Genomic DNA, 57,671 nt, shown 5'->3' with positions numbered 1-57,671 from the left:
GGTTTCACGAATGTACAATGCAGATGCGAACCGGTATGACGGCGGCATGAAATATAACCGCACGGGGCGGAGCGGCCTGCTGCTACCTGCGATTTCGCTCGGACTGTGGCATAATTTCGGCGGCAACGATGTGTTTGAGAATGGACGGGCCATGGTTCAGCGGGCTTTTGACCTCGGGATCACCCACTTCGATCTGGCCAACAACTACGGACCTCCGGCAGGTACGGCGGAAGAGAACTTCGGGCGGATGCTGAAGCAGGATCTGGCGGCTTACCGCGATGAATTAATCATCTCCACCAAGGCCGGTTATTATATGTGGCCCGGACCTTACGGTGAATGGGGTTCCAAGAAGAATCTGGTTGCCAGCCTGGATCAGAGTCTGAAACGGATGGGACTGGATTATGTCGATATTTACTATCATCACCGTCCGGACCCGAACACTCCGCTGGAGGAAACCATGGGTGCGCTTGATCTGATCGTGCGTCAAGGCAAAGCGCTGTATGTAGGGATCTCCAACTATAAGCCGGATGAGGCGCGTGAAGCCGCACAAATTCTGCGCCGTCTGGGAACCCCCTGCCTGATCCATCAGCCGAATTACTCCATGCTGTCCCGCTGGATTGAAGACGGGCTGCAGGATGTGCTTGCCGAGGAAGGGATCGGCACTATCGCTTTCTCGCCACTCTACAAAGGGATACTGACTGACCGCTACCTGAAGGGGATTGCGGCCGATTCCCGCGCTGCCGGACCGAGTGTCTTCCTCTCCGAGAAGGAGATCACCGAAGAGGTGCTGGGCAAGGTCAGCAAGCTGAGCGAGCTGGCTGCCGCGCGCGGTCAGAAAATGTCGCAGCTCGCCCTCTCCTGGGTGCTCCGCGGCGGCAGAGTCACCTCTGCACTGATCGGCGCCAGCAAGGTCAGCCAGATCGAAGATGCGGTAGCCTCCTTGAATGCGCCTGAGCTGAGTGCGGGAGAGCTGGAGCAGATTGAGATTATTCTGCGAGGCTAGGAGGTGTCTTCAAACCCGATGATTCGGAGGACAAAGACATTCTGGTTTGAAGACACGCTCTAAACAGAGTCACCTATACCTGTAGGCGGTATAACCAAAAGGCAATGGACGGTCAGCGGGAACGCTGCCTGTATCCATTGCCTTTGTGCCGTATGTTGCAGGCCGGTTCTTATCCAAAAATATATGTAATATAGACCATAATCAGCAAGCCGAAGATAAACGAATAGGTCGAAGGGCGTTCATAGCCATGACCGTGACTCTCCGGGATCAGCTCCTTGTAGACGATAAACAGCATCGCCCCGGCAGCAAATGCAAGACCATACCCGACTGCATTCTGCAGCGAGCTGGCGGTAAAATAACCGATCACCGCCGACACCATCTCCATCAGTCCGGTAAGCGCGACAATGGATAACGCCTTCAGCTTAGAGGTCCGGGAATTCAGCAAAAATACGGCGAGAATCAGCCCCTCCGGCATATTCTGCGCCCCAATCGCAATCGCCACCATCGGGCCAAGACTGGCCTGCTCACTGGCATAGCTGAACCCTGTACTTAGCCCTTCGGGATATTATGAATGAATAAAGCGATCATGACCAGCAGCGCTTTGGAATCCATGTTGGTATAGCCAGGTTTATTCTCCACATCAATATGCGGAATACTCTTTTCGATCAGATCCAGCAGCAGCACTCCGGTGAGCAGCCCCAGGGTTAAAGAGATAATCCCCGACTCTCTGATCGCTTGCGGCATCAGGCCGAAGGTCGAAGCAGAGACCATGATTCCGGCGGTGAAAGCAACCAACACATCTTTCCATTTCTCCGACAATTGCTTCACGAACATAATGGGGATGGCTCCGAGCACAGTGGCCATGGCCGAGGCAAAGCTGCCTAGCAGCGCGGTTTCCAAGCTTCCAACTCCTTCACAGACAGAACTGTAACTGTTAGTCCAAGCTTATGCAGGCTGTAGCGGTATTATCACTGCTTACCCGCAGGCTCTTGGAGGTCTGGCAGATGTAGCATTCATTATTCAAGGTATACTTGTTCTTGTGCTTTCACATTTTATTGCCGGAGGAGGATATGTATGGTAACTTGTTTTCTCAAATATGTGATCGATCCGCTTAAAATAGCCCAGTTCGAGCATTACAGCAAGCTGTGGATTGATCTCGTTAATGAAATGGGCGGCCTTCACCATGGCTATCTGCTGCCGCATGAAGGGCCAAGCAATATTGCTTACGCCTCTTTCTCTTACCCCAGTCTGGCGGCCTATGAGGAATACCGCAATGCGATTCCGCAGAGCCCCAAATGCCAGGCTGCCCTGGACTACGCGGTTGAACACCAGTTTATTGTCAGTTATGAGCGCAATTTCTTCAAACCATTATTTGAAGGTGTGGAGACAGCGGCGAGGTTATTCTAGTCCCACCCAATGTGTAACCGGCCAGTCATAGCACCAAACAAACCAGGTTACTGCAGCGGGCCCGCGCATCATAGCGGCGTTCCCGCATGCGCGGCTTGCTCCGCGCAGCAGTCCAACAGCAGGGAATACCTGCAAAAGTACAGGAATTTCACCGAAAATAGACCTTTTAGAAGAAATGCCTGCAAATGTGCAGGTTTTATTGACGAAACAATAAGTAAAGGCCGATTCTAGTCTAAAAAGATGTATTTTCGCAGGTATTTTCTGAAGAGAGATGGAACCGCAGGAAATACCTGCACTTTTGCAGGTTTGGTGGGAGCAAGTTATTCTATACAAAAAGAGGCTGTCCCCTACGCTCTAAAACAGCAGCTGTCAGGGGCAGCCTCTTCCTATGTGGACCTCTATTCCGTTGTTAGGCCTGCGGCCTTTGCTTCAACAGCCCGTACCCCAGCGTTAATCCGCGCAGCAGCGGCAGGAAAGTGACAGCCAGAAACCCAACATCGATTCTGGGTCTGCCCTTCTTCAGAGTAAACAATGAGAAATAAACGCCCGCTGCCAGATGCAGCAGCAGAGTCCCATTGATATACGGAATGGAATCATAGTTGACCATTGCCCTGTTCTTGAGCGTGTGTTCAGCATACCTTAGATGTGCAACCTCTTCAATAATTTGGAAGCATTTGAGCAAAAAAGTGACCCCGCCATCGTTCGGCGGGGTCCAGATATATATGATAAGGGGGTTATGGGATAACTATAAACCTGCCAGCTTAATTTAAGATGAAAACCTCATGAAGATTAAATTAATTTACATATAAGATGAACTTAAGAATGAAACGAATATAACATTCTTGAGTTCACGTTCTACAGCAGGGCGTTGGCAATCCGGCTAAAGGCCGGTTTCGGCTGCTGCCGCTCATCGAACAGAAACGGCCAGTTCTTCCGCCCACGGACCGGGAAATCATCCAGCCAGGTATAATCATCCGCCGCTCCCCAGAAGGTGACCGCGCTGATAACATCGCTGTATTCCCGCAGCAGCCGGAATACCGCATCATACCGCTCCGCCTGCAGGGCGAGCAGATCCGCGCCAGGAGCCTTCAGGTCGGTGCGTCTGTCGTCGAATCGGAAGACCGACAGATCCAGCTCTGTGAGCTGAAGCTGCAGACCCAGTAAAGCATATTTCTCGATCGCGGCCCGGATATCATCCAGCGAAGGATCGTACAGATTCCAGTGGGCCTGCAGGCCGACGCCATGCACGGGAACACCCTGCTCCACGAGCGACTTCAGCAGGGTGTATATTTTGTCGCGCTTGCCGGGCTGGGACTCGTTATAGTCATTGTAGAATAACATGGCCTGCGGATCAGCCTCATGCGCGTATTCAAAAGCTTTGGCAATATAGTCGGTTCCTGCAATGTCCTGCCACTTCGTCGGACGCAGATATTGGTCAGCCTCATCTGCTATCACCTCATTCACTACATCCCAGGCATAAATATCCTGCTTGTAGCGTCCTACAACCGTATCGATATGCGATTTCAGCCTGGCAAGCAGCGTCACCTTGTCCACAAGGCCGCCGTGCTTATCCTGAAACAGCCAATCCGTCGTCTGATTATGCCAGACAAGGGTATGTCCGCGCATGGCCAGCCCGTGCTTGCGGGCGAATGCCACCAACTGATCCGCTTCTTCGAAGGTATAGATTCCTTCCTGCGGCTGCAGGCTGGCGAATTTCATCTCATTCTCCGCAGTGATGCTGCCGAAGTGATACGCCAGCAGCGCCGCCTGGGACTGAATCGTCAAGGGATTCACTGCCGCTCCAATTTTGAAATCTTCAGAAAATAATGATTTTAAAGAGGGTTCAGTAAAATGATTAGCTTCTCTCATGAAGAACCTCCTATACGGTAATCAAACCAGTCGAAGTAGGCTTGCTCCCTTGCGATCTCCCCATGACCTGTTGCATACATACCGATAACCACACCGGTAAAGCCGTTTCCTTCCATTGCCTGTGGAGACAAGGGATACGCCGCTCCGACAGCCAGTTCATGCCACTCCTGACCATCCAGAGAATACAGCAGCGAATATTTTGCAATATCCGCTTGGATTTTCAGGTACACTTTCTCGGCTGTAGTTGGAATGGATGCAGCTATTTCGGTTTTGCCTTTAACCGTCAAATAAGCTGCAATGACCCGTTGACCCTCGTGTTGGCCCAGTCCAATTGCATAATGTGCCTTCTCATCTAATCTAACGCATAATCCTGCCTCTTCGCTGGCCTGTGTGCTTGTTAATTCCAGCAGCGTACTCCATTCTTCCTTAACATGCTGCTGTCTTCTGCCAATGAACGCTACCTGGCCAATATCATTTAGACTGGCTGGTTGTCCCCGAAGAGACAGCCAGCCCGGGCGTTCGCCTAATGACCAGCTACCTTCAGCCGGATTACGCAGGAACGTCAATGAAAAGGGCAGCGTGTCATCGTCAAATTCATATCTGCCGCTATCGGCAGGTTTGGGCGACGATCCAGGTACACGCGGAACCTTCATTTCCAATCCGACGGTATCTTCATTATTATCAATCATTGGCCAGCCATCTTCACTCCAGCTTACAGGGCAAGGAAAGTCTCTCTACCCAGCACGGTATACTTGGAATCCACGAGCCGCACGCCTAGAAATACGGCCCACCAATCCCCATTGTTATCCTCGATCAAATCAGCATGACCCAAATACTGAATAGGACTTTCCGTATCTTTATGCGTTAATATCGGATGCGGCAACCGCTCAAAAGGACCATAAGGAGAGGAAGAACGACCGATAATTTCACGGTGTTCTTTTGCCGTTCCTCCTGAAGCGGTCATAATATAGTAAATTCCATTTATTTTGTACAAATGTGGCCCTTCCGTCCAGGGTCCTCCGTCACCGGTCCAGATAACAACAGGTTCAGTTAACGCTTCCCCTGTGGCCACATCAATCTCATATTGAATGGCATGGGAATCATAATCCGCCCCCTGCTGTGTAGTGACATATACCCTTCCATCGTCATCAAACATCAGAGAGGGGTCAATTCCTCCATAGGGGATACTAATCGGATCTGACCAAGGACCCGCAGGATCAGCAGCTGTAACGTAAAAGTTCCCTCTTCCCCCTACATCTGTAGTTATCATATAAAACATACCGTCATAATACCGGATCGTCGGAGCAAAGATGCCACCTGAGCTTTTGCAGCCTCTGATATCGAGCTGGCTCATCCGATCCAGCACATGTCCTATCTGTGTCCAGTGAATCAAGTCTCTGCTGTGAAAGATAGGTACGCCCGGGAAATATTCGAAGGAACTACAGACCAGATAAAAGTCATCCCCTGCCCGGGTAATACTTGGATCGGGATAGAAGCCCGGAAGAATTGGATTCGAATATGAGATTGAAGATTGAATCATCATGTAAACTAACAACCTTCCGTACTTGTAATAGTGATAACCGATGTTATTCCTTCACGCTTCCTACGTTCATTCCAACTACAAAATACTTTTGCATGAATGGATAGACTAGCAAAATTGGAACCGAAGCAACGATGGTAACGGCTGCACGAATGGACATTGGAGTAACCATTGACCCCGTAGACTCCGCAGTTACCCCTGCCCCGTTAACCACACTAGGGTCACTATTCGCATTCATACTAGATGATATTAACTTCATCAATTCATATTGCAATGTACTCAAGTTCTGGCGGGAAGATGTGTAGATAAAAGCATCAAACCATGAGTTCCATGCACCTACTGCAACAAAAAGGGCGATCGTAGCAAGAACAGGTTTACACAAAGGAAAGACTACTCTCATGAAGATTGTAAATTCTCCAGCACCGTCGATTCTTGCGGATTCCATAAGACTTTCATGCAAGGAACCAATATAAGTACGGATGACGATCATATTAAATGCACTTACCATCGAAGGTATTACATATACCCAGAACGAATTGAGCAAATGAAGATCCTTAATAAGGAAATAGTTTGGAATCAGACCCGCACTAAAATACATGGTGAGGACGAATACAAAGGTAATTTGCTTGCGGAAAACATATTCTTTCCGGCTTAACGTATATGCAAGCATCGTGGTTAAGAATAGATTTAGGATCGTAGATAATACTGTTCGTGCTACCGAAACCCAAAAGGCAGGAATAATTGTACCAGAGGCAAAAACAGCCTTGTAGTTCTGTATAGTCCACTCTCTTGGCCATAGATAAATGCCGCCGCGGATGGTATCATTCCCCTCATTCAAGGAGATTGCTATTGTATTCAGGAATGGATACAAGGTAACAGTCACTAGACATATCATAAATACAGTATTGAAGGTGCCAAACAATATAGGCTCGACGCCCATATATCTTATACGTTTTCCAACATTGCTCTTTGGAGATTTTTGAGGTATCAATTGAGTTTTTTCCATGATTATAACAGCCTCTCTTCCCCTAGCCGCTTCGAAGTCCAGTTAGCTAATAGCAGCAACGTTACACTTACGACTGTTTTAAAGATACCACCCGCAGTGGCCAAGGAATAATTCCCTTGCGCAATCCCGTATTTCAATACAAATATATCAATCGTTTCTGACCAGTCCATAATAAGACCGTTCCCTAACAAGTACGGTACCTCAAAACCGACATCCAGTACATGTCCTACGGACATTATCAACAGGATTACTATGGTTGCTTTAATTCCCGGCAATGTTACATTGAACATTCTTCTGTACCGGTTAGCTCCATCAATCTCTGCAGCCTCATATAATGCTGGATCAATAGAAGCAATAGCAGCCAAATAGATAATCGTGCTCCATCCCACTTCTTTCCAGATGTGTGAAGCCCCCACAATACCCCAGAAATACTTCCCTTCACTCAACCAAAGGATCGGTGAATCAATAAGATGCAATTTCATGAGTACGACGTTGATGATCCCGTCGCCAACCGAGAGGGAGGTAGCTACAATCCCTGTTACAATAATCCAAGAGAGAAAGTGCGGCAAATAAGATATGGTCTGAACTGTTCTTTTCCAAAGGACATTTTTGATTTCATTAAGTAGCAAGGCCAGTATTATCGCAGTCATAAATCCTAGAATGAGATTAATTATTCCCATCGCCAATGTATTGCGCAGTACCCTTAAAAAGTTATCGTCCGTAAAAAGAAACTTGAAGTGTTTAAAGCCAACCCATGTTTGTTCGCCAAAAGCCTTAGCTGGTCTATAATTCTGAAAAGCCATAGTCCATCCCCAAACGGGAACATAAGCAAATAGTACAATATACATCGTTAAAGGAACCGACATCCAAATCAGCTGTCTCTGATTCTTGATCAAAGACCAAGTAATAGGTTGCTTCTTTTTTCTCTTAGGATGCCGGTTAACTTTTTTTTCCGTTAAAATCTCATCCATATATAGTTTTCTCCCCACATCATCCATATATTTCAGAAAGTGGTGGGCTCATGAGCCACCACTTTCTGATTTTTGAAACAAAGGGCGGACTATTTTACACTCCAGGTATCAAATCTCCATTTAAGCTGTTCATTGATTCTGTCTTCGTAGGCTTTGACATTCACTTTACCCATTTCTTTAACAAAGTCATTCCAAACTTTATCGAAATCTGATGAACTAGCCAAGATTGCTTTTGGCAAGAACTTGGTTTTCAATTCACCCATCTTCGTCTCGGCAATTTTGGCATCAGAGCCTTCGACAAGATCTATGGACCAAGCTGGATAAGCTACTGGGTTTGGCCCAGGCTCACTGAAGAAATCCGCATAACTGTTTATTCCGTATCCGTCAAGGATTTCCTTATCATATGGCTTCAATCCTGCCTTGTATTCTTCAGGTTGAGCTGCGGCGTCCGTTGAGTTCCCATCTGCAAAGTACCCTTGCATTTTCGGAGCGGTACCCCACCACGCGTCTGCTTTGTTGCTGAGCTTCCATGTAGCATCAACTGCGTTCACACGTTGTTCTGCGGTTCTCATAAAACGGCCGTTTTCTACTATATAATCTTCGCCTTCAATGCCCCAAGTGAGCACTTTTTGCCAATCTTCTTGAATCATTCTATCCATTAGCTTTATGATTTTCACAGCATTTTTAGCATTAACAGTGATCCCAAAACCATTATTCAAGTTAAGAGCTGGCCGATCAAGATAGTAGTCTTTGGTGTTGGTATCATATACAAGAGGAAGTCCTACATAAGTTCTCTCAATTTTGTTTTGTGTCGAGAGTGAATCTTCTGCTTTCTGGAAGTTCCAGTGCTGATCAAACATTCCCAGAACAGCTCCACTAGACAGTTTCGCTAGATATTGGTCATAATTCTGCACAAATGCTTCTTGGTCGATAATACCCAATCCGTTCATTTCATTAAGCTTTTGATAGTACTGCTTAGCATAGTCTTTATCAGCAAAGAGTTCTGCAACGTTATCTTTAACAACTACTCCGCCGTCGTTAGGATGTCCAATCAGATGCTGAGGAGCGTTAAACAACCCCCAGTTTCTCCAGTCGTTGTTAAGAATCTCAAATCCGATCGTTGGAGTTCCATCAATGGTTGGATTCTTCTCTTTATATTTGACGAGGAGATCGAAATACTCATCCAATGTTTTAACCTGTGGATAACCGGCATCTTTAAGTATAGCTTTCTGAATCCAGAAAGCTGGACCTGAATAATAGGTTGTACTCATTTTACCGTTATACGCACCATAGTTTGGAAGCGTGTAGATATGTCCATCATTTGGGTCTTTCATCATGTTCCAGTAATCTGCGTAATGCGCTTTCAAATTCGGAGCGTGTTCTTCAATCAAATCTTCGAGAGGAATAAATGCGCCTGCTGCCGTCAGTTGGGTATTGGCAGTCATCAAGTCTGGATAATCCTGACCAGCAATCATAACGCCAAGCTTCTGCTTAAGATCCCCAGCCAAGAATTCGAAATTGAATGATGCGCCTGTTTCTTCCTTGATCTTTTTATAAATCTTATTGTCCGGTGTAGGCTGCTGACCCGCCTCACCGAGAAAAATACTAATCTCGAAAGGTTCAATCTTCTCCTCCGAGCCTGTTGTATTTCCAGCTGCAGTTTCTGCGGGTTTGTTACCTTCCTCCTTGGTGGCAGCACTGTTGTTATTGTTTCCACCACAACCTGCCAGTGTAAGACTAAGGGATAACAACGTTACCAAACTAAGCTTGAACATTGACGACTTCGACTTGCCCCCCATTAAAACACCTCCATGTTTTTGGTATATCCATTTTGTAAGCACTTACATGAGTAAATTATAGAGGTGTTTTTTGTCTGAAAATACAACCTAATTAAAGGAGTACCCCAAAAAAGTTTAGAACTTAGCCTGCCTATACTCATTCGGGCTCATCGACATTTTCTTTTCGAATTGCTTTAGAAACTGAGAATAATTAGAATATCCTACCTTTTCTGCCACTTGAGCGCTCCTCAACTTATTTTCGCGAAGCAGACGTGCTGCTTCTTCAATTCGAAGATTATGCAGTAACTCATTGAAATGGAGACCGTTCTTTTTGCTTAATAATTGTCCCAGATACACCGGATGCAGAAAAAAAATCTCCGAGAGCTGTTTTATAGTCAGGCTTTCGCGATAATGCTCCTGAATATATTGATTAATTTCCTGCACGATTCCCCGTGACTTTTGATTTTGTTCATTTAGCTGAATATCAATAATCGCCTCGCCGCAAAAGAGCAAATGATTCATTAACCCCTCAAACGAAATCATCGAATCCAGTATTTCAGGAATTCTGATTTCTGACACAACTGAAGACCCTTGTCCTCTGCTTCCTTCAGGAGTAAACGCTATGATTTTGTACATGATATGGATAACGATCTTTTTCACAGTCTCCGGAGCAATATACATCTCACGAAAGCTTCCCGCTGCGGAATCCACCGCTTGACTAAACCCGGATTTGTCCAACGTGTTAATCGATCTTATCATGGCATCCATGAGCTCCATTTGGTCATAGTGGTAACTGAAGGGTTTATTCTGCAGATTCTTGTAAGATAGAAATCCGGAATATTCAGAACCATAAAAATAATGCAAGATCGTTTCTTTTGCTGTCTGATAACAACTCATTATTCTCAATAAGGAAGTTACGCGGCCCCCCAGTGCAATATGTACTTGCTGTTTCGAATAATCCCGCTGCTGAGAGGTAATGACATACGAAATTTCATCCTCTTCATCCGAATGGGTACCGTATACGATCCCAAACACATTAGCTTCCAGGTCAATCAGAAACATCGGGGCACCGTCAATTAGCATAGAAGCTGTTCTCTCTCTTAATTCCGCATATATAGCCGGCTCAGTCTGCATCAGACAGAAATTCCAATAGCTTTTCCCTGCCGACAATCTGGACAGAACCTCAAGGTCAGCCTGGTCTGCGGGTTTATCATGTAAAAGCCCTTTAATAAGGGTTACTATCTCTTCCGAAGAGGCGATTTGGTTTAAATTCCGATTCCGTGTTTCTTGTTCCAGCTCCTGATAAATTTCCATTAATTCCTCCGCTGCTTCCTCCGGAAAAATCGGCTTCAGCAGATAATAGCTGATTCCATACCTTATGGCGGTCTGAGCATATTCAAACTCGCTATAACCACTTACTATGGCGAACTTAGTCTCCCTGGAGCCCTCTTGCTGCCACGCTGCAATCATCTCCAGCCCGTTCATCAGCGGCATATTCACATCCGTAATCACCAGATCAGGTTGAAGCTTTCTAATCAGCTCCAGCCCCTCCCTGCCATTGCTGGAGGTTCCACATACCTCGAAGCCAAGCTCCTCCCAATTGATCCACAATAACATGCCTTCAAGTGCACTCGGCTCATCATCAATAAGTAGCACTCTATATTTCATAGGTGACCCTCGCTCTCTGGCTATTGAATCCGTTCAAGCAACCTTAACGGAATCTCAAATATAACCACCGTCTCTTGGTTAGGGATACTGCTGATCTCAAAACGTACTTGATCCTCATAATATAATTCCAGTCTCCGGTATACATTACGAATTCCGATATTGGTTCCCGATGAAGTCTCACTTTGGATCGTAAATAATAATCCCTTCAGTTTATCCGCTTCGATCCCTTTGCCGTTATCCGAGACGGTAATTTGCAAGCGGCTATCCACAACCACAGCTTTTACTTTAATTATTCCAATGCCCTCTATGGCCTGCAGGCCATGTTTGCAGGAATTCTCTACAAGCGGCTGCATGCTGAGCTTCGGAATTTTGTATTGAAGTGCCTGCTCGTCTATTTCAAAACAATAATCAAACTTATCCCTGAAGCGGAATTTTTCAATTTTGAGATACATTTCTATAAATAATAACTCTTCCTGCAGGGAAACCAGATCATCCTTCCAGCTCAATAATCTTCGCAGCAGCTTCGATAAGCTTTTGATAATATCGGTAACATCGGTGTAATTATTTTTGGTACAGACCACAAGGATCGCATTTAGAGTATTAAATAAAAAATGTGGATTCATCTGACTTTGCAGGAAATTCAGCTCGGCTCTAACTCTTTCCATCTCGAGATTTTTTTTCTGAATTTCCAGTTTATACACATCGTTAATGAGCGAATTAATTCTGGCGGTCATTCTGTTGAAATTCCGGATCAATCCGCCGATTTCATCCTGACCCTCGTCCATTTGGATTAACTCAAACTTCTCATTCGTAACCTTCTGCATATGTCTGGACAGCCGCTTTACGCGATAATTATAGGACCGCAGCATAACATATAAAAAAATAAAAGTTAACACTGTTACAGCAGCCGCCAAAAGACCTGCATACATTCTTATATCCAGCATGGCTTGGGAAATTCGTTCTCCCTCTGTGATGCCAATAAGACGCCAGCCCTTAATATAATTAGCGTTACCTACTGATACGACATGAATGTCTTCCTCATGCTTATCATCCGGCATCCTGAACAGAGGATAAGGTTCCTCCGTCACTCTCTGATAACCACTTTGTGCGGACATAACAATCTGGTTCTGCTCATTAATCAGATATAAACTGAGGTAGTCCTTTTCCCGGATAATGAAGTCATAAATTTTACTGAGGTCCAAGTCAATTTTCACAATTTTTTCATATTTATCCAAAGAGTTGTACTTATCCATCTGCTCAATCACACTAAGATATGGTGTCGTAGAGGGGCTGTTAACGGTTTCATTAACACGATAAGCGGTAACATTAACATGATTGTTCGAGGCAATTGACTGCTTGTACCATTCACTCTCTGAAATACTCCGATTAATGATCTGATAGTTGCCCCCGGAAACAATAGAGTTGTTCCTCGTAAACACGCTAATCCGCTGGATTTGATTATTCACAGGCATATAGCTGTTCATCCGATCCCTAAGCTGTTCGTCAAAGGTAGCATAGAAATCTGACCCGTTCTCATAGGTCCGATCAAGCATTTCATACAAATTCTTATCATTGGAAAGAGCGTAACTGACCGCTAAGCCTCCTTCTATAAAATCATGAATATCTTTTCTTGCTCTTTCCAATGATATTTCCAGATTCTGTTGCTCTCTTGATTTGATAAGATCGGAAATTCGGTCCAAAAATACAAGGTTAATGATGATTATGGGCAGAAGAACACCTACGATGTAGATAAGTGAAAACTTATAGTTCAGCGGAATGTTATTAACTATACTTCCAAACCTGAGATTTTTTCTCTTCATAATCCGGCACCCTTCTCCTTAGAGCTGCTTATTTTTGTTTTCATTTTTATATGCAGAGGGAACTACTCCCACGCTCATCTTAAACTTATCGATGAAATAGTCCGCGTTCGAGAACCCCACTTGAACAGCTATATCGAATATCTTCAATTGAGTCCGCTTAAGAAGCGTTTTGGCTTCTTCTATCCGTTTACCATTCACATATTCATTAAAGCTCTGACCCGTCTTTTTCCTGAACAGTTGCCCCAAATAGGTAGAATTCATATGAAATTGTCTTGCCAATTCTTGGAGCTGCAATTTATTACGGAATTCATGGTCTACATACCGAATAACGTTATAAATCGTATCCCCTTCATTTTGCCGCTTTAACTCCGATAGATAACCAGCCGTCTGTTGACATAGTCTATGAACATAGTTTCTTAATAAAAAGTAATCACTAAGTTCACCCAGATTCCCGAACTCTGCCTGCAGTTTTTTCATTATCCTATTGGGGTCACCCTTCATTTCTGCTATAAGCCTGCATATCGTTAATTCCAGATGAGCCACAAGGGCTTGCACGGCTTCAATTGAGAATTGTCGTTCCGAGTAGGAGGCAAATATAGCCTTAACAGAAGCCTGTATTTGTAATTCATCATTCACTTGGACCTTAGCAAGCAGTTGTTCAAAGCCTTGTTCCTCAAGTTCATTCCCGTTCTTAATGTTCCTTAATTCCTTATAATAAAAAACTCCGCTCTTCTCCTTCTGATACTTAAGTTTCCATACTTCAAGCGACTGTGAATACAGCTCTTGAATAGTCCGCAAGCCAATCAACCTGTCACTAACCGCCACTATTGCCGGTTCTTGCATATGTTTCTCCAAATCCCTGCGAATCTGATAGACGGCCGCGTCCACATTTTCTGAGGATATAGAATCCGCCTGAACGATGATCCCGGTTCTTCCGGCTCCATCCTGAAATAAGCAGGCTGATCCTTCAGGGAAATACTCATTAATCTGTTGATTAAAATCCGTCACGGGCGAAGTTGATTTCATAAGAATGCACAGTAGTTCCGAATCATTGTTCAGCTTCATTAAGTTCCGACTCAGAAGCTCCAGACTCTCGTTGTACTCCCCTTGAATCAGACGGTTTATAATGTTTTTAACGATAAAAGCTCGCTTTTTATGATGTTGTTGACTGGAAGCGTTTTCATCGTTGATAACAGTACTAAGCCTATCCAGCAAGGATTCTATTTCCTCATCATCAATTGGTTTTAGCAAATATTCATTCACTCGTTGCCGTAATGCAACACGGGCATATTCAAAATCATCATAACCGCTTAGAATCACAAACCTTGGCGGTTTCACCATTAATTCATGTATCTGCGCAATGAGTTCCAGACCATTGATAACAGGCATATTTATATCGGTCAGTACCAAATCCGGCTGGTGTTCTTGGATAAGCCTCAGCGCGTCAGATCCGTTGAGAGCCTCCGCACAGACCTCAAAACCGTATTCCCCCCAGTCAATCATCGTTCTAAGTCCTTCAAGAACCCATGGCTCATCATCAACGATCAGGACTTTCAGCATGATGTCAACTCCAATCCTAGTTAGATATGTCCATATTTTCCATCAAAATAGATGTGTTCCCATGCTACCATATTTGAATAAAGCTGTGAATGATTATTCTTTTTATTAAACCGAATCAAATATATTCCTATATCAGGACTGGACTTGTGATAGCCCTGGTGCTCTGCTTCGGCAGCATAGAACGGCCCCGCAGGCAGAATCGGAGTCACGATGGGCCCCTTGAAGCGGCGGCTTGCCTGCAGCGCCTGCTTGGACGCCTCCGCCTGAAGCCGCTGCTGCTCGCTGTGCACGAAGATCGCCGTGGAATAGGAATGTCCACGGTCCAGAAATTGCCCCCCGGCATCCAATGGACATCCTTCCCCTTTTCACAGCTGAACTATATTCGCGATTCCCCATTTCAAAAAAAGAATGCCGCCAAGAGGATATAATCCACCGGGCAGCATTCTTTTCTATTATCAATCGCAAGATTTATACAGTTGGAAATATCTTACATCATGCCGCCCATACCGCCCATGCCGCCCATATCAGGCATGCCTGCGCCGCCTTTATCAGACTCTGGTTTGTCAGCGATAACCGCTTCGGTAGTCAGGAACATTGCAGCCACGGAAGCTGCGTTCTGCAGCGCGTAACGTGTTACCTTCGCAGGGTCAACGATACCGGCTTCGAACATGTTCACCCACTCATCGGTAGCAGCGTTGTAGCCGATGCCGATCTCTTCTTTCTTCAGACGGTCCACGATAACGGAACCTTCCTGTCCAGCGTTGGCAGCGATAGTGCGAACTGGCTCTTCCAGAGCGCGCAGCACGATGTTCACGCCGGTTCTTTCGTCGCCCGTTGCTTCTACAGCAGCCACAGCAGCATATACGTTCACAAGCGCTGTACCGCCACCGGATACGATACCTTCTTCAACCGCAGCACGGGTTGCGTTCAGGGCGTCTTCGATGCGCAGCTTGCGTTCTTTCAGTTCAGTTTCAGTTGCAGCGCCTACTTTGACAACGGCTACGCCGCCAGCCAATTTAGCCAGACGCTCCTGCAGTTTCTCTTTGTCGAACTCGGAAGTGGTATCTTCCAATTGGGAACGGATCTGGCTGACGCGTGCAGTGATGTCTGCTTTGTCGCCGCTACCGTCAATGATTGTAGTATTTTCTTTGGTTACGCGCACTTGACGAGCGTTACCCAGCTGTTCGATGGTAGTGCTTTTCAGGTCAAGACCCAGCTTCTCAGTGATCACTTGACCACCAGTCAGGGCAGCGATGTCCTGCAGCATAGCTTCGCGGCGGTCGCCGAAGCCAGGAGCTTTAACAGCAACAGCGTTGAAGGTTCCGCGCAGTTTGTTTACGATCAGCATAGCCTGAGCTTCGCCTTCGATATCTTCAGCGATGATGACCAATGGACGTGCCTGCTGAACGATTTTTTCAAGCAATGGCAGGATTTCCTGCGTGCTGCTGATTTTTTTGTCAGTGATCAGGATGTACGGGTTCTCCAGAACGGCTTCCATTTTGTCCGTATCGGTAATCATGTACGGGGAAATGTAACCACGGTCGAACTGCATACCTTCTACTACTTCAAGCTCAGTCAGGAACCCACGGGATTCTTCAACGGTGATAACGCCGTCTTTACCGACTTTTTCCATAGCTTCAGCAATCAGTTGGCCAACTTCTTCGTCCGCAGCGGAGATCGAAGCCACTTGAGCAATAGCCTGCGAGTCTTTGATAGGCTTGGAAATTCTTTGCAATTCGATTACAGCAGCTTTAACCGCTTTGTCGATCCCTTTGCGGATAACCATTGGGTTAGCGCCTGCAGTTACGTTCTTCAGACCTTCGCGGATCATGGCCTGAGCCAGAACCGTTGCAGTTGTCGTACCGTCACCGGCTACATCGTTGGTCTTGGTAGCTACTTCTTTAACCAGCTGTGCGCCCATGTTCTCAAAAGCGTCTTCCAGCTCGATTTCCTTGGCGATGGTAACACCGTCATTGGTGATCAGCGGGCTGCCGAATTTCTTCTCAAGCACCACGTTGCGGCCTTTAGGTCCAAGTGTAACCTTTACTGCGTTTGCCAGAGCATCTACACCGCGAAGCATTGCCCGGCGAGCATCTTCACTGAATTTAATTTCTTTAGCCATGTGAAAGTAACCTCCTAAAAGTTTTGTGAGCATACGCTCCTTGATTTACTTCGTGCAAAACTCGCTTCGTAAGCATATGCCAAGTTTTGTGAGCATACGCTCCTAGATTTACTTCGTGCAAAACTCGCTTCGTAAGCATATGCCAAGTTTTGTGAGCATACGCTCCTTGATTTACTTCGTACCTGTAAGTATTTGACAAGTTGCTTATGGTGTTGCTATGAATGGCTGCACTTAGCCAAGAATGGCGTGAATGTCGCTTTCTTTCATAATCAGGTATTCTTTGCCTTCATATTTCACTTCGGTGCCGGCATATTTCGAGAAAAGAACGCGGTCGCCTTCTTTAACTTCCAGCGGTACACGTACTCCATCCTTCAAAGCCCCGCTGCCAATTGCGATTACTGTACCTTCTTGCGGCTTCTCTTTGGAAGAGTCCGGAAGCACGATACCGAAAGAAGTTGTTTCTTCAGCTGCACTCGCTTCTACCAATACGCGTTCACCCAATGGTTTGATCATGAAAAATAGCCTCCTTTGAATTATGTTGTTTACCTTGAAAACAATTAAGTTAGGACACCAAATGAATCCTCAGATTCACTGGTAATCTTGAAAAATACGAACTAGGCATGACATATAACGCCCATTCCCATACTTTCCAGAACATTAGCACTCGACAACCTATAGTGCTAACAACAATTTTTATGATACTCAACTTGAATGGGAATTTCAAGTCCTTTTACACAAATCGCCCTCTTTTTTTGAGAAAATATAGTTTTAGGGCCTGTACAAGTCATACCTTCATACATTTTATCCACTCCGAAAAAAATTATGCCACAAAAAGAGGCTCAAAATCAAAATCAGCGGTTGACCCCTTGTGAATGATGCCCGCTACGGGTTCGGAGGGTTCTTTGGCATTCTGACAACTCCACCGTTTCATTCTTAAGTTCATCTTATATAGTCTCATATGTCCAGTCCAAAGAATTAGTTGCGAAACTGCATCTATTTAGCCGTTTTTTTCTGTGTTGGAGGAGATAAGTGCGAAAACGCACCTAATTTAGGATTTTGAGCGTAATAAGCTTGCTTTACTCGAATTTAGTTGCAGATATGCACTTATTATCCTGATAATGGGTGTTTCGGAGTAAATTAGTTGCAGTTTCGCATCTAATTTACTCCGAAGGTCCCTTGCCTTCTGATTGAGGTTTTAGCTTTCTAAGGAGTAACGCGTAGGTGGCTATGGGGCAATGTTACCTCTAATTCGTCCATTCATGGCATTAAAGGCGAACACTACCGATTCTCCAGAATCCCGTAAGGCCCTCCGCTCTGTTCACTCGTATAGTCATTCCAAGCTATCCAGAATTTCCTTTAGACTGAGCTCCGCACACGCCATAGATGTATCAGCTACGCCATAATACATTTTGACAATATCACCTTCATTAATCGCTCCACAGGAGAAGACGACATCTCCAAAGAAACCATTCTTCTCATAGTCAGCTTCCGGTTCCATAACAGGCTTATTCGAGCGGGCGATCACTTTGGAAGGATCATTCAAATCAAGCAGCACTGCCCCCATACAATAGCGATGATCAAGTGTCGCTCCATGATACAATTCCAACCAACCTTTCTCTGTCTTAAAAGGGACGGCTCCTCCACCGATTCTACCGCTATCCCACATTCCCTCCCGAAGTCCAAGGAGATGCTTATGATTTCCCCAGTATAAGAGATTATCTGATTCAGCGATCCAAATGTTCGGATCTCCGACACTCTTCATCGTGGGACGGTGCAAGGCATAATACTTACCGTTTATCTTCTCAGGGAAAATGAGCACATCCTTATTATCCGGTCCAAAAATCATCCCATGATGCTTCATAGTAACGAAATCGGTTGTTGAAACCATGGACTCCCCAATACCGACAGGTGATACAACTGAGAAGTAGATATAATACGTATCTCCAATCTGCGTTACTCGCGGATCTTCGATTCCGAAAATCTCCTGAATGTTAGAAGGATAGATAAACGGCTTCTCATCCACAGTGAAGTGATGCCCATCGTTACTTCTAGCTATACGGATATAGGACAACGAAGTCAGATATTGAAAAGTTCCACTCTTTGTCTTGTTCCGAATTACACGAGGATCTGAGAAGTCATAACGATGATCATCCTTGCGAATCTTTAAAAGCTCCAGTTCATTGGTTTCGGGATTATAGACTGGGGCCTTCACTATAGTGGGGTCCTCACTTATGGGACGTTCAGCTACACGTAGCAGCATCAGTACTTCACCCTTGTAAGTGGCGATCCCTGCATTAAAGGCTCCAATCACTTCAAAGTCTTCCCGGTGCGGTTTCACATCAGAAGGAGTAATTAACGGATTCTCGGCGTATCTTTGTATATTCATTTGCGTAAACTCCTCAGAGGTAAAGTTTGTCATAACGGATAAAAGGGTCCTCAATCGTGATTCGCTGCGCTTCTGCATCACCTATTCCCGCATATAGCGTAGCCGTTCCATCTTCATGACGAAGTAGCCCTCCGCTGAATACTACATCCTGTAAATCAGGACGCTTGGAAGGTCCAGGAATAAAATTGGCACGAACAGCGATCAACTCAATGTCTGTATGTTCGCCTGTCTTTGGATCTAAGGTGAACACCATAGGATAATATCGACGTTCCTGTTTATCGTAACAAGCGATATGTCCTAACACACCAATCCGTCCACCTTTTAATCGGTGTGCCTCATTGGCACCTCCCCATGCTGAATCAAAAAACTGCTGATCCAAAAGTGGAGCTTCAACAATCGCTTTATTCGTTAACTCATCCAGAGAAGATACTTGCAAGAAGCCGATCTTCCCGCGTCCACCCCTTCTCCCCTTCCATTGGGGCCGAGTAAATACTCCAATCGTACCGTCATGAAGTTCAATTAATCGAAGGTCTTTCATCCCATCAGGGCCCATAAAGAAAGGCTTCAAATGGGCCATATCCTTTCCTCTGTACAAGCAAGTTCTCCACATAAGCGCATGTTCTTTTTTGGGATGTGGAAAAGTTTCTACACCACCCACTATAAGCTCTTGACCAATTCTTGTGTAGAATGGATCCTGTAGAGTCAGCACAGGCGCACCTTCACGAGGCACCCATTCACCATTTCTTTCTACAAAAAAATAGACTTCAGAATGCTCACTATCTCTTGACTCGACCCGGCCTGCAATAACAAGTTCGCCCTCATCTTCGAAAGGAGCAGATATATTGTAAACATCTTTATCGCCTACACCAGTGAAAGAGAGCTTGGCGGCTTCATATACACCGTGGTTTTTTGACATAAACTCCTGTAATAATTGTTCGCATGATTTTAAAGTTGGTAATTGTAAATTCAAGGAAAACTTCCCTCCCAAGGATGGTTATATATTGGTCCGAATTGCCGCCGTATCTACACTCCTTCTTCCAGAAATACAGCTCAGTTTATCTACTTCAAACTAACCTGCATGCCTTGTTGAAAGTTCTTGCCGAAAATAATAAACAGGATAATAATCGGCAGCGATAGGAGTACAGAACCGGCATATAAAGGGCCCGGATAAGTTGCATAAGGGCCAAACATCTGTGACAACAATACATTGAGTGTCAGCATGTTATCGTTTTGAACCATGATCATATCCCATAACAATTCCGTCCAACGTTCCATCAGTAGGAACAAGAAAATGACGCTTGTAATCGATTTAGACATCGGTATCATAACTCGGTATAGAATTTGAAAATCTTTAGCTCCATCTAGCTTTGCAGCTTCTATAAACACAGTTGGAACGGCCTTGAAAAAGTTAGTGTACATGAAAATCGCCCATAAACTCATTCCTTTAGGAATGATCAGTGCCCAGTAGGTATCATACCAACCCAGCTTTTGAATGATCAGGAAACTGGGAATGAGCAGGATGATGGATGGAAAGAACATGTGAAACAGAATGAAGTTATTGACAGTATCGCGTCCCCGGAACTTAAGTTTGGAAAGGGCGTAGGCCACCATCACTGCAAACAGCATCATTAGCGCTGTGGATGCAAGCGACACGATTACACTGTTAAAAAATGCTCCCAACCACGGTCGGGCGATCCCTGATTCTCCACCCGTAAACAACCATGAATACGATTGTAACGTATAGGATGTGGGGATCAGTTTTTTGTCCACTTGCTTCCAATCCGCAAAGGAATTGAGCACCATATACAGGTATGGGTATACCATGACGAGCAGAAGAATAGATGCCAGAGAATAAAGTATGACTAGCCTAGTCCTTTTATTGTTTTTAGACCCAACCATTTCGAGCACCCCACATTTCAAGCAGTTTTCTAATGATATAGATCGATATAAAGGTGGCTATAGCCGCTAACAAAGCTACTGCCGAAGCGTAACCTGCCTGCAGGTTCTTAAAGGCTTGGCTGAAAATCTCCATCTGCCATGTATTTGTCGCAAAATTTGGTCCGCCTCCTGTCAGCTGGTAAACCTCGGTAAAGATCCCGAAGGTCACACCAAAAGCCAGTATGAGCGTTGTATAGAAACCAGGATACAGCAAAGGCAAGGTGATACTCCAGAAGCGTTGATTGCCAGTTACTCCATCAATAGCTGCAGCTTCATATACTTCTTGATCAATGCTCTCCAGAGAGGCGGTTAGGATAAGGGCATAATAACCCGTGAATTTCCAAGCCAGAATCAGTCCAACAATGAATAATGCGGACCATGAGGTGCCTAACCAGTCAATATGAATTCCGATCTTTCGAAGGCTTATGTTCACAGGGCTGTTAAAAGATAGAAAACCCTGTACGATCAAGGAGGAAACTACTCCAGAAGACAAATAGGGCAAGAAGAATCCGACTAGAAACAGACTTTTGTACCGTGGGAGGCTATGCACTAACACAGCTACTATTAACGCCATGACAGAGACGAGCGGCACGAATACCAGCATAAATTTATAGGTCACCCAGAATGCGGCATGAACACTTGGTGATTTTATCGCTTTAACAAAGTTATCAAAACCAATGTATTGAAAGTCTGGAGCGATCAAGTCCCAATTGGTAAAGGACAGATAGAAGGACCAGATCAGTGGAATCAGAAAAAAAACGATGGAGTAAAGAAGGTAAGGACTGGTGAAAAACCAGCCCAACCGATTGTTATTTTCTTTCATTGTTGAAGAGCCCCCCTTATTTTAGTGCCTCTTCAATAGCTTTCTTCGCATTCTCCCAACCCGTTGTAGGATCGATTTCTCCACGGACAACTTTAGTCCAAGCCTCTTCTCCGAGGATGGTCTGCAGATCATTGAATTTAGGGTTGTCCATTGGAGGAACAGCGTTTGGAACATTCTCCGCATACGGCTTCAGTTCTGGATTCTTATCCAAAATCACTTTAAAGGATTCATTTGTTGATAGATCATCACGTGCTGGTGGCAGTTTGGTTTGTTCGAACCATTTGGCATCGTTATTCGGATCGGAATATACCCATTTAACAAATTCCAGTGCTGCTGCTTGCTGTTCCTTAGTAGCAGAAGCATAAATAACTAACCCCTTGGTATCTGCAAAGGTTTTGGAAGCTTTCGGATCTACACCATCCGGTACCGGAGGCATTGATAATGTATAGTTCTCGTTGTATTTCATCTCAGGGAACTTCTCAGCCCAGTTGGTGAAGGTCCAAGGTCCCAAGTCAATGAACAAGCTGGTGCTTGTCTCAAAAGGATCAGCAACATTTTGAGCTAGAATACCTTTGTTCTTTCGGAGATCATCGACAAATTGGAGTGTAGCTATGCCAGCCTTGTCATCTCCAACGAACTTGTCTCCTTCAATAAACTTATTTCCGTTTGAAGCAGCATTATAGATCATAAAGAAGTCAAACCAACGTTTCCAAGCAGTTGAGGAAGCTAGATCCCCCTTAGCCCAAATGAATTTATCCGGATATTTTGCTTTAAGTTTCGTGTTCAAGGCTAGAATTTCACTGAATGTTTGAGGAGGGGTATCGTACCCAAGCTCTTTTAGAAGATCTAATCTCCAGCCAAACAGCATGGCATTGGAGTAAATCGGAAGCACATATTGATGACCATCCGCAAATTTCCATGGCTCGATCGTACTCGACATCTTACGGGCAGTAATGATATCACTAAAGCCGGTTAAGGTATCCAAAGGCACCAATGCTTTACTTGCTGACAATTGAGCAGCAAATCCGCGATTGATATTCTCTGAGATTGTTGGTGCGCTTCCACCGGCAATAGCTGCCTGAATCGTAGCCTCCGAGCTTGGTGATTCTTTAATCACACTAACATTAATTTTAACCTTGGAATTTTTCAGCTCATACGCTTTGGCCATCTCCTGCCAGTACGCCTGTTGAGTAGGATTGTTCGCCGCCCAGAATTCAATTGTGGTAACTCCGTCAGCTGTTGTGGCTGCATCATTCTTCTTTGAACTGCATCCCGCCAGTATGGAGAATACCATAATGATGGCAATTAGCCCGCAAATATTTCTTTTCATCGATGTTGACCTCCTCTTTCTGTTTAAAACATTTGAATCAATCTTCAGTTTTTGTAACGTTACAAAATAGAATTACAATATAATTGTAAGCGCTTGAATAACCCTATTATTTAACATTACATTTTATTTGTCAACCCCTTAAAATCCTTTGACATACTGGGTGGAAGATTGTGAGTTGTAACGTTACAAAAAATGTTGTAATCTAATGTTAACTTACCAAAACTTGAATACTTGAGGTGTAACGCAATGAAAGAAAAAGTAACGATGCAGGACATTGCCGAACGTTTAAACCTTTCCAAGAACTCCGTTTCGCAAGCATTATCTGGTAAAGCCGGGGTGAGTGAGGAAACTCGCAAATTGATTTTGGAAATAGCGAGTCAAATGGGATATGTGTACTCTTCCACTAACAGAAAATCTTATTCTCCATCTCCAAAGAAAGGCACCATTGCGCTTATTGCCTCGGATTTCGCCTTTTCAATGAAGAGTTTCTTCGGGGAAATCTATTTAATTGTTGAACAAGAGGCTGCTGCCCGAGGAATGAACCTCCAAATCCAATCGATTAGCCAGGGGACGGCAGAGCAATTGCTCATTCCCGCGATAATGCAGAATCAATCCATAGATGGGGTATTGATCTTATCCCACATCACTACCGACTACATTAATTCGATTATCGCAACAGGCAAGCCCACCGTGTTGATCGACCATCATCATCCTTACATCCATGCAGACTCCATCTTAACCAATAACCGTTTCAGTGCTTTCGAAGCTGTCCGATATTTAGCCGAATTAGGTCATAGAAAGATCGGAATACTAACTGACATTTCTTTTTCCCCCAGCTATTATGAACGGTTGGAAGGATTCTTGTTAGCGATGAATGAATTTGGTATTCCTATTCGAGAAGAGTGGATTCTAAGAGACGCTAAGGAAAACGCCAGTTATATATTGAGCGCTATTGAATCGTTAGAAGAACAACCAAGCGCTTGGTTTTGTGTGAATGACGGTCTTTCCTTTTTGCTATGCTCAACGCTCCAGAAGCTTGGAGTGCAGATACCTGGTCAAGTATCTATTGTTAGCTTTGACAATGGATATCTCTCTCAAATGTCTATTCCTACTATCACTACCATGGATGTGAATTTGAAGCTCTACGCCCAGAAAGCGGTAGAGCAGCTTATATGGCGAATGGACCATCCAAATGAGCCCTTCACAGAACTGCTTCTGCCGACAAAGCTACTAATCCGCCAGTCAACTGGACCCGCTCCATACTAAGAAAAAACGGCTTCGCCGTCCTCTGCAAAGCGTATGCTTCCGAAGCAGCGATACTACATATCGCTTTCAGGCATCCGTTTCTGCGAGAAATAGAAGGATAATTTATGGCGTGGAACCTATAAATTCTTATATTTTAAGAAAGCCCCTTTACAGAATCCTAAGATTCTGTAAAGGGGCTTTCTTCAGCTATAGACCAAACTGTCATTTTTAACCTGATTTATGCTGACTATAACGTGCCTCCGCCTCCGCATCGGCAGCAAGCTGCTTGCGGTAGACGAGCGCAGACAGGAATACGCTGAATTCATACAGCACCAGGAGCGGGATCATAACCAGGAAATCCGAGATGAAGTCAGGCGGCGTAATCACCACCGCAATAAACACAAGCACGAAATAGGCATAACGCCGCATTTTTCGCAGACGCAGGGGATTCAGAATTCTGAGCTTGGTCAGAAACATCACCAGCAGCGGCAGCTCGAACAATAAGGCCAGCGGCAGTACCAGACTGAACATGAAGCTGAAATACTGGGCGATGCCATACGTCTCCACCAGTCCCATGCTGCGGGTAATGGATATCGTAAACGAAAGGGCGAGCGGAAACACCACATAATAGGCAAAGGCGATGCCCAGCATAAACAGCACAAACACATAAGGCACATAACGCAGTGCCGCGCTGCGCTCCTCATCCCGCAGGCCCGGACTGACAAAAGCCCACAGCTGATACACAATAAACGGCACGCTGAGCAGCAGCGAGACCGCCATCGCGATCTTCATATACATCCCAATTCCGTCCCAGAAGGAGAAGGCGTGGAGCACAAAGCCTTGTGCCAGATCGGCATGGATCAGGTAATTATAGATTGGCTTGGCACAGAATAATCCGGCGATCAGACCGCCCACAAATACAAGCAGCACATAAATAATCCGTCTGCGCAGCTCGGTCAGATGGTCCACCACTGACATTTTTCCAGAATCAGCTTCCAGCGACATGCTGCCACCCTCCCATGACAATAGTAGAACCGGCCCGGCCGCGCTGTCCTAAGTCAGGGGCAGTATTCCCGGGTAAGGCATACAAAAAAAGGGTGTCCCTGAAGTCTGAACAGACTTAAGACCACCCTCGCATTTCATTCATTCCTGTTATTCCGGCAAGCGTCTCTCCTGCGGAATATCTGCCACGGCAGTCTGCGGGGCTTGCGGCACGGGAGCCTCACTCTTCTTGACCGTATCCGTATCCGCAACCATGTCGCGCGCACCTTCCTTAAATTCCCGGAAAGTCCGTCCAACCGCACGTCCCAGCTCAGGCAGCTTATTCGGCCCAAATAGCAGCAACGCTAAAATGACCAGCAGAATGATTCCCGGTGTACCGATAGTAGGCATGGCGTGTTCCTCCTCAAGGTTTGGATAGAAACTTCATTCCAATCGCTCGTACCCGATCATGGCATTGTGTTCAATAATTTAATAATACCATAACATATGTCACACATCCAAGCGGAAGTGCTGAAACGAAGCGGTATTCAAAAAAAAGGAGGCACAGCATTCCCCATGTCTATTCGCGGAATTGTCCGGTCACCATCAGCAACGCTTCAGGCAGCTGGTCCATAATAGCCGCCAAATTCTCGTGCACGCCCTTCGGTGTGCCGGGCAGATTGACAATCAGCGTACGGCCGCGGATTCCGCAAATTCCCCGGAACAACATCACCGCCCGGTTCTTCTGCATGACTGTGCTGCGCATCGCTTCGGAGAGTCCAGGCACTTCACGTTCAATGACCCGGCGGGTAGCTTCCGGTGTCACATCACGGATCGCCAGATCCGTCCCTCCCGTAGTCAGCACCAGATCGGCCTTGAAATAATCGGTAAGCTCAATCAATGCGGCAATAATCTCATCCTGCTCGTCGGGCACGATCCGGTATTCCACGATCTCGCCGCCAAGCTCTTCCTCTACCAGCTCCCGGATGACCTGGGCGCTCGTGTCTTCCCGTTCGCCCCGGGCCCCTTTATCGCTGGCCGTCAGGATTGCTGTTTTCCACGCCATAGGTTTGTCCTCCTTCTCTATGTATCTAGCGCATAATCCCCGTTCTTGCCTCCACTTTTGGCAACAAGCAGGGTAGGACCAATTACCATGTCCTTCTGTAGAGCCTTGCACATGTCGTACACCGTAAGCGCCACTGCGGAAACTGCAGTCAGCGCCTCCATTTCCACGCCGGTCTTGCCGGTTGTCTTGACAATTGCTTCTATATATAGTTCATCTTCGCTGTTATCGGAGAAGCGGATGTCCACACCGGTAAGCGGCAGCGGATGGCACATCGGAATCCAGTCCGCCGTCTTCTTGGCCGCCATAATTCCGGCGACCTGGGCGACAGCCAGCACATCCCCTTTGCCGATGCTGCCGGCATGGATGGCCGCCAGTGTGGCCGGGGCCATCTTGACCATCGTGCGCGCAGCAGCGGTTCGCTTGGTCACTTCCTTCTCGCTTACATCGACCATACGTGCTCTTCCCTGCCCGTTGAAATGGCTCAGTTCCATGGCTGCTCTCCTTTGCGGCAGTGCAGGATGCCGTCTTCCGTAATCAGCATGTCCATGAAGGCATCATGAGCATCCATCGGCACCTCGGGAACCAGCTGCATGCCGTAAGCCAAACCTATCCACACAGGAGCCGTTTCCCCCGCCTGGACTCTTCTCTGCACGGAAGTCCACAGCCGGTCATAGTAGCCGCGGCCGTATCCGAGGCGGCCGCCGCGTGAATCAAAAGCCAGCCCGGGCACGAATACCACCGCCGGAAGCGGCAGCGCCGCCTGTTGCTCTGGGGACGGTACCCGGTTCTCGGTAATCCGTGGTTCCGGAATACCGTAAGCACCAGGCGCCAGCTCGCTCCATGAAGTCACCTGCTGCACGCTAAGCTCGCCGCTTGCCGATATTACGCGCGGCAGCAGCACCCGAAGCGGCTGCGACCAGGCTGCATTAAGCAGCGGACTCGTATCCAGCTCCGAGCGGAATGACACATAGGCCATCAGCGAAAGGGCCTCCTTGCGCAGCAGCCAGTGCCAGGCATGTTCGCATACATTGGCGGACAACTGCTCCCGCTGCAGCGGAGACAGCCGGTCACGGGCAGCCTGGCGTTCCTTGCGCAGCACCCGCTTGGCTTCTGCAGCAGCTTCATAAGACATCATCGCCCTGCTGCCTCCTTCTATTTTGTGTAACTAATCATCGTATGTAAGATCAGTTTACCACTCTTCTCCCCCGTTCGCCAAGATAGTCGCCCAACCCACTTTCTCCAGCCGAATGGCTTAGGCTTCATTGATCTGTAGAGCTCTCGCACCGGTAACGCTTTTCATGTAAACTATAGAATAAGTATGCAACAGGCCGAGACGCTGGTGCGTCGAAGCGAAATATGCAAGAGGTGGAGGTTTCATCGTTATGCTTCTTCAAGCTACAGGAATTACGAAATCATATGGAATCCAAAGCGTGCTGGACGGCATCAGCCTGCAAGTGAATGAGAAAGAACGTGTAGGTCTGGTCGGCGTCAACGGCGCAGGCAAATCAACCTTTCTGCAGATTATTGCAGGTGAAATGTCCTATGACAGCGGGCAGATTCATAAATCCAAGGAAACGACGATCGGGTATTTAGCCCAGAACAGCGGACTGCAGTCTGACAAAACCATTCATGAGGAGATGCTCGCAGTGTTTGCCCCGCTAATTGAAGCCGAGGCTGAGCTGCGGACGCTGGAAGCCGCTATTGCAGACCCGCGGATGGCGGAAGACCCCAAACGTTACGAGGAGCTGCTGGAGCGGTATGCGGCACGTTCCGACTGGTTTAAAGACAACGGCGGCTATGAGATGAATACCCGTATTCGCAGTGTGCTGCACGGGATGGGCTTTGGCGATTTCGCACCCGATACCCCGATCTCTACTCTGAGTGGCGGGCAGAAGACCCGGCTGGCGCTGGCGCGCATCCTACTTCAGGCCCCGGATCTTCTGATGCTGGATGAACCGACCAACCATCTGGACATTGAGACACTTACCTGGCTGGAGGATTATCTGCGCAGCTATGCCGGTGGAATTCTGGTGGTTTCCCATGACCGTTATTTCCTTGACCGGCTGGTAACCACCATTGTGGAGATCGAGCGCCATGAGTCACGGCGGTACACGGGCAACTACAGCCGCTATATGGAGCTGAAGGCCGCCGAATACGAGATTCGTCTGAAGCAATATGAGAAGCAGCAGGACGAAATCTCGCGGATGGAGGATTTCGTGCAGCGCAACATTGTGCGGGCGTCCACGACCAAGCGGGCGCAGAGCAGACGCAAGGCCCTGGACAAAATGGAGCGGATCGACCGGCCGCTTGGCGTTCTGAAGCGAGCCAGCTTCTCCTTCGAGCCTGATTTCCAATCCGGCAAAGAGGTGCTGCAGGTGCGTGCGGTTAAGGTTGCTTTTAACAAGGACCAGCCACTGTTCCAGAATGCCTCCTTCGAGCTGCGCCGGGGCGAAACCGCGGCACTGATCGGTCCCAACGGCATCGGCAAGTCCACGCTGCTGCAATGTATGATTGGCACCCGGGAGCCGGAAGGCGGAAGTGTGAACTGGGGCACCAAAGTCAAAATCGCCTACTACGATCAGGAGCAGACTTGGCTGAATCCGCGCAACACGGTGATTGAGGAGTTATGGAGCGAATATCCCATGCTGGAGGAAGCCCGAATCCGTACGATCCTCGGCAACTTCCTGTTCAGCGGCGAAGATGTCCAGAAGCGGATCTCAGCACTGAGCGGTGGCGAGAAAGCACGGGTATCCCTGTCCAAACTGATGCTGCGCGGCGCCAACATGCTGATTCTTGATGAGCCTACCAACCATCTCGATCTGGTGAGCCGTGAGGTGCTGGAGGCGGCACTGATGGATTTCGAGGGCACGCTGCTCTTTATCTCCCATGACCGTTATTTCCTGAACAAAATGGCTGAACGTGTGCTGGAGCTGCATCCCCAGGGGATTGATCAGTACCTCGGGAACTACGATGATTATGTCGAGAAGAAAAAGGAATTGGAGGACATGGCGAAGGACGCCGCTGAGTTGGCAGCTGCCACTGCCTCCAGAAATACCGTAAAGGAGCTTGCGCCCGCCGAAAAAGGCACCTCCACCTCCTACGAAGCGGATAAACAGGCCAAACGCGAGGAGCGCAACCGCCAGCGGCGGATCAATGAGCTGGAGGAGAATATCGCCGCTCTGGAGGAAGCCATTGCCCGTGTCGAGAACGAGATGACAAAACCCGAGGTTTATCAGGATTATCTCGCGCTGCAGGATCATGAGCAGGATTTGAAGGCCAAAAAAACGCAGCTTAGCGAGTATTTCAATGAATGGGAAATTCTTGCTGACGAATAGTGTAAATGAGCTGAAAACTTTTTTTGAGACAGTTTGCGATTTGTTCATAAATACTTATCCACAGCTCTATCCACAGAATTCGTGCATAACTCTATGTTTCAAAAGCCCCTTGGGGGCTTTTTTTATGCGATAAATCGCCTTTTTCACTGTCAAGCATTTTTTATCCACGGAACTATCCACATTATCCACAATTTCCACAGTAATTTGTTATTAACTGATGCTTGCCGGTTTCGCTTCAAAAAAGAGCCGTTATTGCTGATTTTACACGGTTTTTACACAACCCGGCCAGAATATGTGGATAACGTTGTCCACATCTTGACAAAAGACGCAGCCCCTCAAAATCCAAGCGTCAAACGCCAAAAAACTCACCCCTAAGCGGAAATATGAGGATTCACCCGCTATATTTGTAAATCCCTTCCTATCTGCTGCGCTTTGATGAATTGCAGCATTAGTTGAGAAGGCTATCTACAAACGGACAGTACAACTATATGCATCCTGCGTGTCCGGATACCAGAAAGAGCACCCTGTCAGCAACAGTTGCTGACGGGATGCTCTTGGATGATTGCTGGTTACTCTATGCTTGCGACAGGCACGGACCACTCTTCAAGCGAGAAGCCGGGGTCAGCAACCATGTCCAGCGGCGTGCCGCCGCTATGCTGCCACTTCACGTAGGCGGCCGCACCAATCATCGCCGCATTGTCGGTACAATAGACCGGCGGCGGAATGATCAGCTCGATCTTCTCCGCCTCGCAGCGGGAGATCAGGGCTGCACGCAGGCCGCCATTGGCGGCAACACCGCCGCACAGCAGCAGCTGGCGCGAGCCGGTGGAGCGCACGGCGCGGATCGCCTTCTCCACCAGCACCTCAACGACGGACTCCTGGAAGCCACGTGCGATGCCCGCAACGTTAGGCTCCAGTCCCTTCATTTTGCTCTGATTCACTACATTCAGCACGGCGGATTTCAATCCGCTGAAGCTGAAATCATAAGAGCCCGGCTCCAGCCAGACCCGCGGAAGCGCCACCGCCTCCGCAGCCTCCCGGGCCAAGCGGTCGACGTGCGGCCCGCCGGGATAAGGGAAGCCCAGGGACCGCGCCACCTTGTCATAGGCTTCGCCTACGGCGTCGTCGCGTGTCCGGCCGATGATCCGGAACACACCCTCCTGCTCCATGCTGACCAGCTCCGTATGTCCGCCCGATACCACCAGCGTCATGTTCGGGTATTTCAGCTCCGCCACCAGCCGGTTGGCATAAATATGACCAGCGATATGATGGGTACCGATCAGCGGCTTGTTCCAGGCAAGCGCCAGGCTTTTGGCCGCCACCACACCAACCAGCAGAGCGCCGACCAACCCCGGCCCCTGGGTAACAGCTACCGCAGTTAGCTGCTGCGGGTGAACACCAGCCTCAGCCAGCGCCTGCTCGATAACCAGGGTCATCACCTCCACATGCTTGCGCGAGGCCACTTCAGGCACTACCCCTCCGAAGGCGCGGTGCGTCTCAATCTGGCTGGAGATAATATTCGAAAGAACCTCACAGCCGTCCTTAACCACAGCTACCGAGGTCTCGTCACAGCTTGTTTCAATTGCCAATATCAGTACAGGCTGAACTTCAGCCATTTCTGTCTTCATCTGGAGTCCACGCTTCCTTCCCTTAACCCTTGCTCGCCGTATGACGGCAGATCGGCCCACATAATCAGCGCATCCTCACGGTTGTCCGAATAATAGCCTTTGCGGGTGCCGGCCGAGCGGAAGCCTTTTTTGCGGTAGAGGTTCTGGGCAACTTCATTGGATACCCGTACTTCCAGCGTAATAGAGATCATGCCGACAAAAGCAGCCGTCTTCATCAGCTCGTCCAGCAGCCGTTCGCCCCATTTACGTCCCCGGTAAGCTTCCAGCAGAGCAATGTTGGTCACATGCGCTTCATCCACAATCGCCCACATTCCGGCATAGCCGATAATCCGGCCTTCCAGCTCCATCACCATATATTTGGCAAAATGGTTGTGGGTCAGCTCATTGCGGAAAGCCTCCTCCGTCCAAGGCATGGTGAAGGCTTCGCGCTCAATAATCAGAATGTCGGGAATGTCCTCCAGCTTCATAGCCCGGAACACCAGCTCCGCATTCAGGTCCTGTCTTGGCTGTGCGCCATTCATGATGGTTTACTGCCCCCTTCGGCGCTTCGCCGCAGATTGGCTTCCGCTTCCGAAAGCTGCGTATAGTTGGGGATCAGACGGTGTACCTCGTCCTGCTCCCCTGCCGCCAGTCTCTTCTCCCCGAGAAATCCGGTCCAGCGGCCTTCAAGCTCATAAGGCACCGTGCGGTGGCTGACCCCCGCCAGCGGCTGCAGCACCTCCGCGCTGCCATGCTGCGCGGTTTCGCCCACGAACCACAGCGTGCCCGGCGCAACGCCTGCCGCTTCCGCCTGCTCCAGCAGCGCTGCCAGCTGCTGCACCCAGTCCGCCATCAGCCGGATGGCGTCCGCTTCCTGACGGCGCGGCGCCCCCGCGCCGTCCGCCACAAACAGCGCCGTGTACACCTGTCCCCGGCGCGCATCCAGCAGCGGAATGACCCAGTCCGGCCCCCGGCCGTCCTTCTCCGCTGCTTCCCCCCGGCGGCCAGCCACCAGGCCGCCCCAGGCCAGTGCCTGCAGGCTGGATACGCCTGCAACCGGAACCTCCCACGCCCAGGCCAGTGTCTTGGCCGCGGTCACGGCAATGCGGGTCCCCGTATAGGAGCCGGGGCCCACACCTACAGATATTCCGCCTAACATCGCGGCGGTGGTACCCGATGCCTGCAGGGCCTGCTCAATAATCGGCAGCAGATGCACGGAATGATTCCGCTCCCCGGAAGCATTAATCTCATGCAGCAGCCTGCCTTCCTCGGTTACGGCAACCCCAAGCACCGCTGTAGAGGTGTCAAGCGCCAAAAGCCGCTTACGCGGCCCGTTATTCTCATTAATCATGTGTCTTAACCCCACTTCTGGATCAGCCCACGGCACAGTTCACCGTAAGGCTCCCCGATTCCGGTAACCGTAATGATCCGCTCGTCCGGTCCGGCATTCTCGATATAGATATGCAGCTGCTGCTGCGGCATCAGCTCTTGTATCAGCTGGCTCCATTCCACCAGGCATACACCCTGCCCGTAGAAATATTCATCCAGTCCAAGCTCGTCCGCTTCCTGAAGCGAGATCCGGTATACATCCATATGATATAGCGGCAGTACCCCTTGATACTCTTTGATAATGGTAAAAGTAGGACTATTTACGATGCCCTTGACGCCCAAGCGGCGGGCGAAGCCCTGCGAGAACGCCGTTTTGCCAGCACCAAGATCACCGTCCAATCCGATCACCATACCTGCCTTAGCGGCGGAGGCAATCTCGGCTGCCAGCAGCTGTGTGGCGGTCAGGCTGCTTGAATGGTAAGTAAACACCGTTTCCACGTTATTATTCAACTGCAGTTCCCACCTTTTGAAGATATCCTAGCTTGTTTACATTAGTTCTAATTATATCGGTATGACACTTCTACCGCAACAACTGTCCGCACACGGAATACCCCCTCAAGCGCCAAAGGCGCGTGGGAGGGTATTCCGGTCATTCCCCGCTAAGCGGAAACCATTCTCTAGTATCCTTGCTCCTCCAGCCGGTCTACCCCGACGGTACGCGTGTTGCCCGGACTGGAGCCTACCTGTACCGTAGCCATGCCGTTCTGCTCGTCTACATGCTCAATCCATACCGACTCTCCATCCAAATGAACCGAAAACATCTCTTTGGAGCTGTATATATCCTTGGCCCGTTTGACATCCATTCTTCTCTTTCGCCTCCTTCAATACGGCTTAATACTCTTCGTCATTGTCCTCTTCCGGTTCCGACAGGTCACCGATGGTAGCGTCCGCATCCAGTCTTTTGGCATCCGCATCGCTTTCATCCGGGTCATCGTCTACAGCTACAATGCGCTCCCAATCCACCGCCAGAGCGGGAATATCCTGTTCACTGAGCGTGTCAACCCAGCCGTTCATCCGCTTACCCATCACTCGCCTCCGCTGCTGTGCTGTTGTCACCCTATATCCGGTTTAGTTGGCTGCTTGCCAAGGTTTATTTTTCCCAATGCAGTCTCCAATAATGTATCTGTTTAGAAATAGGCTCCGCGCCTCATACTAACCGGAAACAGCCATCATTCTATTCAGGAGGTGTTTCTCATGCACACGGTTTGGAAAGGCGCGATCAGCTTCGGTCTGGTCCATGTTCCGGTCAAAATGTTCTCCGCCACCGAGGATAAGGATATTTCCCTGCGTTACATTCACAAGGAGTGTGGCAGTCCGTTGTCTTATGTGCGTAAATGTCCCGTATGCGACAAGGAAGTGGCCTGGGAGGAAATCGGCAAAGGTTACGAATATGAAAAAGGCAAATTCGTGCTGTTTGACAAGGAAGAGCTGGACCAGCTGACCGAGGAGAGCAGCAAAAGTATCACGATTCTCGATTTCGTTGATCTGACCGAGATTGATCCGATCTATTTCCAGAAGACCTATTACCTGTCGCCCGATCAGGCCGGGACCAATGCCTACCGGCTGCTGATGGAAGCGATGCGCCAGAGCGGCAAGATCGGCATTGCCAAAATCTCAATCCGCTCCAAAAGCAGCCTTGCCGCCATCCGGGTATTGGAGGATTGCCTGGCAATCGAAACGATATTCTACCCTGATGAGGTGCGGCCGGTGTCCCAGGTACCCGGACTGCCCGAGCCGGGCATAGTGAACGACAAGGAGCTGGATATGGCCAAGCTGCTGATCTCCCAGCTGTCCACACCGTTTGAACCAGCCAAATATACCGACGATTATCGCCAGCGGATGCAGGATCTGATCTCCCATAAGGTATCCGGGAAGGAATTCCATATTGCGCCTGCGCGCCAGGAGAGCAATGTGATTGATCTGATGGCCGCGCTGCAGGCCAGTATTGAGGCAGTCCAGCATATCCCCACCGACCCCGGAACCGCTCCGGCCGTCGGCGCCAAGAACAAAGCTGCGGGTGCAGCCGCCAAAAAAACAGCCAAACCCAAAACCAAAGCAGCGCCTGCCGCTTCGGCGCCCCCTGCAGGCGAAGGCACGGGACCGATCCCAGTGATTGCGCCCAAGCCCAAACGCCGCAGCACCCGCACCAAAGAAACCGGGGCTTAGGTTATGCCCATGAAGCTGCAGCCGATCACGCCTTTCGAGCCTATATTGGCGGCACGGCTGCCGGAAGGCAACCAGTGGATTGCCCAGATCAAGTGGGACGGCGTCCGCATGCTGTCCTACTGTGACGGCGATTCCACAGAACTGATCAACCGGCGCGGCAACCGCCGCACCTCACAGTATCCGGAGCTTGCTGTGCAGTCCAGCTACTTCCGGGCTGGCTCCGCCATCCTGGACGGGGAGATCATTGCCTTGAAGGAGGGCAAGCCCTCCTTCCATGAGGTGATGCGGCGCGACAGCCTGAGGAGCAGCAGCGCCATCGAAGCGGTGATTCCGCAAGTTCCGGTAATCTACATGATATTTGACTTGCTCTATTGTGATGGAGAGTGGCTGACGGGTCTGCCGTTATCGCAGCGGCAGCAGCAGCTGAACGAACGGCTGCTGCCTCATCCCCATGTTCAGGGTGTGCCGAGCTACACTGACCCTGCCCAGTTGTACGCCGCTGCCGTCAAAGCGAAGCTGGAAGGAATCGTAATCAAGGATATCGGCAGTACCTATGCGCTTGGCGGCAAAGACAAGCGCTGGCAGAAGTGCAAGCTGATCTCTGACCTTACCGCCGTTGCCGGAGGCGTCACCTTCCGGGACGGAATTGTAAATGCGCTGCTGCTGGGCCTGTACGGCGGGGACGGGCAGCTGCATTACATCGGCCATGCCGGCTCCGGTAGACTGACGGCAGCGGACTGGAGAGAACTGACTGCACAGGTGCTGCAGCTTGCAGAAGACCAAATGCCCTTTGCCACCATACCGCAGCGGGCCAAGGGAGCCTTCTGGGTGAAGCCGCTGCTAGTGTTCAAGATTCATTACCTGGAATGGAATGCCTCCGGTACGCTGCGCCAGCCGGTCATTCAAGCGAGGGTCGATCTCCCTCCGTCGTCTTGCCGCTTGGAGCAGAGGAGCTAGTATCCCGTATTATTGTCCCACCCACTTAAGGAAGGAGGACTGTTATGCCGGCAACGATCAAAGGTTCAATCACCGTGGACGGCCATGAAATTGCTGTAACCAATCCCGAGAAGCTGCTCTGGCCGGAGTGCGGAATTACCAAACGGATCTATCTGCAGAAGCTGGCCGCGCTCTCTCCTTATCTGTTGCCCTATTGCCGGGACCGGCTGCTGACAGTGATCCGCTATCCTCACGGGGTGGGGGGGATGTCGTTCTATCAGAAGAATGCGCCAGAGCCGCTCCCTCCATTCGTGCGGACCGCCAGTCAGGACAATATTACCTATATCCTGCTGCAGGAGCTGCCGGAGCTGCTCTGGTTGGGCAACCTGGCCGCGCTGGAGTTCCATCCCTCCCTGCATTATGCCGGCAGCAGTCTGCCTTGCGAATGGATGATTGACCTGGACCCCTCCATGGACGTGGAGCCGCGGATTATGGAGGCTGCCGCCATCGTTGGCGGGGTCCTGAAATCGCTTGGCCTCCAGTCCGTTCCCAAGACCTCGGGCGCAACGGGCGTCCAGATCATCGTTCCCGTCAGCCCCGGAGTCACCTTCGAGGGGCTGCGCCGGATCGGCCATTTCGTCGGCCGGTTCGTGGCAGAGAAACATCCCGGCCTGTTCACCCTGGAGCGGCTCAAAAAAAACCGCGGCGACAAAATCTATTTCGATTATCTGCAGCATTACGGAGGCAAAACCCTGGCCGCGCCGTATACTCCCCGCGCCCGGCCGCTGGCCACGGTCTCCACACCGCTGCTGTGGGAGGAAGTGGAGCGGAATGTCTCCCCGCTGGATTTCCACCTGCTGAACATCGAAGAACGGCTGCGTTCGGTGGGCGAGCTGATCGGGAAGCTGCCTCCCCAGCCTGTAGAGGATGTCATTGCCCGCTTGCCATAGCGCAGCAATAAGCCCGCAGCATGAATTCCGCTGCGGGCTTATTGGACGTCCTGGTTCGGGACAGAAGGTACTATATAGGGAAATACGGCATCCTCAACCGTATTTAATGCTCGATCGTTCGTAAATATACCTTCTTTCAGTTAGGGGCACTAGTAGCTCAGGGCCGTGCTAATGGATGGATTTCTTCTTGAAGCGTCCGCCCTTGACATCATGGATATTGCCGATGGCCACGAAGGCATCAGAGTCCCAATCCTCCACAATCGTTTTGAGCTTGGCTTCCTCCAGCCGCGTAATGACAACGAAGATAACCTTCTTTTCGTCACCGGAGAACCCGCCTTCTCCGTCCAGATAAGTGACGCCGCGCCCGAGGCGTTCCGTCAGAGCTTCTCCGATATCACGGAATTTATCGCTGATGATCCAAACCGATTTCGATTGATCCAGACCTTCCAGCGTAACATCAATCAACTTAAAGGCAATATAATAGGCAATCAATGAGAACATGGCATTGTTCCAGCCGAATACAAAGCCCGCGCCGGATAGAATAAACAGGTTGAAGAACATGACTACTTCGCCTACGGAGAACGGAAGTTTCTTGCTGACCAGAATCGCTACGATCTCAGTCCCGTCCAGCGATCCGCCATACCGTACCACCAGCCCGACTCCCACGCCCAGGATTACCCCTCCAAAGACGGCGGCCAGCAGCGGTTCAACAGTAATCGGATTCACAGGATGCAGCAGATAGGTTCCGATCGACATCAGCACGACTGCAAAAAGAGTGGACAAAGCAAAGGTCTTGCCAATCTGCTTGTAGCCAATTACCAGGAACGGCAGGTTGAGCAGTGTTAGCAATATTCCCAGGGGGATGTCAAAAAGATGGGAAAGCATAATGGAAATACCGGTAATCCCGCCGTCAATCAGGCTGTTGGGTACCAAGAATATCTCCAGAGCGACTGACATCATGGCTGATCCTATAATGATCATGATAACCCGCTGCGCCAGCTTTGCGGTTCTGATAGCTCCGGATTTCTGCGGCTTGTGCTGTTCTTCCTTGGTAAATATTTGTTGACTTACAGTCATAGAACTCCCCCTATAATAACAGTGTAATTTGAAATATACGGAAGTATACTTGCACGCTATACTTACTGACATTTCTGCTTATTCACTTTATTATATCATAAAAACGGCTTAAATAAGGAGCCGATTGGCTACGTTCGTTCGAAAAGTTCAGCTTTTGTCACCTTTTCTATCATAAGAGCGGTGACAACAGCTGACAGAGCCCTTCCAGGAGCTTGACACCCCTTCCTCTCTCCCTGAACCGGTAAGGGTCAATATATTCACAGTGCTTCAGGTCCTGCTGGAATCCGGCAGCCAGCTGCTCCACTTTGCCCGGCTCCAGCAGAACTGCCGACAGCTCGAAGTTGGAATAGAAGCTGCGCATATCCAGATTGGCACTGCCCACCGAAGCCAGCAGGCCGTCGGCTATCATTACTTTGGCATGCATGAATCCCTTGGTATATTTGTAGAACTTCACACCCGCATCCTGCAGGTTGTCCATATAGGCATGGGAAGCATAATGGACCAGCTTGTGGTCGGGGATGGCAGGGACAATGATTTTTACATCCACCCCCCGGAGCACAGCGCTCTTGAGCGCCCGACAGATGCTGGAATCCGGAATGAAATACGGCGTAGTAATCCATATCCGCTGCCTGGCGGCGCACAGAGCGGCAAAATACATCTCCTGCGATGCATCCAGATCGCCATCCGGACCGCTCTTGACAATCTGTACGGCTTCAAGTGCTGTGCATGTATGCTTCGGGAACAGACGCGGGTGGCTCATACCCTCTCCAGTGGCCAGTCTCCAGTCCTTCAGGAAAGTAAATTGCAGATAATATACGGCGTCCCCTTCCAGCCGCACATGCGTATCGCGCCAAAAGCCCATTTTGGGGTCCTTGCCCAAATAATCATCTCCGATATTCATCCCGCCGGTGAAGCCGATCAGGCCGTCAACCACCAGGATTTTGCGGTGATTACGGTAGTTAAAGCGGCGGTCCAGCAGCGAACTAAGCGGGGGAAGGAAAAAATGCAGCTCAACCCCCGCCTGACGCAAGGTGTGGATAAACCGGCGGCTCATCGTTCCGCGGCTGCCCAGACCGTCGCAGAGCAGACGCACCTTAACACCCTGGCGCGCTTTGCGTATCATCAGGTCCTGAAATTGTTCTCCAATCTCATCGTCACGGAAAATATAAAATTCCAGATGAATATGCTCTTGGGCAGCTTCCATCACCTTCAGCATTTCTTCATACGCCTCTTCAGCACTGCTGAGCAGCTGGCTGCGATTATGCCCCGTAACCGGGCTTTCGGCAAGTCTGCCCAGCAGCGTCAGCAGCCCCACGTTCTGCTCGAACTGTGGGTTTCCGGTATCCGCAGACACTTTTACAATCCGGCTACGGTTCAAGACATGCATATCGATCTCCCGAAACAACGTCTGGCATCTCCTGTCTACTAAGCGGCCGTGCCTGTAATCACGCCCCAGAAAGTAATAGAACACCAGACCCAGCGGAGGACAGCATAGGGTGATGGATAGCCAGGCTACCGCTCTTTGCGGACGGCGGAACTCACAACATATAATTATGGCGAACTGAATGAACATCAGAATAAGTAGAATTGCAACCACCTTCACTCCACCACCTCCTAAGAAATAGAAACCTCCCGCATCGCCTAGATACAGGTTTTGCCGTAACTCTCTTTCTTTATTCAAACAAACGTTGTCATGTTCCTGAAAGAGACCGAATACATAGAGTAGTAAGACCCCCCGTGATTAGCCTGATTCGGAGGACTTGATAGTCCAAGTATCACAGAGGCGGCTGCAGAAGCCGCAGGAAGGAGAAGCCATGAAGAGTCAAACCGATCATAACCGGATCACACTGCTCGTCGTCAGGGAAGCCGGGCGTCCGGTCAGACAGCTTCAGCTATCCAAGCCGCTCGCTTTGGCCCTGCCGGCCGTAGCCGTTCTTTCTCTCTCCAGTCTGGTCACGTCCATGCATTTTCATGCCTCGCAGTCGATATCGCAGCTGGAAGCGGAGGCCGCTGCACTTACCCTTACCAATCTGAAGATGGAAATGAAGGTCGCAGACAAGGATCAGGATCTGCTGCAGCTGCGCAGTCAGGTTACCGATCTGTCGGAAGAGGCCGAAACGATCAAAGACAAGCTTCGAAGTGTCAGCGAGCTGGAACAGCAGCTCCAGACGCTGATTGACACCAGCAAGGGGGAGGTTTCGGGCGATTCGGCAGCCAGCGGAACTTCAGCCTCGGGCAGTGTGGATACAGATCAGATGGGCGGTGAGTATATCGCTGTTCACCAGCAGGAAACGCTGCATCTGGCACAAGTTACCAAGGACGACTTCGCAGAGATACGCACACTGCTGGACGAGATGATGAACAGCATTACCGCTACTATCACCGAGGCCAAGGAGGCCAACGAAGCCAAGGCCAACCTGGAGGCCAAGAAAATCCAGGCCGAGAAGCAGCGGCTGCTGCCTGCTGTCATCTGGCCGACTAAGTCCAAGGTAATGACCTCCAGCTTCGGCTACCGTACCGACCCCTTCAAGGGTTCCTCCGCTTTTCACTCTGGGATCGATATTGCCGGCAGCATCGGGGACCCTGTCTACGCCGCTATGGAAGGTGAAGTGACGGCTGTCGACCAGCAGGGAGCACGCGGCAAGTATATTATCCTGAAGCATCCGAACGGGCTGGAGACCTGGTATATGCATTTAAGCGGCATGCTCGTCTCCCCTGGCGACACCGTCCAGAAGGGAGAGAAGATTGGTCTCTTAGGCAGCACCGGACGCAGCACGGGCCCTCATCTTCATTTCCAGGTCGTCAAGCACAACAAGACAGTCAATCCGTTAACTTACGTCAAACCTTAAATATTCATTATCAAGAAAAAGGAGGAATGCAGTATGTGGAAGCGAGGACAATCGCTGGGGGCTTACAGGCCAACGGATTCATTGATTGGTCATGGGGGAACATTGGAGGGCAAGGTGCATTGTGATACCAACCTGCGGATTGAGGGGACCTTCAGCGGTGAGATTGTGTGCAGCGGCACGGTAACGGTAGGCGAGCAAGGAACCGTACGTTCCAGCATTCATGCAGAGGAAGTAATCATTGCGGGTAAAGTGTTCGGCGATGTAACGGCACAGCGGCGGCTGATTATGGCCGAAACCGGACAGCTGCAAGGTAATATTCAGGCACAGAGCCTTACCATTCACGAGGGCAGCCTGATTAACGGCTCCATTGAGATGCATGAACAGCCCGCCCCGGACACAGCGGGCGGGCTGGACAACTCTATAGCGGACAAGGCCAATTCACGGGCCTCCGCCAAGCAGAGCACGCTGGAAGCCGGTTAAGGAATTAGGCAGCTACGTCTCTTTTGCGGAACACAATCCAGGCAACGGCCAGAAACAACACATAATAAGCAGCCAGCACACCCACGGCAAAGCCCAGCGTGGAGCCTCCCACAGTATCCGTCAGCAAATAGCTGCGCAGATCCATATGACTGAAGATCAGATATCTCGCCCACTCAAACCGGTCCGGGTTAAAGATGGCCACGAAGATGTCCTTGGCGAACATAATAAACATGGACAGACCAATCGCCAGCCCGCTGGCACGAAATACGCTTGATACCATAAAGGCAAGCGCCGTGGTCACGAACAGATCCACATATCGGCACAGAATCTCCATAAACGCATATTCAGCCGGAGTCCAGGAAGCAGCATCCGTGATTCCCCCTGAAGTGGAGGACGAGAACAGGTATGACGCGCCTAAACCAAAAGCGATCAATACGGCTGTACTCAGCAAGCTGAACAGCACTACCGAAAGGTATTTCGAGAGCAGGATTTTGGAGCGGCTCCACGGGCGGATCAACAGCAGCTTCACGGTTCCCCAGGTGAATTCGCCCGCCACGGAGTCCGCAGCAACCACTACGGTAAAGATGGTGACCAGAAAGAAGGACACGCTGGTGGTCGTCTGGAAATTGCTCCATAATCCGATTGTGCTCTCGCCATCACTTGTGAAATATACCAATACAGGCAGCAGCGTACTCATAGCGGCCACAATCAACAGCATAATCCATGTGCGGATACGTCTGTAGATTTTGATATTCTCATTATGTATGAGCGATACAAAATTACCCAATGCCTTCACCTCCAGTAACCTCAAAGAATTGATCCTCCAGCGACCGCGACAGTGACTTAATGCTGTACACCTTAAGACCGGCCGCAACCAGCTTGGCATTCAGCTCGGCAATTTCCTCACGTTCCGCCTCAATAACCAGGCCGCCGCTCTTAAAGATACCACGGCCTATCACGGACAAAGCCGCCTGCGGGTCATCCACCTCGAATAAAGTCTCGCCCATCGGCATCGTCTTGCTTCCCACCACTTTGAGCTGCTTCACATCCAGCAGTCGCCCGTTCTGAATAATAGCTACACTGTCACACATCAGTTCCATCTCGGAGAGCAGATGGCTCGATACGAATACGGTTGTTCCTTCCTCATGGCATAGGCGGCGCAGATAGTCACGCAGCTCGCGTATCCCCTGCGGGTCCAGGCCGTTCGTAGGCTCGTCCAGAATCAACAGCTTCGGCCGGTGCAGCAAGGCCTGGGCTACCCCGAGTCTCTGCCTCATCCCCAGCGAATAAGTCTTCACCTTGTCATTAATTCTTCCTGTCAGTCCTACCAGTTCCACTACCTCGGCCATCCGTTCTTTCGTGATGCCCGGCACCATCCGCGCATATTGGCGCAGATTCTGGTAGCCGCTAAGAAATTTGTACATTTCTGGATTCTCGACGATGGCTCCTACATTGGCAATAGCTTCTTCGAATTGGGTTCTAATACTGCTTCCGCAGATCAGAATGTCTCCCCGGCTGATCGAGATCAGACCGACCATCATGCGGATAGTTGTGGTTTTGCCTGCACCGTTGGGTCCCAGAAACCCGAAGATTTGACCTGGCGGAATATCCAGCGTCAGATCATTGACCAATGTTTTGGAGCCCATCTTCTTGGTGATACCCTGTAAGCGGGCTACAGGCTCCTGCGGGTTTGCCTTATTCGGCATACTCTCACTTCCTTTCCATCTTTCATATTTTAGCACATTTACCCTTTTTACCGAAAATCACCCTGTCTTTCAGGTATCCCGGATACCTGAATATTAACCACAATCGTACTCCATCGCTCAGAACGTTGCGGACAATACAAGCAAAAGGACCTGGCCATACCGCAAGCGGGAGAGGGTCAAGTCCTTAAGCGTTACTATTATTATTCGTTCAGAACAGCAGGTCGTTTAGCCGCCTACACGCGCAAGTTCACGCATATTGGCTTCGAAGGCAGCCATAAGCGCAGCCTCGCCGGTTAATCCGGTTTGCTCTACCTTGCGGATCTGCTCCAGCATCCGTTTGTAGTCCTTCGGAATTACACGTGCGAATCGCGGCAGGCTGTCTGCCCAAGTATCCAGCACCCGTTGTCCGACACTACTTCCGGTAAGCTCGGTGTGACGGAGAATCAGGCTGCGGAGCTCCTCGGTTTCGTCCGCTTCCTCCACACGCTCCAGCAGCACCATCTCCAGGTTGCAGCGGCTGACGAAGGAATTGTCCGGATCGTAGACGTAGGCGATACCGCCCGACATCCCTGCCGCGAAGTTGCGACCCGTTTCGCCAAGCACAACCACACGGCCGCCAGTCATATATTCACAGCCATGGTCGCCCACGCCTTCCACGACTACCTTGGCCCCTGAGTTGCGGACTGCAAAACGTTCTCCGGCAATCCCGCTGATGTAAGCCTCACCGCTCGTCGCTCCGTAAAGTGCCGTATTGCCGATGATGATATTCTCTTCGGCAGCGAAGGTTGCCTTAGGAGAAGGCTTGATGATAATTTTGCCTCCGGAGAGGCCTTTGCCCACGTAATCGTTGGAGTCGCCATCCACAGTGATCGTAATCCCCTTAGGCATGAACGCTCCGAGACTCTGTCCGGCCGAGCCAGTGAAATGAAGGCGGATAGTGTCTTCAGGCAAGCCTGCCGCTCCGTATTTACGGGTCAACTCACTGCCAAGGATCGTTCCTACAGCACGGTTCACGTTCGTAATCGGCAGTGATGCCTCTACGGCTGTTCCCGACTCCAGAGCAGGTGCCGCCAGATCAAGCAGTTTGGAAACGTCAAGCGTTTCCTCCAGCCCATGATTCTGGCGTTTGCTGCGGAAGCGGGTGCTCCCTTCTGCCAGCTGCGGCGTATGCAGCAGGCTGGACAGATCCACGCCACGTTTCTTCCAGTGGTAGGAAGCATGCACGGCATCGAGGCAATCCGTGCGTCCGACCATCTCCTGAATGGTACGGAAACCAAGACTCGCCATGATCTCACGCAGATCCTGGGCCACAAAGGTCATGAAATTGACCACATGCTGCGGATCACCGGTAAAGTTCTTGCGCAGCTCCGGATTCTGAGTGGCTACACCAACCGGGCAGGTATCCATCTGGCATACCCGCATCATGATGCAGCCTACAGCTACAAGCGGAGCTGTGGAGAAGCCGTATTCTTCGGCACCAAGCAATATCGCTACCGCAAGGTCTCTGCCGCTCAGCATCTTACCGTCGGTTTCCAGCACGACGCGGTCACGCAGATTGTTCAGCATCAGCGTCTGGTGGGTTTCAGCCAGACCCAGCTCCCACGGAAGACCGGCATGACGGATGGAGTTCATCGGAGACGCCCCTGTTCCGCCGTCGTAGCCGCTGATCAGAATGATGTCGGCACGCCCTTTGGCAACACCGGCTGCGATCGTGCCTACCCCTACCTCAGAGACCAGCTTAACGTTAATATTGGCACGCGGATTGGCATTCTTCAGATCATAGATCAGCTCTGCCAGATCCTCAATAGAATAGATGTCATGATGCGGCGGCGGGGAGATCAGTCCCACACCTGCCGTGGAGCCACGGACTTCGGCAACCCAAGGATACACCTTGCGTCCCGGAAGCTGTCCGCCTTCACCGGGCTTCGCGCCCTGGGCCATCTTGATCTGAATCTCATCTGCGTTGACCAGATAATTCGAAGTAACCCCGAAACGTCCCGAAGCGACCTGCTTGATCGCACTGCGGCGGGAATCGCCGTTGCTGTCCGGTATGAACCGGGCCGGATCTTCTCCGCCTTCACCGGTATTGCTCTTGCCGCCGATCCGGTTCATGGCGATCGCCAGCGTCTCATGCGCTTCCTTGCTGATTGAACCAAAGGACATCGCCCCTGTCTTGAAGCGTCTCATGATTGCTTCAACAGACTCGACTTCTTCCAGCGGAATCGGCTCATTCTTCGAATTGAATTCCAGCAGGGAACGGAGGGTCTGGTGCTTCTTGCTCTCTCCCTGAACCAGGGCAGCATATTTCTTATACAGGCTGTAATCACCGCTGCGTACAGAATGCTGCAGCAGGTGAATGGTCTGCGGGTTGAACAGATGCTCTTCCCCGTCACTGCGCCATTGGTATTCACCGCCGGAATCCAGCACCTTGTCATTGCCGTCCTTGTCGGTGAAGGCACGGGTGTGATGGATCAGTGCTTCGGCGGCTACTTCCTCCAGACCGATACCGCCGATGCGGGATGGCGTCCAGGTGAAGTAACGGTCCACGAATTCGGAATTCAGCCCAACCGCTTCGAAGATTTGCGCGCCCCGATAGGATTGAATGGTCGAGATTCCCATCTTGGACAGGATCTTCACTACGCTCTTCGTTGCAGCCTTGATATAGTTCTTAATCGCCTTCTCATGCGAGATTCCGCGCAGCAGCCCTTGGCCGATCATGTCATCCAGGCTTTCGAAGGCCAGATAAGGATTGACCGCACTCACGCCATAGCCAAGCAGCAGGGCATAGTGGTGCACTTCACGCGGTTCGCCGGATTCAAGCAGGATGCTGACCTTCGTCCGTGTTCCCTGGCGGATCAGATGGTGATGCAGGCTGGATACGGCAAGCAGTGCCGGAATTGCCGCATTCTCGCGGTCCACACCGCGGTCCGACAGGATCAGAATATTATGTCCCTTGGCCATTACGCGGTCAGCAGCCTCGTTCATCCGTTCAAGCGCAGTGCGCATGCCTTCCGCTCCCAGCTCCGCAGGGAACAGAATCGGAATGGACATCGACTTGAAGCCTGCACGGCGGACATGACGGATCTTCGCGAATTCCTCGTTGGACAGAATCGGCGTCTCCAGTGTGATATGGCGGCAGCTCTCCGGTTCCGGCTTCAGCAGATTGCGCTCCGGTCCAATCGTTGTCGTCGTGGACGTAACGAGCTCTTCACGGATGGCATCTATCGGCGGATTGGTTACCTGGGCGAACATTTGTTTGAAATAATTGTAAAGACGCTGCGGACGGTCGGAAAGCACAGCGAGCGGAGAATCATATCCCATCGATACCACCGCTTCAGCGCCGGTGGAAGCCATCGGCTCCAGCACCTTGCGCAGATCCTCGAAGGTATAGCCGAACGATTGCTGCAGCTGCAGCACGTTGTCATGCTTCGGATTAGGCAGCTCCGGCGCATCGGGAAGATCGCTCAGGCTGATCAGATGCTCATCCAGCCATTGACGGTAAGGCTGTTCAGAAGTAATTCCTGCCTTCACTTCCTCATCGGAAATAATCCGGCCTTCCTTCGTATCGACCAGCAGCATCCGCCCTGGTCTCAGCCGGTCTTTGTATAGAATGTTCTCGGCAGGGATATCAAGCACGCCCGCTTCCGAGGACAGAATAATCATATCGTCTTTGGTTACATAATAACGCGCCGGACGCAAGCCGTTGCGGTCAAGAATGGCACCGATCTGGATACCATCGGTGAAGCCCATCGCTGCCGGGCCATCCCAAGGCTCCATCAGCGTGCTGTGATATTCGTAGAAGTCTCTCTTCTTCGCATCCATGCTTGTATGGTTGCTCCAAGGTTCAGGAACCATCATCATGGCCACATGGGGCAAAGAGCGTCCGCTGAGATAGAGAAATTCAAAGGTATTGTCAAACATCGCTGTATCCGAGCCGTCAGGATTCACAACCGGCTTGATCTGGCTAAGGGATTCCCCGAACACTTCACTCTTGAACAGCGACTGGCGGGCATGCATCCAGTTGACGTTGCCGCGCAGGGTGTTGATCTCCCCATTGTGGATCATGAAGCGGTACGGATGCGCCCGCTCCCAGCTTGGGAAGGTGTTGGTGCTGAAACGGGAGTGGACCAGTGCAATTGCCGATTCCAGCTCCTCATTCTGCAGATCCAGGTAGAACTGGCCCACCTGCTCTGTGGTCAGCATGCCCTTGTAAACAATCTTGAGACATGACATGCTTGGCATATAGAAGGATTCGCCTTCTTCCACACCGCCGTAGCGGATAGCCAGCTCCGCGCGTCTGCGGATAACATACAGCTTGCGTTCAAAGGACAGATCGTCTGTAATTCCTGCGCTGCGGCCGATGAACACCTGGCGGACATTAGGCTTGGCCGCTTTGGCCGTCTTGCCCAGCATCTCATCGTAGGTAGGCACATCGCGGTAGCCGATCACTTCCTGGCCTTCTTCAGCGATAATATCGCTCAGCAGAGCTTCATGGCGGCTGCGGATTTCTTCGTTCTGAGACAAAAAGATCATACCCACACCATACTGTCCCTGCTCCGGAAGCTCAAAGCCAAGCTTCTGCGCTTCGCCGGCAAAAAAACGGTGTGGAATCTGCAGCATAATACCCGCGCCGTCACCCGAGTTAGGTTCGGCCCCCTGGCCTCCGCGGTGCTCCATATTAAACAGCATGGTCAAAGCATTGCTAACAATATCATGGGACGGCTTGCCTTTGATATGGGCTACGAAGCCCATGCCGCAAGCATCTTTTTCGAACTGGGGATCATACAGGCCCTGTTTGCCGGGCAGTTCAGTGTGTCTCATCATATGCAACCTTTCTATTATAAAGTAGACGTTATCTGAAGTAAGAAACGGCTAAACCCTTCAAGCTGAGGCAATGTCCATTGGAGCAAGAATATAAGGCTAAAGTATATAATACTACTTATACAATCTTATATTTCAGGAAATATTTTCAGATGAAAATCTTAATAAATATTCAGCCAAGATTCGTTATATTATTTTATCATCGAGCTGACATGAGCGCAATTTAAACTTTTTTATGAGTTTGATTAACAATTGCTTTTGCGACACAGCTTTAGTGAATAAAAGCGTAAAAAATCTTATCATTGCATAAATATACATAAATAACGAATAAGTCCTTATGCAATGAAAACGTTTCAACAACTTTCAGCGATGAATTGGAGCGTTTTCCAATTCCGTTTCAGCCGGAAATCGAAGGATCATTTATAATGTGGAGCCTATCCATTACTATATTTTGCAAAATCTAAAAGAGCGCCCCCGCGGAGGCGCTCTTTTGCTTATTCCCTATTAATCTGCATGCTCAGATTATACAGTCAAAACTTGTTCACTTTTCATGGCAGCTTCACTTTGACGGTCTCTTGTCATGAAGTAGACCAGCGTGAAGGCAAGGAAGACCAGTCCATAGATTGCCAGCGTACCTGCGTCGCTCCACATTACACTATAATCTCCTGTTGAAATCACAGCCTTGTATCCTCTGACACTATAGGTCATAGGCAGCAGCGGGTTGAAGAATTTCATCCAGCCTGGAATCAGCTCCAGCGGGAAGGTGCCTGCACTTGTAGTCAGTTGCAGAATCAGAACCACAATGACCACGAAACGTCCCGGCTGGTCAAGCCAGGTTACAATCGCCTGAATCATCCACATGAAGGCAAGGCTTGTAATAAAGGTGAAGGCATAGAATAAGGGAACACTCTGCACTTCGAGACCAAGTCCGTAGAGCAGCACGGCAGCAGCCAGGATCGACTGCAGCACACTCATCATCGAGAAGGTCAGTGTACGGCTGATGAAACGGTTGAAGCGGCTGGCTCCGATGACCTCGGAATCCCGCATCGGGATCACCAGCGTACAGATCAATGCACCGACGAACAATCCCAGGGACAAGAAGTAAGGGGCAAAACCAGTACCGTAGTTCGGCACTTCATTTACACGATGCTCATCAATAACTACTGGCTCGGCAAACATATGAACCAGGGCATCGGAGGAATTCACCGCTGCAGTCTTCTCAGCTGCATCGCCCAGCTTGGTAGCCAGCTCGGTGGAACCGGATTTCAGCGCATCCATTCCGTCCTTCAGCTCGCCTGCACCGGTGTGCAGCTGCTTGGAGCCGTCAGCCACAGAGCTGATGCCGCTGCCCAGCTGCTGCGCGCCGCTCAGCAGCGTGGAGGTTCCGGCCTCCAGCGCCTTGCCGCCGTCGGCCAGCTTGCTGCCGCCTGCGGCAGCTTCCTTCAGCTTCGCGCCGAACTGCTGCATGCCGGCGGTCAGCTTGTCGCCGCCGCCTGCCAGCTTGGCTGCGCCTGCAACCAGCTGCTGCTGGGCCGAGTGCAGCTGGCCGCTGCCCTCACTCAGCTGCTGCGCGCCGGTGTGCAGCTGGCTAACGCCAACGTCCAGCTGCTGCGCACCGCTGTGCAGCTGGCTTGCGCCTGCGGCCAGCTGCTGCTGCCCACTGTGCAGCGCGACTGCGCCTTCGGCAAGCTGCTGCTGGCTCTGCTGCAGCTGCTCACTGCCTGCCGCCACACTGCTGCTGGCGGCCAGCAGCTTCTGCATGGCCGGGCTTGCAGCCAGCTGCGGATTGCTCTCCGCCAGCTGCTTCAGCCCGGCGGCCACGGCCTGAGCGCCTTCGGTAACCTTGGCGCTGCCGTCCGCAGAGGCCTTCAGGCCCGCTTCCAGCTTGGCGCTGCCTTCAGTCGAGGACGTCAGGCCGGCTTCCAGCTTCGCACTGCCGTCCACTACACCGGCGGTGCCGGCCTCCAGCTTGGCGGTGCCGTCTACGGCCGCCTGGGTTCCGGCCTGCAACTTCGCTGCACCGGCCTCACTCTTGGCAAGGCCGCTGCTCAGCTGCTTGCTGCCGGCCGTGGATTGCACCACGCCGTCCTGCAGCTGCTTGTGGGCGGAGGACAGCTGCGCAAGTCCGCTGGCCAGTGTGCTGGTGCCGGATTCCAGTGCGGCTGCACCGGTATTCAGCTCGGCCACACCTTCGGTAAGCGGCTTAACGCCATCCAGCAATTTGCCGGTGCCGTCAGTCAACAACTGCAGGTTCTCCTCCAGCTTCAGCGTGCCGTCATCCAGCTTCGAGGCGCCATCGGCAATCTTGGTGGCGCCGTCGCCGGCTTCGCCGATTCCGCTGGAGATTTCAGTAATTTTGTCAAAAACCGATTCAGTGTAAGCCTCCGTCACCTTCGCGGATACCTTCGCCTTGATGTCCTTCACTGCGGTACCACCGATCTGGCCGGCCAGGAAGTTGTAGCCTTCATTCGGTTCAAAGATAATCTGTGCCGGCTGAGGATCAGCATCCAGCAGCGTAGTGGCCTTGGAAGAGAAGTCTTCCGGAACGACAATCGCCATATAATAGGTACTGTCCTTAAGACCGGCGTCCGCCTGCTCGCGGGTGACGAAGTTCCATTGGAAGCCGTCCGTCTTCTTCAGCTCCTCCACCAGATCACTGCCTGCGGTGAGCTTACGGCCTTCATAGTCCGCACCCTTATCTTGATTGACTACAGCGACAGGCAATTCATTCATTTTGCCATACGGATCCCAGAATGCCTTCAGGAACAATCCGCTGTACAGAACAGGGATAAACAAAACTACAAATAAGGGAATCAGCACCTTGGGATTTCTCAAAGCGGAGCCGAGGTCCTTGGCAAAAACAGATAATGATTTCATTGCGGCTTCTCTCCTTCTACTCATTTGCTCTCTATAAATTACTTAGTTTTGAAAGTTACTGAAATACTAGATGACTGTTTTCCCCAATCGGTCACACAAGAGTATAAAAAAAGTACCAACCGGTACCCTTTCAATTATTCGCCTATGCTCAGAATGGAATTTCTGATCCCTGGTATAATATGCTTTAGCTGCATTGAACATTCCGACGTTATCTGCCTACAGATCCTTGTGCCAGGCCTTCGGCCAGAAACAGATGAAAATACGATTTGATCTGTTCCTTGTCAAGCTGCACCTGCATTTGGCTCAATTCAGCAGTCAGCACAATATACAGTCTGAACATGACCACCGATACAATCTTGGGGTTGCAGTTTTTGATCTCTCCCTGACTAATTGCGTATTCCACTTCACGCTCCAGATACTCTAGCACCACATTCTCAATCTTGCCAAGCCCTTCTCCTGCCTGCGGCGTTCCGAATTCAAGTTTCTCCTGGGAGAGCTTGATGAACAGCTCATGTTCACTGCGGAATTCAAGCAAGGCATCCAGCACCCGGTGCAGGTTGTCAAAAAAAGGCTTGTCACGTCTAATCTCACGATCCGCGATAATCTTCATCTCTGCCGTTACATCGCGCAGAATCTCATCAAACAGCTGCTCCTTATTCGTAAAAAAGGTGTAGATAGTCCCTTTGCCGACGTTGGCGATCTTAGCTACCTGATCCATGGTGGTTGCTTTATAACCAAACAAGGAGAACGATTTGGTTGCTGCTTGAAGCACCTGCTGCCTTCGGTCTACTACAGCCACTTAAACACTTCCTTTCATCGGATAAATTTAATGTTGATCATTATTATGACCACATTACCAATATGGTCATTTGGTCATTTCCTACTTTACCACTTCATATCCGCTATTGCAATACCTGTTCCAATCTTTTATTTTCAATTATTGCAGTGTTTTAACTTTCTATTTACGTCTTATTTGTATAATGTGGGAAGTGAAGCAATTTCCCTAGTATAATATATAGAGAGATTTCACAATTCTACCCAAAGAAAGAAAGTAGCAGGTGAACTTATGCGAAAGAAAAGAGTACTGCTGTTTTCGGAAGGCTTCGGTACGGGCCACACAGGGGCAGCCTATGCTCTCGCTGAAGGAATTAAGCTGCTGAACCCGGACGTTCAATGCCGAGTGATTGAGCTGGGCAAGTTCCTTAACCCTACCGTCGCTCCCTGGATTCTTTCCGCTTACCGCAAAACAGTCAGCAGCCAGCCAAGGCTGGTAGGCATGATGTATAAGACACAATATAACCGATCTCTGACCCGGTTGACCAAGCTGGCGCTTCACCGGATTTTTTATACACATGCCTCACAGGTTATTGAACAGTTGAAGCCTGATCTCATTATCTGTACACATCCGATCCCGGCAGCCGTCATCTCCAGATTGAAGCGTCGGGGGCTGGATGTGCCGCTCTATACGCTGATTACAGATTATGATGCCCATGGCAGCTGGGTCAATGCAGAGGTCAACCGTTACCTGGTATCTACCCCACGGGTCAAGTCGATTCTTACCGGACGCGGGATCTCTCCCAAGCTGGTGACCGTAACCGGCATCCCCGTGCATCCGAAGTTCTGGGAGCGCGCCAACAAAACCTTGCTGCGCAAGGAGCTGGGTCTGGCCGATATCCCTACCGTGCTGATTATGGGCGGCGGCTGGGGCATGATGTTCGGCAAAGATGTGATGAGGTCGCTTACCGCCAGGATGGATGAGATTCAGCTGATCTTCTGCATGGGCAGCAATGAGAAGCTGATGGCCAAAATGCAGGCTAACCCCCTGCTTAATCATCCCAATGTGAAGATACTCGGCTACAGCAGCGAGATCAACAAGCTGATGGATGCGTCCGATCTGCTGATCACGAAGCCGGGGGGCATGACTTGTACAGAAGGCCAAGCTAAAGGAATCCCTATGCTGTTCTACAAGGCCATTCCAGGGCAGGAGGAGAAGAACTGCCAGTATTTCGTCGAGCTTGGTTTGGCCGAGGTGCTGGATTCGGCAGTCGTGAACAAATGGTTCTCCATGCTGCTGCAGGAATATGCCGCTCTGGAGGAGCTGCGCAGACGCCGGACCTCTCCGGAGCGTTATGAGCCGCGCAACTGTGCCACAGCCGTGCTGGAGCTGCTGGGCAAGCCTGCTGTCGGCGTCACCGCGATGCAGGAGCAGCGTTCTCAGGCGCGCAATGAAGAAGCCGTATATGTTACGCCGTAGCCTGCACCCACTATGGGGCGGGTGCAGGCGGCAACACAGGCCGTCTCTTATGCAGATGTTTCTGCGTAAGAGACGGCCTTCTTTGGCTTGTGCGGGTTTCATGTGCAGAGGGCGGCGGCTAGTGCCAGCGGATCGCGCGGCGTAATTTGCATACTCACGGCCATGCTCGACAATTTATGAGATTTATACCTTATTTTCTCTCACTCATCGCTAATCGCGACGAATTTAGGGGATTTATCCCTTATTTTCTCCCGCTCACCGCTAAACGTGACGAATTTATGAGATTTATCCCTTATCTTCTCTCACTCACCGCTAAACGTGACGAATTTATGGGATTTATCCCTTATTTCGCTCCGCCCTCCACCAGCCGCTATAATGATGGGACATAATCCGTCACGGCTTAGGTATAATGAGGATGTTAGAAGCTTTTCTCCCAGCGCTCGGTGTATTTAGCTACAAAAGTAGTGACTACTTAGGCTAGGAAGATGAGAGCATCGAAGAATCAACTCAGCGAGGGGTTACCTCAGTTCAAACCATTAATTAGTTGCGAAAGTGGTTACTACTTAGGCCCAGTGAGGAATGATAGGGAAATTCTACCGCTAGTTGGATGAAAGCTGGGGGGTGAATCCGCTCCGAAAAGCCCTGGATAGACAAATTAGTGGTAACTTTTCCCTATAGGCAACGAGAATCGCACAAAAGTCAGCAGTTAACGGTAGTTTTGGACCTCCGTCAAGAAAGTGGACACTAAAAAAGAATTATACCGACTTCTTCTTTTTAAATGTGGCTGCGAATTGGGCAGGGGAAACGTAGCCTAACGAACCGTGGATTCGTTTGAGATTGTAAAAAAATTCGATATACTGGAAGATTTCATCATAGGCTTGCTGCTTGGTTTTGAACCGGGTACAGTACACAAACTCTTTTTTCAACAGGCTGTGAAAAGACTCGATACAGGCGTTGTCATAACAGTTGCCTTTACGGCTCATGCTGGCCTTCATGCGGTATTTCACCAAGCGCTTGCGGTAGTCGGCAGAAGCATATTGGGACCCGCGATCCGAATGATGAATCAGCCCTTTACCAGGCCGTTTGGCTGTGTAGGCGTCGTCCAGGGCGCCTAGAACGAGGTCCGTAGTCATCCGGTCACTCAGCCTCCAACCGACGATTTCCCGGGTGCACAGGTCGAGTACGCTGGCCAGGTACATCCGGCCCTCGCGGCAGGGAATGTAGGTAATGTCTGTCACCCAGGTCTGGTTCGGTTTGGCCGTAGCAAATTGCTGGTTCAGCAGATTTGGTGCAACCGGTAACTTGGTTGGAATCGGTAGTGTTGACTCGAAACTGTTTAGCCACGCAGGAGCGTAAACCTAGCTCCTGCATGTATTTTCCTACGGTACGCTCACTCACTTGATGGCCTTCCCGCTGCAACAAAATGGTGATTTTAGGGCTGCCGTAGCGGCCTTGGGTATCTTTGAAGTGATACGTGATTCGCTGGAGTAGCAACGCCTTACGGGCAGCCTGAGGGCTGACCTGAGCCTCTTTCCATTTGTAATATCCGCTCCGAGATACTTCGAGAACCTTGCACATCTTCACCACTCGAAACTCGGAGCAATGATCTTCGATGAACTGAAATCTCAGTTCTTTGGTTTGCTGAAGATGTGCACGGCTTTTTTTACGATGGCGATCTCCTCGGTCAGGTCAGCATTGATTTGCTCTTGTTCTTGTAAGAGCCGTTCCAGTTCCCGAATGCGCTCTGCATTGGCTACCGGTTCGTCGGGGAACTGCCGGTACTTCCCTAACCATTGATGCAGGGTTTTCGCTGGGATATCCAGTTCCAGGGCCAGTTCCGCCACCGTCTTCGTCTGTTCTTGGATATACTTTACCGTCTGTCTTTTGAATTCGTCATTATAGCTTTTCCGTGTTCCACTCATGTGGACACCTCCTTGTTAAGACTATTATTATTGTTCACTTAACCGGTGTCCACTTTGAACTCTATCACCATTTTTCCCCATAGCATCTCTGTTTCCCTACTCCGAAGCTCAAACCTACTGGAAGAAGGTTGGAGTCCTAAGTAGTAACCGAAAGTGCATCTATTTAGCCGGTTTTTTCCGTTTTGGAGAAAATAGATGCAAATAAGCATCTAATTTCGTCTAATGAGCGTTACAGACCCAATTCACTTGAAAATAGTTGCATATTCGGTTACTACTTAGGTCCTCTAGCCCTCTTCGCTCGTAACCCTCGCCTCGATTTCAGACGGTTGCGGACTCAGGAGCCTCTATTTGCTGTACATAGGCCGTTTTGCAGGATTAACGGACCCAGGAGCCTCTATATCACAGAAAACCCTCGCTTTTGAGCCTGTTTTGACGACTTAGGGGCTATACGGTCCGTAAGACGTCAAAAGATCGCAGATAGGAGGAAATAGGGGCTATACGGTCCGCTAAAATGCAGGTTACCTAGTTCAAGGGCTTGGAGTGTCGCAGGGTCCTAAGTAGTAACCATATTCGCACTTAATCACCCGTTGGGGCGCGGTTTCGCCGAAATTAGTTGCAGTTTCGTATCTATTGGCTCCAAACGTTCCAGGGCATCATTCTAATCCTCACCAGGCCCCATACAGTAACCGAATACGCAACTAATCCGGCCCCCTAACCATCAATCCTGCCGATCACAGCAAAAGAACCTCCAGCCATCTTCCCTGGCCTTGGAGGTTCTTCTGTTGTTAATCCTGCTCTTGCATCTCTACACTGTTAAATCACTACGCTGTTAATCACTACGCTATTGTTCACTACGCTGTAAAATCCCAAGCGCTATTAGATCTCCACACTCTCCCCCGCCTTAAGCGGGAAGCCCTCGACTCCCTCCTGGCGGAGGCGGTCGCAGAACTCCTCGCCATCCTGGGCAATGTCGGGAAAGGTATTATAGTGCAACGGAATCACCTTGTCCGCCCGCAGCCAGCGCGCCGCAAGCAGGGCGTCGTCCGGTCCCATGGTCAGCACATCGCCAATCGGCAGGGCTGCCAGATCAATCGCATGGCGCTCGCCGATCAGGCGCAGATCGCTGAACAGCGCCGTGTCGCCCGCATGGAAGAGCGTCTTCCCTTCAACCGTCAGCAGGATGCCCGCAGCTACGCCGCCATAGATCCAGGAATCTCCTTCCGTGATGGAGGAGGAATGCAGGGCCTGCGTGTATTTCACACGAATCCCGGAGCGCTCCTGTGCGCCGCCAATATTCATATGCACTACCTTGGCTCCCTTGGATTTACAATATTCGGCAAGCTCGAATACAGCAAAGATCGGGCAGTCATTCTGTATAGCGATTTCGACAGCATCGCCCAGATGATCGGAATGGGCATGGGTCAGCAGGACGGCATCTACTGTAATTTCTGCGGGAGAAATGCCCGAATTGGGATTACCCGATAGAAAAGGATCAATGATCACGTTGGCAGCCGCTGTCTCTACTAGCAGGGCGGAATGTCCATAATATGTGATTTTCATAACTGCTGCGTCACCTCCAGGTTTGTATAGAATAAGTTTACCCTATATCAGGCTTTGGGTCGCATTACGGAAGTTTTTTATTTGTAGAAGGTATGATTGCCAATCGTTTTGGCATAGGTCTGTGAATGATGAACCGTCAGATCCTGCGCAAGCGTAAGCGACAGAAAGAAGTACGTATCATCTGTGACCTCCTTCACTCCTGAGAGTGCGGCGTTCACTGCTTGTACGCTGTCCTTATTCGGTTTGACACGCTTAAGACGCCCGTTCGCCACTGGACTGAACTGGCTTTTTTGATAGATAACCTTGTAAATCGTGTCGGGAAAATTGGCTGACCGCAGCCGGTTCAGAACAACGTTGGCAACTGCCACTTTGCCCTGGTACGGTTCGCCTTCCGCTTCTGCCATAACAATCTTCTGCAGCAGAAGCAGGTCTTCGTCGGATACTGTGTAGTTCCAGGTAGCTTTGCTCTGCTGATCCTGGGGTAATAGCTTGGTCCGAGTGAAGAACAATGTGGTGGGGGGATGTTGCAGAGATGCCGCGACCTTCTTGCTTGCGGTCTGACTCCCCTTCGTTACGGTTTGGGCCTGCTGCTTCGCTTTGAGCGCAGCGGCTTTGGTTGCGCTCATGACAGCTTGGGCCTGACTGGCCTTCTCGCGGGCCAGCTTCTGCTGCTTCAGGATCTCCAGATCCTTATAGCTGAGCATTTCCACATGATGCTCAGGGGTCCATGCGGGACTAAGCTGGATTACAGCGGCTTTCAGCTTCGACTGCTGTGCCGCTGTGCGGGTCCTGTCTGGAAGCAGCGAAGTGCGAAGCAGTCCGGAAGCAGTAGTGGACGGCTTATTGGCAAGCTTTGCCGTTGTTTCCTGCACTCCACCCTCGGCAACCTGTCCGTAACTCATTAAACTTATAGCAGAGAAACACACTAGGATTACGCCCACCAACAGCGCAATATAGCGGTTTTGTTTAAAAATTAACATTTTTTACCTCCTAATTTACGGCACATTCCTATTGTATGTAACCGAAACTGGAAGCTTTGAAAACTTACTGTCGATTTTTTTAGAAAAATGTCATATTTTCGATCATTTCATACATAGGAACGGCATTCATCCTGGTAGCATACACCACAAACCTGTCAACCGTCCAGTCTTCACCCCCGCCAGGCAGAGCAGAATCAGCTCCAGAACCTAGGGTGTCGGCAAGCCTGGCGGCGGTAAATGGCTCGGGAT

50 protein-coding genes and 3 pseudogenes (1 of these 53 only partly in view) are annotated in these 57,671 nt (G+C 50.0%); 10 read left to right on the top strand and 43 right to left on the bottom strand.

Annotated features, from left to right (window positions below; genetic code table 11):
* The first annotated feature begins 10 nt into the window (after positions 1-10).
* Positions 11-1,003: an aldo/keto reductase gene (locus B9T62_RS38455; RefSeq protein WP_087913408.1), complete on the top strand. Its 993-nt coding sequence runs from the start codon at positions 11-13 to the stop codon at positions 1,001-1,003.
* 169 nt (positions 1,004-1,172) lie between these two features.
* Here the strand turns inward: B9T62_RS38455 and B9T62_RS38450 are convergent.
* A pseudogene (locus B9T62_RS38450) lies at positions 1,173-1,903 on the bottom strand (ZIP family metal transporter).
* A 174-nt stretch (positions 1,904-2,077) separates the two neighbouring features.
* On the opposite strand from B9T62_RS38450, the gene B9T62_RS38445 reads away from it, so the two are divergent.
* Entirely contained in the window at positions 2,078-2,410 is a 333-nt protein-coding gene (locus B9T62_RS38445; protein ID WP_087913406.1) for an NIPSNAP family protein, read from the top strand.
* 409 nt (positions 2,411-2,819) lie between these two features.
* Here B9T62_RS38445 and B9T62_RS38440 read toward each other — a convergent pair whose 3' ends face one another.
* From B9T62_RS38440 to B9T62_RS38360, 18 genes and pseudogenes are all read right to left on the bottom strand, one after another.
* Entirely contained in the window at positions 2,820-3,092 is a 273-nt protein-coding gene (locus B9T62_RS38440) for a hypothetical protein (RefSeq protein ID WP_087913405.1), read from the bottom strand.
* Between the two features lie 173 nt (positions 3,093-3,265).
* Positions 3,266-4,279: an endo-1,4-beta-xylanase gene (locus tag B9T62_RS38435; protein ID WP_087913404.1), complete on the bottom strand. Its 1,014-nt coding sequence runs from the start codon at positions 4,277-4,279 to the stop codon at positions 3,266-3,268.
* Positions 4,276-4,968: a beta-xylosidase family glycoside hydrolase gene (locus tag B9T62_RS41565; RefSeq protein WP_342746145.1), complete on the bottom strand. Its 693-nt coding sequence runs from the start codon at positions 4,966-4,968 to the stop codon at positions 4,276-4,278. The genes B9T62_RS38435 and B9T62_RS41565 overlap by 4 nt, the downstream gene beginning before the upstream one ends.
* A gap of 23 nt (positions 4,969-4,991) precedes the next feature.
* A complete protein-coding gene (locus tag B9T62_RS41560) occupies positions 4,992-5,822 on the bottom strand; it encodes a glycoside hydrolase family 43 protein (RefSeq protein WP_342746144.1) in 831 nt (276 codons plus the stop codon).
* A 43-nt stretch (positions 5,823-5,865) separates the two neighbouring features.
* Positions 5,866-6,759 carry a carbohydrate ABC transporter permease gene (locus B9T62_RS38425; RefSeq protein ID WP_169834502.1) on the bottom strand — a complete coding sequence of 298 codons (894 nt, stop codon included), beginning with the start codon at positions 6,757-6,759 and terminating at the stop codon, positions 5,866-5,868.
* 68 nt (positions 6,760-6,827) lie between these two features.
* The gene (locus B9T62_RS38420; RefSeq protein WP_087913401.1) at positions 6,828-7,796 is read right to left on the bottom strand and encodes an ABC transporter permease; all 969 of its coding nucleotides are present in this window, start codon (positions 7,794-7,796) and stop codon (positions 6,828-6,830) included.
* Positions 7,797-7,885: 89 nt separating this feature from the next.
* Positions 7,886-9,595, bottom strand: a complete 1,710-nt coding sequence (locus B9T62_RS38415) for a type 2 periplasmic-binding domain-containing protein (RefSeq protein WP_087920054.1) — start codon at positions 9,593-9,595, stop codon at positions 7,886-7,888.
* 114 nt (positions 9,596-9,709) lie between these two features.
* Positions 9,710-11,242: a response regulator transcription factor gene (locus B9T62_RS38410; protein ID WP_087920053.1), complete on the bottom strand. Its 1,533-nt coding sequence runs from the start codon at positions 11,240-11,242 to the stop codon at positions 9,710-9,712.
* 20 nt (positions 11,243-11,262) lie between these two features.
* The gene (locus B9T62_RS38405) at positions 11,263-13,062 is read right to left on the bottom strand and encodes a sensor histidine kinase (protein ID WP_087920052.1); all 1,800 of its coding nucleotides are present in this window, start codon (positions 13,060-13,062) and stop codon (positions 11,263-11,265) included.
* Positions 13,063-13,080: 18 nt separating this feature from the next.
* The gene (locus B9T62_RS38400) at positions 13,081-14,622 is read right to left on the bottom strand and encodes a response regulator transcription factor (protein ID WP_087920051.1); all 1,542 of its coding nucleotides are present in this window, start codon (positions 14,620-14,622) and stop codon (positions 13,081-13,083) included.
* Between the two features lie 134 nt (positions 14,623-14,756).
* A pseudogene (locus B9T62_RS38395) lies at positions 14,757-14,972 on the bottom strand (peptide-methionine (S)-S-oxide reductase); the annotation flags it as partial.
* A gap of 137 nt (positions 14,973-15,109) precedes the next feature.
* A complete protein-coding gene (groL, locus tag B9T62_RS38390) occupies positions 15,110-16,744 on the bottom strand; it encodes a chaperonin GroEL (RefSeq protein ID WP_087920049.1) in 1,635 nt (544 codons plus the stop codon).
* Positions 16,745-16,975: 231 nt separating this feature from the next.
* Complete coding sequence (gene groES, locus B9T62_RS38385; RefSeq protein ID WP_087920048.1) at positions 16,976-17,257, bottom strand: co-chaperone GroES; 282 nt, start codon at positions 17,255-17,257, stop codon at positions 16,976-16,978.
* A gap of 817 nt (positions 17,258-18,074) precedes the next feature.
* The gene (locus tag B9T62_RS38380; RefSeq protein WP_087920047.1) at positions 18,075-19,130 is read right to left on the bottom strand and encodes a BtaManbiosPhlase; all 1,056 of its coding nucleotides are present in this window, start codon (positions 19,128-19,130) and stop codon (positions 18,075-18,077) included.
* Between the two features lie 13 nt (positions 19,131-19,143).
* A complete protein-coding gene (locus B9T62_RS38375; RefSeq protein WP_245864275.1) occupies positions 19,144-20,100 on the bottom strand; it encodes an MTP-1 family protein in 957 nt (318 codons plus the stop codon).
* An 89-nt stretch (positions 20,101-20,189) separates the two neighbouring features.
* On the bottom strand, positions 20,190-21,029 hold the full coding sequence (locus B9T62_RS38370; RefSeq protein WP_087920046.1) for a carbohydrate ABC transporter permease: 840 nt from the start codon (positions 21,027-21,029) through the stop codon (positions 20,190-20,192).
* Entirely contained in the window at positions 21,016-21,891 is an 876-nt protein-coding gene (locus B9T62_RS38365) for a carbohydrate ABC transporter permease (protein WP_087920045.1), read from the bottom strand. The genes B9T62_RS38370 and B9T62_RS38365 overlap by 14 nt, the downstream gene beginning before the upstream one ends.
* Positions 21,892-21,907: 16 nt before the next feature.
* On the bottom strand, positions 21,908-23,221 hold the full coding sequence (locus B9T62_RS38360; protein WP_087920044.1) for an ABC transporter substrate-binding protein: 1,314 nt from the start codon (positions 23,219-23,221) through the stop codon (positions 21,908-21,910).
* A gap of 246 nt (positions 23,222-23,467) precedes the next feature.
* Here B9T62_RS38360 and B9T62_RS38355 point away from each other — a divergent pair, with 246 nt between their 5' ends.
* Positions 23,468-24,487: a LacI family DNA-binding transcriptional regulator gene (locus B9T62_RS38355; RefSeq protein ID WP_087920043.1), complete on the top strand. Its 1,020-nt coding sequence runs from the start codon at positions 23,468-23,470 to the stop codon at positions 24,485-24,487.
* Between the two features lie 207 nt (positions 24,488-24,694).
* Here the strand turns inward: B9T62_RS38355 and tatC are convergent, their stop codons facing one another.
* The 5 genes from tatC to B9T62_RS38330 all read right to left on the bottom strand — a co-directional run bounded on the left by tatC (position 24,695) and on the right by B9T62_RS38330 (position 27,648).
* Positions 24,695-25,471 (bottom strand): twin-arginine translocase subunit TatC, encoded by a 777-nt coding sequence (tatC, locus tag B9T62_RS38350; RefSeq protein ID WP_087920042.1) that lies wholly within the window; start codon positions 25,469-25,471, stop codon positions 24,695-24,697.
* A gap of 147 nt (positions 25,472-25,618) precedes the next feature.
* Positions 25,619-25,858, bottom strand: coding sequence for a twin-arginine translocase TatA/TatE family subunit (tatA, locus tag B9T62_RS38345; RefSeq protein WP_087920041.1), 240 nt, complete (start codon positions 25,856-25,858; stop codon positions 25,619-25,621).
* Positions 25,859-26,027: 169 nt separating this feature from the next.
* Complete coding sequence (locus tag B9T62_RS38340) at positions 26,028-26,513, bottom strand: MogA/MoaB family molybdenum cofactor biosynthesis protein (protein ID WP_087920040.1); 486 nt, start codon at positions 26,511-26,513, stop codon at positions 26,028-26,030.
* 17 nt (positions 26,514-26,530) lie between these two features.
* Complete coding sequence (gene moaC / locus B9T62_RS38335) at positions 26,531-27,004, bottom strand: cyclic pyranopterin monophosphate synthase MoaC (protein WP_087920039.1); 474 nt, start codon at positions 27,002-27,004, stop codon at positions 26,531-26,533.
* Positions 26,995-27,648, bottom strand: a complete 654-nt coding sequence (locus tag B9T62_RS38330) for a 5-formyltetrahydrofolate cyclo-ligase (RefSeq protein WP_087920038.1) — start codon at positions 27,646-27,648, stop codon at positions 26,995-26,997. The genes moaC and B9T62_RS38330 overlap by 10 nt, the downstream gene beginning before the upstream one ends.
* A 247-nt stretch (positions 27,649-27,895) precedes the next feature.
* On the opposite strand from B9T62_RS38330, the gene B9T62_RS38325 reads away from it, so the two are divergent.
* Positions 27,896-29,848: an ABC-F family ATP-binding cassette domain-containing protein gene (locus B9T62_RS38325; RefSeq protein ID WP_087920037.1), complete on the top strand. Its 1,953-nt coding sequence runs from the start codon at positions 27,896-27,898 to the stop codon at positions 29,846-29,848.
* A gap of 569 nt (positions 29,849-30,417) precedes the next feature.
* On the opposite strand, the gene tsaD is transcribed toward B9T62_RS38325, so the two are convergent.
* The 6 genes from tsaD to B9T62_RS38295 all read right to left on the bottom strand — a co-directional run bounded on the left by tsaD (position 30,418) and on the right by B9T62_RS38295 (position 33,870).
* A complete protein-coding gene (gene tsaD, locus B9T62_RS38320) occupies positions 30,418-31,476 on the bottom strand; it encodes a tRNA (adenosine(37)-N6)-threonylcarbamoyltransferase complex transferase subunit TsaD (RefSeq protein WP_087920036.1) in 1,059 nt (352 codons plus the stop codon).
* A complete protein-coding gene (gene rimI, locus B9T62_RS38315) occupies positions 31,473-31,997 on the bottom strand; it encodes a ribosomal protein S18-alanine N-acetyltransferase (protein ID WP_087920035.1) in 525 nt (174 codons plus the stop codon). Before rimI ends, tsaD begins: the two co-directional genes overlap by 4 nt.
* Positions 31,994-32,806 carry a tRNA (adenosine(37)-N6)-threonylcarbamoyltransferase complex dimerization subunit type 1 TsaB gene (tsaB, locus tag B9T62_RS38310; RefSeq protein WP_087920034.1) on the bottom strand — a complete coding sequence of 271 codons (813 nt, stop codon included), beginning with the start codon at positions 32,804-32,806 and terminating at the stop codon, positions 31,994-31,996. The genes rimI and tsaB overlap by 4 nt, the downstream gene beginning before the upstream one ends.
* A gap of 5 nt (positions 32,807-32,811) precedes the next feature.
* Entirely contained in the window at positions 32,812-33,294 is a 483-nt protein-coding gene (gene tsaE / locus B9T62_RS38305) for a tRNA (adenosine(37)-N6)-threonylcarbamoyltransferase complex ATPase subunit type 1 TsaE (protein WP_087920033.1), read from the bottom strand.
* Positions 33,295-33,461: 167 nt separating this feature from the next.
* On the bottom strand, positions 33,462-33,647 hold the full coding sequence (locus B9T62_RS38300; protein ID WP_087920032.1) for an H-type small acid-soluble spore protein: 186 nt from the start codon (positions 33,645-33,647) through the stop codon (positions 33,462-33,464).
* 28 nt (positions 33,648-33,675) lie between these two features.
* Complete coding sequence (locus tag B9T62_RS38295; RefSeq protein WP_087920031.1) at positions 33,676-33,870, bottom strand: hypothetical protein; 195 nt, start codon at positions 33,868-33,870, stop codon at positions 33,676-33,678.
* Positions 33,871-34,038: 168 nt separating this feature from the next.
* Here B9T62_RS38295 and ku point away from each other — a divergent pair, with 168 nt between their 5' ends.
* Genes ku through ligD form a run of 3 tightly spaced genes read left to right on the top strand, consistent with a single transcriptional unit; the run spans position 34,039 to position 36,896 of the window.
* On the top strand, positions 34,039-35,010 hold the full coding sequence (gene ku / locus B9T62_RS38290) for a non-homologous end joining protein Ku (protein WP_087920030.1): 972 nt from the start codon (positions 34,039-34,041) through the stop codon (positions 35,008-35,010).
* Positions 35,011-35,013: 3 nt separating this feature from the next.
* Positions 35,014-35,967 (top strand): ATP-dependent DNA ligase, encoded by a 954-nt coding sequence (locus B9T62_RS38285; RefSeq protein ID WP_342746143.1) that lies wholly within the window; start codon positions 35,014-35,016, stop codon positions 35,965-35,967.
* A gap of 44 nt (positions 35,968-36,011) precedes the next feature.
* The gene (gene ligD, locus B9T62_RS38280; RefSeq protein ID WP_087920029.1) at positions 36,012-36,896 is read left to right on the top strand and encodes a non-homologous end-joining DNA ligase; all 885 of its coding nucleotides are present in this window, start codon (positions 36,012-36,014) and stop codon (positions 36,894-36,896) included.
* 168 nt (positions 36,897-37,064) lie between these two features.
* Here ligD and B9T62_RS38275 read toward each other — a convergent pair whose 3' ends face one another.
* Positions 37,065-37,973, bottom strand: a complete 909-nt coding sequence (locus tag B9T62_RS38275; RefSeq protein WP_087920028.1) for a YitT family protein — start codon at positions 37,971-37,973, stop codon at positions 37,065-37,067.
* 169 nt (positions 37,974-38,142) lie between these two features.
* On the bottom strand, positions 38,143-39,576 hold the full coding sequence (cls, locus tag B9T62_RS38270; protein ID WP_087920027.1) for a cardiolipin synthase: 1,434 nt from the start codon (positions 39,574-39,576) through the stop codon (positions 38,143-38,145).
* Positions 39,577-39,787: 211 nt separating this feature from the next.
* Between cls and B9T62_RS38265 the strand changes: the two genes are divergently transcribed.
* Together B9T62_RS38265 and B9T62_RS38260 are read left to right on the top strand one after the other, a co-directional pair.
* Positions 39,788-40,822, top strand: coding sequence for a M23 family metallopeptidase (locus B9T62_RS38265; RefSeq protein WP_087920026.1), 1,035 nt, complete (start codon positions 39,788-39,790; stop codon positions 40,820-40,822).
* A 33-nt stretch (positions 40,823-40,855) separates the two neighbouring features.
* Entirely contained in the window at positions 40,856-41,302 is a 447-nt protein-coding gene (locus tag B9T62_RS38260) for a bactofilin family protein (protein ID WP_087920025.1), read from the top strand.
* 4 nt (positions 41,303-41,306) lie between these two features.
* Here B9T62_RS38260 and B9T62_RS38255 read toward each other — a convergent pair whose 3' ends face one another.
* The 5 genes from B9T62_RS38255 to B9T62_RS38235 form a co-directional block, all read right to left on the bottom strand.
* A complete protein-coding gene (locus B9T62_RS38255) occupies positions 41,307-42,089 on the bottom strand; it encodes an ABC transporter permease (RefSeq protein WP_087920024.1) in 783 nt (260 codons plus the stop codon).
* Entirely contained in the window at positions 42,082-43,008 is a 927-nt protein-coding gene (locus B9T62_RS38250) for an ABC transporter ATP-binding protein (protein ID WP_087920023.1), read from the bottom strand. The genes B9T62_RS38255 and B9T62_RS38250 overlap by 8 nt, the downstream gene beginning before the upstream one ends.
* 225 nt (positions 43,009-43,233) lie before the next feature.
* Positions 43,234-47,829 carry a glutamate synthase large subunit gene (gene gltB, locus B9T62_RS38245; protein WP_087920588.1) on the bottom strand — a complete coding sequence of 1,532 codons (4,596 nt, stop codon included), beginning with the start codon at positions 47,827-47,829 and terminating at the stop codon, positions 43,234-43,236.
* A gap of 522 nt (positions 47,830-48,351) precedes the next feature.
* Positions 48,352-50,706: a YhgE/Pip domain-containing protein gene (locus B9T62_RS38240; RefSeq protein WP_087920022.1), complete on the bottom strand. Its 2,355-nt coding sequence runs from the start codon at positions 50,704-50,706 to the stop codon at positions 48,352-48,354.
* Between the two features lie 208 nt (positions 50,707-50,914).
* Positions 50,915-51,505 (bottom strand): TetR/AcrR family transcriptional regulator, encoded by a 591-nt coding sequence (locus tag B9T62_RS38235; RefSeq protein ID WP_087920021.1) that lies wholly within the window; start codon positions 51,503-51,505, stop codon positions 50,915-50,917.
* 267 nt (positions 51,506-51,772) lie between these two features.
* Between B9T62_RS38235 and B9T62_RS38230 the strand changes: the two genes are divergently transcribed.
* The gene (locus B9T62_RS38230; RefSeq protein WP_087920020.1) at positions 51,773-52,960 is read left to right on the top strand and encodes an MGDG synthase family glycosyltransferase; all 1,188 of its coding nucleotides are present in this window, start codon (positions 51,773-51,775) and stop codon (positions 52,958-52,960) included.
* Between the two features lie 755 nt (positions 52,961-53,715).
* On the opposite strand, the gene B9T62_RS38225 is transcribed toward B9T62_RS38230, so the two are convergent.
* The 6 genes and pseudogenes from B9T62_RS38225 to thpR form a co-directional block, all read right to left on the bottom strand.
* Positions 53,716-54,273, bottom strand: a complete 558-nt coding sequence (locus tag B9T62_RS38225) for an IS3 family transposase (RefSeq protein ID WP_157794213.1) — start codon at positions 54,271-54,273, stop codon at positions 53,716-53,718.
* A gap of 34 nt (positions 54,274-54,307) precedes the next feature.
* Positions 54,308-54,538 (bottom strand): annotated as a pseudogene (locus tag B9T62_RS42005) (IS3 family transposase); the annotation flags it as partial.
* Between the two features lie 47 nt (positions 54,539-54,585).
* Positions 54,586-54,882: a transposase gene (locus B9T62_RS38215; protein ID WP_087920017.1), complete on the bottom strand. Its 297-nt coding sequence runs from the start codon at positions 54,880-54,882 to the stop codon at positions 54,586-54,588.
* An 876-nt stretch (positions 54,883-55,758) separates the two neighbouring features.
* Positions 55,759-56,442 (bottom strand): metal-dependent hydrolase, encoded by a 684-nt coding sequence (locus B9T62_RS38210; protein WP_087920016.1) that lies wholly within the window; start codon positions 56,440-56,442, stop codon positions 55,759-55,761.
* Between the two features lie 77 nt (positions 56,443-56,519).
* Complete coding sequence (locus B9T62_RS38205; protein ID WP_087920015.1) at positions 56,520-57,422, bottom strand: cell wall hydrolase; 903 nt, start codon at positions 57,420-57,422, stop codon at positions 56,520-56,522.
* A gap of 79 nt (positions 57,423-57,501) precedes the next feature.
* Positions 57,502-57,671 carry the end of an RNA 2',3'-cyclic phosphodiesterase gene (thpR, locus tag B9T62_RS38200; protein ID WP_087920014.1) on the bottom strand. Its footprint extends 436 nt past the window's final position, so only the last 170 of its 606 coding nucleotides appear in the window; its start codon lies off the right edge, out of view; its stop codon occupies positions 57,502-57,504.

The organism is Paenibacillus donghaensis (assembly GCF_002192415.1).
Classification (GTDB): domain Bacteria; phylum Bacillota; class Bacilli; order Paenibacillales; family Paenibacillaceae; genus Paenibacillus_AQ; species Paenibacillus_AQ donghaensis.
This window is presented reverse-complemented; position numbering and strand designations above follow the sequence as displayed.

What these genes read in the sequence shown, in the direction of transcription:
- B9T62_RS38435 (WP_087913404.1), bottom strand. Translation starts at nt 4,279, where the DNA reads ATGAGAGAAGCTAATCATTTTACTGAACCCTCTTTAAAATCATTATTT.
- B9T62_RS38215 (WP_087920017.1), bottom strand. Translation starts at nt 54,882, where the DNA reads ATGAGTGGAACACGGAAAAGCTATAATGACGAATTCAAAAGACAGACG.
- B9T62_RS38285 (WP_342746143.1), top strand. Translation starts at nt 35,014, where the DNA reads ATGCCCATGAAGCTGCAGCCGATCACGCCTTTCGAGCCTATATTGGCG.
- B9T62_RS38295 (WP_087920031.1), bottom strand. Translation starts at nt 33,870, where the DNA reads ATGGGTAAGCGGATGAACGGCTGGGTTGACACGCTCAGTGAACAGGAT.
- B9T62_RS38300 (WP_087920032.1), bottom strand. Translation starts at nt 33,647, where the DNA reads ATGGATGTCAAACGGGCCAAGGATATATACAGCTCCAAAGAGATGTTT.
- B9T62_RS38400 (WP_087920051.1), bottom strand. Translation starts at nt 14,622, where the DNA reads ATGCTGAAAGTCCTGATCGTTGATGATGAGCCATGGGTTCTTGAAGGA.
- B9T62_RS38275 (WP_087920028.1), bottom strand. Translation starts at nt 37,973, where the DNA reads ATGACTGTAAGTCAACAAATATTTACCAAGGAAGAACAGCACAAGCCG.
- B9T62_RS38265 (WP_087920026.1), top strand. Translation starts at nt 39,788, where the DNA reads ATGAAGAGTCAAACCGATCATAACCGGATCACACTGCTCGTCGTCAGG.
- B9T62_RS38360 (WP_087920044.1), bottom strand. Translation starts at nt 23,221, where the DNA reads ATGAAAAGAAATATTTGCGGGCTAATTGCCATCATTATGGTATTCTCC.
- groL (WP_087920049.1), bottom strand. Translation starts at nt 16,744, where the DNA reads ATGGCTAAAGAAATTAAATTCAGTGAAGATGCTCGCCGGGCAATGCTT.
- B9T62_RS38380 (WP_087920047.1), bottom strand. Translation starts at nt 19,130, where the DNA reads ATGAATATACAAAGATACGCCGAGAATCCGTTAATTACTCCTTCTGAT.
- B9T62_RS38420 (WP_087913401.1), bottom strand. Translation starts at nt 7,796, where the DNA reads ATGGATGAGATTTTAACGGAAAAAAAAGTTAACCGGCATCCTAAGAGA.
- B9T62_RS38330 (WP_087920038.1), bottom strand. Translation starts at nt 27,648, where the DNA reads ATGATGTCTTATGAAGCTGCTGCAGAAGCCAAGCGGGTGCTGCGCAAG.
- B9T62_RS38455 (WP_087913408.1), top strand. Translation starts at nt 11, where the DNA reads ATGTACAATGCAGATGCGAACCGGTATGACGGCGGCATGAAATATAAC.
- rimI (WP_087920035.1), bottom strand. Translation starts at nt 31,997, where the DNA reads ATGAATGGCGCACAGCCAAGACAGGACCTGAATGCGGAGCTGGTGTTC.
- ku (WP_087920030.1), top strand. Translation starts at nt 34,039, where the DNA reads ATGCACACGGTTTGGAAAGGCGCGATCAGCTTCGGTCTGGTCCATGTT.
- B9T62_RS38240 (WP_087920022.1), bottom strand. Translation starts at nt 50,706, where the DNA reads ATGAAATCATTATCTGTTTTTGCCAAGGACCTCGGCTCCGCTTTGAGA.
- B9T62_RS41565 (WP_342746145.1), bottom strand. Translation starts at nt 4,968, where the DNA reads ATGATTGATAATAATGAAGATACCGTCGGATTGGAAATGAAGGTTCCG.
- B9T62_RS38210 (WP_087920016.1), bottom strand. Translation starts at nt 56,442, where the DNA reads ATGAAAATCACATATTATGGACATTCCGCCCTGCTAGTAGAGACAGCG.
- tatC (WP_087920042.1), bottom strand. Translation starts at nt 25,471, where the DNA reads ATGTCGCTGGAAGCTGATTCTGGAAAAATGTCAGTGGTGGACCATCTG.
- B9T62_RS41560 (WP_342746144.1), bottom strand. Translation starts at nt 5,822, where the DNA reads ATGATGATTCAATCTTCAATCTCATATTCGAATCCAATTCTTCCGGGC.
- B9T62_RS38230 (WP_087920020.1), top strand. Translation starts at nt 51,773, where the DNA reads ATGCGAAAGAAAAGAGTACTGCTGTTTTCGGAAGGCTTCGGTACGGGC.
- B9T62_RS38365 (WP_087920045.1), bottom strand. Translation starts at nt 21,891, where the DNA reads ATGAAAGAAAATAACAATCGGTTGGGCTGGTTTTTCACCAGTCCTTAC.
- moaC (WP_087920039.1), bottom strand. Translation starts at nt 27,004, where the DNA reads ATGGAACTGAGCCATTTCAACGGGCAGGGAAGAGCACGTATGGTCGAT.
- B9T62_RS38425 (WP_169834502.1), bottom strand. Translation starts at nt 6,759, where the DNA reads ATGGGCGTCGAGCCTATATTGTTTGGCACCTTCAATACTGTATTTATG.
- B9T62_RS38355 (WP_087920043.1), top strand. Translation starts at nt 23,468, where the DNA reads ATGAAAGAAAAAGTAACGATGCAGGACATTGCCGAACGTTTAAACCTT.
- B9T62_RS38325 (WP_087920037.1), top strand. Translation starts at nt 27,896, where the DNA reads ATGCTTCTTCAAGCTACAGGAATTACGAAATCATATGGAATCCAAAGC.
- B9T62_RS38370 (WP_087920046.1), bottom strand. Translation starts at nt 21,029, where the DNA reads ATGGTTGGGTCTAAAAACAATAAAAGGACTAGGCTAGTCATACTTTAT.
- tsaB (WP_087920034.1), bottom strand. Translation starts at nt 32,806, where the DNA reads ATGATTAATGAGAATAACGGGCCGCGTAAGCGGCTTTTGGCGCTTGAC.
- B9T62_RS38405 (WP_087920052.1), bottom strand. Translation starts at nt 13,062, where the DNA reads ATGAAGAGAAAAAATCTCAGGTTTGGAAGTATAGTTAATAACATTCCG.
- B9T62_RS38410 (WP_087920053.1), bottom strand. Translation starts at nt 11,242, where the DNA reads ATGAAATATAGAGTGCTACTTATTGATGATGAGCCGAGTGCACTTGAA.
- ligD (WP_087920029.1), top strand. Translation starts at nt 36,012, where the DNA reads ATGCCGGCAACGATCAAAGGTTCAATCACCGTGGACGGCCATGAAATT.
- B9T62_RS38260 (WP_087920025.1), top strand. Translation starts at nt 40,856, where the DNA reads ATGTGGAAGCGAGGACAATCGCTGGGGGCTTACAGGCCAACGGATTCA.
- groES (WP_087920048.1), bottom strand. Translation starts at nt 17,257, where the DNA reads ATGATCAAACCATTGGGTGAACGCGTATTGGTAGAAGCGAGTGCAGCT.
- tsaD (WP_087920036.1), bottom strand. Translation starts at nt 31,476, where the DNA reads ATGAAGACAGAAATGGCTGAAGTTCAGCCTGTACTGATATTGGCAATT.
- tatA (WP_087920041.1), bottom strand. Translation starts at nt 25,858, where the DNA reads ATGCCTACTATCGGTACACCGGGAATCATTCTGCTGGTCATTTTAGCG.
- gltB (WP_087920588.1), bottom strand. Translation starts at nt 47,829, where the DNA reads ATGAGACACACTGAACTGCCCGGCAAACAGGGCCTGTATGATCCCCAG.
- B9T62_RS38250 (WP_087920023.1), bottom strand. Translation starts at nt 43,008, where the DNA reads ATGCCGAATAAGGCAAACCCGCAGGAGCCTGTAGCCCGCTTACAGGGT.
- B9T62_RS38415 (WP_087920054.1), bottom strand. Translation starts at nt 9,595, where the DNA reads ATGGGGGGCAAGTCGAAGTCGTCAATGTTCAAGCTTAGTTTGGTAACG.
- B9T62_RS38340 (WP_087920040.1), bottom strand. Translation starts at nt 26,513, where the DNA reads ATGGCGTGGAAAACAGCAATCCTGACGGCCAGCGATAAAGGGGCCCGG.
- B9T62_RS38205 (WP_087920015.1), bottom strand. Translation starts at nt 57,422, where the DNA reads ATGTTAATTTTTAAACAAAACCGCTATATTGCGCTGTTGGTGGGCGTA.
- B9T62_RS38445 (WP_087913406.1), top strand. Translation starts at nt 2,078, where the DNA reads ATGGTAACTTGTTTTCTCAAATATGTGATCGATCCGCTTAAAATAGCC.